The 57,671-nt window shown below is 45.5% G+C and carries 41 protein-coding genes (2 of these 41 cut by a window edge); 16 read left to right on the top strand and 25 right to left on the bottom strand.

Translation table 11 applies throughout. The features are described from left to right. Positions 1–1,703, top strand: the 3' portion of a protein-coding gene (gene aceF, locus AB4329_RS01610; RefSeq protein WP_372137594.1) for a pyruvate dehydrogenase complex dihydrolipoyllysine-residue acetyltransferase. The gene continues 211 nt to the left of window position 1, outside the view; 1,703 of the gene's 1,914 nt are visible here — the last part of the coding sequence; the start codon falls outside the window, past its left edge; the stop codon is at positions 1,701–1,703. Between the two features lie 242 nt (positions 1,704–1,945). Continuing rightward, entirely contained in the window at positions 1,946–3,376 is a 1,431-nt protein-coding gene (gene lpdA / locus AB4329_RS01605) for a dihydrolipoyl dehydrogenase (RefSeq protein ID WP_017059440.1), read from the top strand. A gap of 439 nt (positions 3,377–3,815) precedes the next feature. On the opposite strand, the gene AB4329_RS01600 is transcribed toward lpdA, so the two are convergent. Further along, entirely contained in the window at positions 3,816–4,421 is a 606-nt protein-coding gene (locus tag AB4329_RS01600) for a LuxR/HapR/OpaR family quorum-sensing transcriptional regulator (protein WP_019824386.1), read from the bottom strand. Positions 4,422–4,758: 337 nt separating this feature from the next. Between AB4329_RS01600 and hpt the strand changes: the two genes are divergently transcribed. Next, positions 4,759–5,289: a hypoxanthine phosphoribosyltransferase gene (hpt, locus tag AB4329_RS01595; RefSeq protein WP_017059438.1), complete on the top strand. Its 531-nt coding sequence runs from the start codon at positions 4,759–4,761 to the stop codon at positions 5,287–5,289. 74 nt (positions 5,290–5,363) lie between these two features. On the opposite strand, the gene can is transcribed toward hpt, so the two are convergent. Next, on the bottom strand, positions 5,364–6,032 hold the full coding sequence (gene can / locus AB4329_RS01590) for a carbonate dehydratase (protein WP_017063246.1): 669 nt from the start codon (positions 6,030–6,032) through the stop codon (positions 5,364–5,366). A 286-nt stretch (positions 6,033–6,318) separates the two neighbouring features. On the opposite strand from can, the gene AB4329_RS01585 reads away from it, so the two are divergent. The 3 genes from AB4329_RS01585 (at position 6,319) to AB4329_RS01575 (ending at position 9,976) form a co-directional block, all read left to right on the top strand. Then, positions 6,319–7,950 carry a SulP family inorganic anion transporter gene (locus AB4329_RS01585; RefSeq protein ID WP_017063247.1) on the top strand — a complete coding sequence of 544 codons (1,632 nt, stop codon included), beginning with the start codon at positions 6,319–6,321 and terminating at the stop codon, positions 7,948–7,950. A gap of 336 nt (positions 7,951–8,286) precedes the next feature. Then, on the top strand, positions 8,287–9,204 hold the full coding sequence (locus AB4329_RS01580) for an ABC transporter ATP-binding protein (RefSeq protein WP_017059435.1): 918 nt from the start codon (positions 8,287–8,289) through the stop codon (positions 9,202–9,204). Between the two features lies 1 nt (position 9,205). Further along, positions 9,206–9,976 carry an ABC transporter permease gene (locus tag AB4329_RS01575; protein ID WP_010435987.1) on the top strand — a complete coding sequence of 257 codons (771 nt, stop codon included), beginning with the start codon at positions 9,206–9,208 and terminating at the stop codon, positions 9,974–9,976. Positions 9,977–10,061: 85 nt separating this feature from the next. Here AB4329_RS01575 and panC read toward each other — a convergent pair whose 3' ends face one another. From panC to sfsA, 7 genes are all read right to left on the bottom strand, one after another. Further along, positions 10,062–10,952 carry a pantoate--beta-alanine ligase gene (panC, locus tag AB4329_RS01570; protein ID WP_017059434.1) on the bottom strand — a complete coding sequence of 297 codons (891 nt, stop codon included), beginning with the start codon at positions 10,950–10,952 and terminating at the stop codon, positions 10,062–10,064. A gap of 8 nt (positions 10,953–10,960) precedes the next feature. Further along, positions 10,961–11,755, bottom strand: a complete 795-nt coding sequence (gene panB, locus AB4329_RS01565; RefSeq protein ID WP_017059433.1) for a 3-methyl-2-oxobutanoate hydroxymethyltransferase — start codon at positions 11,753–11,755, stop codon at positions 10,961–10,963. Positions 11,756–11,777: 22 nt separating this feature from the next. Next, positions 11,778–12,263, bottom strand: coding sequence for a 2-amino-4-hydroxy-6-hydroxymethyldihydropteridine diphosphokinase (gene folK, locus AB4329_RS01560; protein WP_004735459.1), 486 nt, complete (start codon positions 12,261–12,263; stop codon positions 11,778–11,780). Next, positions 12,260–13,615, bottom strand: coding sequence for a polynucleotide adenylyltransferase PcnB (gene pcnB / locus AB4329_RS01555; RefSeq protein WP_017059432.1), 1,356 nt, complete (start codon positions 13,613–13,615; stop codon positions 12,260–12,262). The genes folK and pcnB overlap by 4 nt, the downstream gene beginning before the upstream one ends. Before the next feature lie 183 nt (positions 13,616–13,798). Continuing rightward, positions 13,799–14,674 (bottom strand): tRNA glutamyl-Q(34) synthetase GluQRS, encoded by an 876-nt coding sequence (gluQRS, locus tag AB4329_RS01550; protein WP_017068882.1) that lies wholly within the window; start codon positions 14,672–14,674, stop codon positions 13,799–13,801. A gap of 218 nt (positions 14,675–14,892) precedes the next feature. After that, positions 14,893–15,339 (bottom strand): RNA polymerase-binding protein DksA, encoded by a 447-nt coding sequence (dksA, locus tag AB4329_RS01545; RefSeq protein ID WP_004738189.1) that lies wholly within the window; start codon positions 15,337–15,339, stop codon positions 14,893–14,895. A gap of 135 nt (positions 15,340–15,474) precedes the next feature. Next, positions 15,475–16,200, bottom strand: coding sequence for a DNA/RNA nuclease SfsA (gene sfsA, locus AB4329_RS01540; protein WP_048612328.1), 726 nt, complete (start codon positions 16,198–16,200; stop codon positions 15,475–15,477). Positions 16,201–16,234: 34 nt separating this feature from the next. Here sfsA and hrpB point away from each other — a divergent pair, with 34 nt between their 5' ends. The 4 genes from hrpB to acnB all read left to right on the top strand — a co-directional run bounded on the left by hrpB (position 16,235) and on the right by acnB (position 26,362). Next, the gene (gene hrpB / locus AB4329_RS01535) at positions 16,235–18,733 is read left to right on the top strand and encodes an ATP-dependent helicase HrpB (protein WP_372137593.1); all 2,499 of its coding nucleotides are present in this window, start codon (positions 16,235–16,237) and stop codon (positions 18,731–18,733) included. Beyond that, positions 18,730–21,129, top strand: coding sequence for a penicillin-binding protein 1B (gene mrcB, locus AB4329_RS01530; protein ID WP_372137592.1), 2,400 nt, complete (start codon positions 18,730–18,732; stop codon positions 21,127–21,129). The genes hrpB and mrcB overlap by 4 nt, the downstream gene beginning before the upstream one ends. 38 nt (positions 21,130–21,167) lie before the next feature. Continuing rightward, entirely contained in the window at positions 21,168–23,501 is a 2,334-nt protein-coding gene (locus AB4329_RS01525; protein WP_372137591.1) for a patatin-like phospholipase family protein, read from the top strand. 272 nt (positions 23,502–23,773) lie between these two features. Continuing rightward, complete coding sequence (gene acnB / locus AB4329_RS01520) at positions 23,774–26,362, top strand: bifunctional aconitate hydratase 2/2-methylisocitrate dehydratase (protein WP_017059425.1); 2,589 nt, start codon at positions 23,774–23,776, stop codon at positions 26,360–26,362. Positions 26,363–26,463: 101 nt separating this feature from the next. Here acnB and AB4329_RS01515 read toward each other — a convergent pair whose 3' ends face one another. The 3 genes from AB4329_RS01515 to AB4329_RS01505 all read right to left on the bottom strand — a co-directional run bounded on the left by AB4329_RS01515 (position 26,464) and on the right by AB4329_RS01505 (position 30,161). Further along, positions 26,464–27,597 (bottom strand): glycerate kinase, encoded by a 1,134-nt coding sequence (locus AB4329_RS01515; protein ID WP_017059424.1) that lies wholly within the window; start codon positions 27,595–27,597, stop codon positions 26,464–26,466. Between the two features lie 16 nt (positions 27,598–27,613). Beyond that, positions 27,614–28,879 (bottom strand): GntP family permease, encoded by a 1,266-nt coding sequence (locus AB4329_RS01510; RefSeq protein WP_017059423.1) that lies wholly within the window; start codon positions 28,877–28,879, stop codon positions 27,614–27,616. A 127-nt stretch (positions 28,880–29,006) separates the two neighbouring features. After that, positions 29,007–30,161: a sugar diacid recognition domain-containing protein gene (locus AB4329_RS01505; protein ID WP_372137590.1), complete on the bottom strand. Its 1,155-nt coding sequence runs from the start codon at positions 30,159–30,161 to the stop codon at positions 29,007–29,009. 131 nt (positions 30,162–30,292) lie between these two features. On the opposite strand from AB4329_RS01505, the gene AB4329_RS01500 reads away from it, so the two are divergent. The 6 genes from AB4329_RS01500 to AB4329_RS01475 all read left to right on the top strand — a co-directional run bounded on the left by AB4329_RS01500 (position 30,293) and on the right by AB4329_RS01475 (position 36,702). Next, complete coding sequence (locus tag AB4329_RS01500) at positions 30,293–30,661, top strand: YacL family protein (protein ID WP_019824378.1); 369 nt, start codon at positions 30,293–30,295, stop codon at positions 30,659–30,661. 238 nt (positions 30,662–30,899) lie between these two features. Beyond that, complete coding sequence (glnK, locus tag AB4329_RS01495) at positions 30,900–31,238, top strand: P-II family nitrogen regulator (RefSeq protein ID WP_004738200.1); 339 nt, start codon at positions 30,900–30,902, stop codon at positions 31,236–31,238. Positions 31,239–31,265: 27 nt separating this feature from the next. Further along, positions 31,266–32,495, top strand: coding sequence for an ammonium transporter (locus tag AB4329_RS01490; RefSeq protein ID WP_017059420.1), 1,230 nt, complete (start codon positions 31,266–31,268; stop codon positions 32,493–32,495). A 295-nt stretch (positions 32,496–32,790) separates the two neighbouring features. Continuing rightward, positions 32,791–33,804 (top strand): Fe(3+) ABC transporter substrate-binding protein, encoded by a 1,014-nt coding sequence (locus tag AB4329_RS01485; protein ID WP_016790767.1) that lies wholly within the window; start codon positions 32,791–32,793, stop codon positions 33,802–33,804. 244 nt (positions 33,805–34,048) lie between these two features. Beyond that, positions 34,049–35,674, top strand: a complete 1,626-nt coding sequence (locus tag AB4329_RS01480) for an iron ABC transporter permease (protein ID WP_017066808.1) — start codon at positions 34,049–34,051, stop codon at positions 35,672–35,674. Continuing rightward, a complete protein-coding gene (locus AB4329_RS01475) occupies positions 35,674–36,702 on the top strand; it encodes an ABC transporter ATP-binding protein (protein ID WP_372137589.1) in 1,029 nt (342 codons plus the stop codon). Before AB4329_RS01480 ends, AB4329_RS01475 begins: the two co-directional genes overlap by 1 nt. A 152-nt stretch (positions 36,703–36,854) precedes the next feature. Here the strand turns inward: AB4329_RS01475 and AB4329_RS01470 are convergent, their stop codons facing one another. The 13 genes from AB4329_RS01470 to AB4329_RS01410 form a co-directional block, all read right to left on the bottom strand. After that, on the bottom strand, positions 36,855–38,267 hold the full coding sequence (locus AB4329_RS01470) for a phosphoglucomutase/phosphomannomutase family protein (protein WP_050620018.1): 1,413 nt from the start codon (positions 38,265–38,267) through the stop codon (positions 36,855–36,857). Positions 38,268–38,341: 74 nt separating this feature from the next. Further along, positions 38,342–40,747, bottom strand: coding sequence for a GH36-type glycosyl hydrolase domain-containing protein (locus AB4329_RS01465; protein ID WP_017066806.1), 2,406 nt, complete (start codon positions 40,745–40,747; stop codon positions 38,342–38,344). A 127-nt stretch (positions 40,748–40,874) separates the two neighbouring features. Continuing rightward, a complete protein-coding gene (locus tag AB4329_RS01460) occupies positions 40,875–42,836 on the bottom strand; it encodes a beta-N-acetylhexosaminidase (protein WP_372137588.1) in 1,962 nt (653 codons plus the stop codon). Between the two features lie 12 nt (positions 42,837–42,848). Continuing rightward, positions 42,849–43,733, bottom strand: a complete 885-nt coding sequence (locus AB4329_RS01455) for an N-acetylglucosamine kinase (protein ID WP_017066804.1) — start codon at positions 43,731–43,733, stop codon at positions 42,849–42,851. Positions 43,734–43,735: 2 nt separating this feature from the next. After that, a complete protein-coding gene (locus tag AB4329_RS01450) occupies positions 43,736–45,457 on the bottom strand; it encodes a glycoside hydrolase family 9 protein (protein WP_372137587.1) in 1,722 nt (573 codons plus the stop codon). 98 nt (positions 45,458–45,555) lie between these two features. Then, positions 45,556–46,551, bottom strand: a complete 996-nt coding sequence (locus AB4329_RS01445; protein WP_017063264.1) for an ABC transporter ATP-binding protein — start codon at positions 46,549–46,551, stop codon at positions 45,556–45,558. 74 nt (positions 46,552–46,625) lie between these two features. Next, positions 46,626–47,609 carry an ABC transporter ATP-binding protein gene (locus AB4329_RS01440; protein ID WP_372137586.1) on the bottom strand — a complete coding sequence of 328 codons (984 nt, stop codon included), beginning with the start codon at positions 47,607–47,609 and terminating at the stop codon, positions 46,626–46,628. 2 nt (positions 47,610–47,611) lie between these two features. Further along, on the bottom strand, positions 47,612–48,637 hold the full coding sequence (locus AB4329_RS01435; protein ID WP_017056648.1) for an ABC transporter permease: 1,026 nt from the start codon (positions 48,635–48,637) through the stop codon (positions 47,612–47,614). A 2-nt stretch (positions 48,638–48,639) separates the two neighbouring features. Continuing rightward, positions 48,640–49,626 (bottom strand): ABC transporter permease, encoded by a 987-nt coding sequence (locus AB4329_RS01430; protein WP_017059409.1) that lies wholly within the window; start codon positions 49,624–49,626, stop codon positions 48,640–48,642. A gap of 169 nt (positions 49,627–49,795) precedes the next feature. Beyond that, positions 49,796–51,478 (bottom strand): ABC transporter substrate-binding protein, encoded by a 1,683-nt coding sequence (locus AB4329_RS01425; RefSeq protein ID WP_372137585.1) that lies wholly within the window; start codon positions 51,476–51,478, stop codon positions 49,796–49,798. Positions 51,479–52,189: 711 nt separating this feature from the next. Further along, positions 52,190–55,579 carry a response regulator gene (locus AB4329_RS01420; protein WP_372137584.1) on the bottom strand — a complete coding sequence of 1,130 codons (3,390 nt, stop codon included), beginning with the start codon at positions 55,577–55,579 and terminating at the stop codon, positions 52,190–52,192. A 216-nt stretch (positions 55,580–55,795) separates the two neighbouring features. After that, the gene (gene rsmC / locus AB4329_RS01415; protein WP_017066801.1) at positions 55,796–56,818 is read right to left on the bottom strand and encodes a 16S rRNA (guanine(1207)-N(2))-methyltransferase RsmC; all 1,023 of its coding nucleotides are present in this window, start codon (positions 56,816–56,818) and stop codon (positions 55,796–55,798) included. A 110-nt stretch (positions 56,819–56,928) separates the two neighbouring features. Further along, on the bottom strand, positions 56,929–57,671 hold the 3' portion of the coding sequence (locus AB4329_RS01410) for an AI-2E family transporter (RefSeq protein ID WP_017059406.1). 343 nt of this gene lie beyond the right edge of the window; 743 of the gene's 1,086 nt are visible here — the last part of the coding sequence; its start codon lies off the right edge, out of view — the gene reads right to left on this strand; it ends in the stop codon at positions 56,929–56,931.

Here is a 57,671-nt window from a genome sequence, read left to right as displayed (position 1 = left end):
TCATGATCTTTGAAGAGGCAGGCTCTCCTGCGGAAGGTGCTGCTGCAGCACCGGCTGCGCCAGCAGTTGAAGCGGCGGCACCAGTTGCTGTAGCTCCTGCAGCGGCGGCCGAGCTTAAAGAAGTTCACGTACCAGACATCGGCGGTGATGAAGTTGAAGTAACTGAAATCATGGTTGCAATCGGTGATGCAGTAGAAGAAGAGCAATCTCTTCTTACTGTTGAAGGCGACAAGGCTTCTATGGAAGTTCCTGCACCATTCGCTGGTATCGTTAAAGAAATCAAGATCGCTTCTGGTGATTCAGTTTCTACTGGTTCTCTAGTAATGGTATTCGAAGTGGCTGGTTCAGCACCTGCAGCAGCTCCGGCTCCTGCGGCGGCAGCACCAGTTGCAGCGGCTCCAGCAGCATCCGGAGCGCCGGCCGCAGCTGAAAAAGAAGTAAACGTTCCTGATATCGGTGGTGACGAAGTAGAAGTTACTGAAATCATGGTAGCGGTTGGCGATACAGTAGAAGAAGAGCAATCTCTAATTACTGTTGAAGGCGACAAAGCTTCAATGGAAGTTCCTGCACCATTCGCTGGTACAGTAAAAGAGATCAAGATTGCAGCTGGCGACAAAGTGTCAACTGGCTCTCTAATCATGACTTTCGTCGTGGCCGGCACTCCGGTTGAAGGCGCAGCGCCTGCTCCTGTTGCAGCACCTGCACAAGCAGCAGCTCCAGCGGCTCCAGCAGCGGCTCCAGCAGCAGCTGGCGACTTCCAAGAGAACGGTGACTACGCGCACGCTTCTCCAGTAGTTCGTCGTCTAGCTCGTGAATTTGGCGTTAACCTTTCTAAGGTTAAAGGTACTGGTCGTAAGAGCCGTATCCTTAAAGAAGACGTTCAGTCTTACGTTAAAGATGCACTTAAGCGTCTAGAGTCTGGTGCTGCGGCATCTGGCAAAGGCGGCGACGGTTCTGCTCTTGGTCTACTACCATGGCCAAAAGTTGACTTCAGCAAGTTCGGCGAAACTGAAGTTCAGAAACTTTCTAAGATCAAGAAGATCTCTGGCGCAAACCTACACCGTAACTGGGTAATGATCCCTCACGTTACACAGTGGGATAACGCAGACATCACTGAGCTAGAAGCATTCCGTAAAGAACAGAACGCAATCGAAGCGAAGAAAGACACTGGCATGAAGATCACTCCACTTGTGTTCATCATGAAAGCTGTTGCTAAAGCGCTAGAAGCATTCCCAGCGTTTAACTCTTCTCTTTCTGAAGATGGCGAAAGCATCATCCTTAAGAAGTACGTAAACGTGGGTATCGCTGTTGATACACCAAACGGTCTAGTTGTTCCTGTATTCAAAGACGTGAACAAGAAAGGCATTTACGAGCTATCTGAAGAGCTAATGGCTGTTTCTAAGAAAGCACGTTCTGGTAAGCTAACAGCGGCAGACATGCAAGGCGGTTGTTTCACAATCTCTAGCCTTGGTGGTATTGGCGGTACTGCATTTACTCCAATCGTAAATGCACCAGAAGTAGGTATCCTAGGTGTATCTAAGTCTGAAATTAAGCCAGTTTGGAATGGTAAAGAGTTCCAACCACGTCTACAGCTTCCACTGTCTCTATCATACGACCACCGTGTGATCGATGGTGCTGAAGGTGCACGCTTCATTACTTTCCTAAACAGCGCACTATCTGACATTCGTCGTTTAGTACTGTAATTGAGAAAGTAATTATTAAGGTGGCTTTCGGGTCACCTTAATTCTTTATATAAAGACTATTTTTAGAGAACAGTTTCCCGCATTTCTCATAAAGCGGAAGGGAATTGTTGTCTAGCTCACAGGCTAACTTAAAGCTACTTTCACACTGTTAACATCTCTGTAAAATGTTTCCTGTTTGAAAGCCCAATAATTTTAAGAACATCTACTCAGCCTGTTAGGGATAATGACTACAAGAGGTCACAATGAGCAAAGAAATTAAAGCCCAAGTTGTTGTACTTGGTTCAGGTCCTGCTGGTTACTCAGCGGCATTCCGTTGTGCGGATTTAGGTCTAGAAACAGTACTAGTTGAACGTTACAGCACTCTTGGTGGTGTATGTCTAAACGTTGGTTGTATTCCATCAAAAGCACTTCTTCACGTTTCTAAAGTAATCGAAGAAGCTAAAGCGATGGCAGAGCACGGCGTTGTATTCGGCGAGCCACAAACGGACATCAACAAGATCCGTATCTGGAAAGAAAAAGTAGTTGATCAACTAACTGGCGGTCTTGGCGGTATGGCTAAGATGCGTAACGTTACTGTTGTTAACGGTTTCGGTAAGTTCACTGGTCCTAACAGCATTCTTGTTGAAGGCGAAGGCGAAGCAACAACTGTTAACTTCGACAACGCAATCATTGCTGCGGGTTCTCGCCCAATCAAACTTCCTTTCATCCCACATGAAGACCCACGTATTTGGGATTCTACGGATGCACTAGAACTAAACGAAGTACCTGAAAAACTGCTTATCATGGGCGGCGGTATCATCGGTCTTGAGATGGGTACGGTTTACCACTCTCTAGGTTCTAAAGTTGAAGTTGTAGAGATGTTCGATCAAGTTATCCCTGCTGCGGATAAAGACATCGTTAAAGTTTTCACTAAGCGCATTAAGAACAAGTTCAAGCTAATGCTTGAAACTAAAGTGACTGCTGTTGAAGCAAAAGAAGACGGTATCTACGTTTCAATGGAAGGCAAAAAAGCACCAGCTGAAGCTGAACGCTACGATGCTGTTCTTGTTGCTATCGGTCGTGTTCCAAACGGTGCACTTATCGACGCTGAAAAAGCGGGTATCGAAGTTGATGAGCGTGGTTTCATCAATGTTGATAAGCAAATGCGTACTAACGTTCCTCACATCCACGCGATCGGTGATGTTGTTGGTCAACCAATGCTTGCTCACAAAGGTGTGCATGAAGGTCACGTAGCTGCTGAAGTTATCTCTGGTAAGAAGCACTACTTCGACCCTAAAGTAATCCCATCAATTGCGTACACTGAGCCAGAAGTTGCTTGGGTAGGTAAGACTGAGAAAGAAGCGAAAGCTGAAGGCATCAACTACGAAGTTGCTACTTTCCCTTGGGCTGCTTCTGGTCGTGCAATCGCTTCTGACTGTGCAGACGGCGTGACTAAGATGATCTTCGATAAAGATACTCATCGCGTAATCGGTGGTGCTGTTGTTGGTACTAACGGTGGTGAACTTCTTGGCGAAATCGGCCTAGCAATCGAAATGGGTTGTGATGCAGAAGATATCGCACTTACTATCCACGCTCACCCAACTCTACACGAGTCTGTTGGTCTAGCTGCGGAAGTATTCGAAGGTTCAATCACTGACCTTCCAAACAAGAAAGCAGTGAAAAAGAAGAAGTAAATACTCTTCATACTTGAAGCCGCAGCGTTGTTAACTGCGTAAGTTCACCCTAATCACATAGAACTCCTATGCTCATAGGGCTGAACTTCAGTCACTTAACAAAGAAAAGGTCGCCTAGCTGCAACTCCAATTATTTTGAGTATATCTAGATTATAAAAGCCGCTGATTCGTCAGCGGTTTTTTTATATCTGAAGAACAGATAGTCGTCATGCCTGTAAGAGATCCCCAACTCGTTCGTCCCTCGTTCTTGAGGATGACGAAGTGAGGTGTTGAAGTTTATGCTGTGGTGATTTTTTAGTGTGAAGGTGAGAACTTTAACTCTATATTCCCGTCATTCCCTAGACTGACGAAGGAAGGAGTAGGGAATCTGATTAGATGAGAGGAAATAGAAAAGGGCTAGCGTAAAAGCCAACCCTTTAGTTTTGTTCGAAGCCCCAATCTATTTATAAATGCACAGCATGTTCAAATAGCTATCCGTTAAGCTTGAAAGCTCTTCTGGCGTTTCTACACGTTTCGCTTGGATGAATAGCGAGTAGCAAATGCCGTGGAATAGATTCGCTAGATGTTTAGGGTCGTGATCGTCACAGACTTCGCCGCGTTCAATCGCTTTGCTAAACATGTTTTGTACTAACATTTGGTTAGTGCGGTTAGTTGTTACGAATAGCGGCCATACTTCATCACGAGTCGAAGCGCTCCATTCGAACCACACGTTTAACCAATGGCTATCTTGAGCCACTAACGTCACCATTTCAGTCGCAATATTATGTAGGTTTTGTTTTGCGTGAATATCCAGATCGATATTGTCTGAAAGGAAGTTAGAGAATTGGCGTACAACGTGATTTAGTACTTCATCAACCAGATCTTCACGGGTTGGGAAGTAGTTAAATACCGTTGCGACAGACACCTGAGCGATGTCTGCAATATCAGCGTGTCCACCACGACCGATGCCGCGGCGAGAGAATACCTCAAGAGCGATTTCCATCAATTGAAGTTTTCTTTTTAAAGGTGAAAGCCTAGTTCTAGGTCTCTTAGATATTGAGTCCATTTTATTTTCCTTGCCAACGAAATTTTTATATTAATGATTTTATTATTATTTAAGCCAAGATGAGTGTAATGGTGCATATGCGAATGGTCAATCCTTTCAGCTTGTTTTATAGACAGTTACATCAAACTTGATACATAAAGCGTGATCAGCATTGATGTGAAAGGAGACGAGTATTGGATAAGGCACCAGCGCACATTTCGTGGAGAATCTGACAGTAAATTCGAACCATAAGGTGGTGTGGGTATTTGAGCAGTGCTAGACTTACGCACAAAATTGAGCGACACAACTGACGAAACTGTCAACATTCGTCGCAATCACCAAATAGAATGAGAGCAGTATGAAGCATACAGTTGAAGTCATGATCTCTGAGCAAGAAGTTCAGGATCGAGTGAACGAACTAGGCAAACAGATCACGGAACACTACAACGGTAGTGAAGATCTAGTTTTAGTTGGCTTATTGCGTGGATCTTTTGTCTTTATGGCGGATCTTGCTCGTGCTATCGATTTAACTCACCAAGTTGATTTCATGACCGCGTCTAGCTACGGCAACGGCATGGAAAGCTCACGTGATGTTCGTATTTTGAAAGATCTTGATGATGATATCCAAGGTAAAGACGTTCTACTTGTAGAGGATATTATCGATACAGGTAACACGCTGACTAAAGTAAAAGAGATTCTGAGCCTACGTGGTCCTAAGTCTATCGAAATTTGTACGCTATTAGACAAGCCTTCTCGCCGTGAAGTGACGGTAGATACTAAGTGGATTGGTTTCGAGATCCCAGACGAGTTTGTTGTTGGTGTTGGTATCGACTACGCACAAAAATATCGTCACCTACCGTACATCGGTAAGGTAGTACCTCAAGAGTAATCATTACGCTTGTGGTTTAGAAGTCATTAAAAAGCCCGCTTGATGCGGGCTTTTTGTATATATGACGGAATGGGTTAGCTTTGTTGACTAAGAAGAGGCGTCGTTAAGATCTTGTTTAATGCATCTAAGTGACTGTTCTCTAAAGTATCGTTACTTGAGCAACGTACGCCAAGGTCCTGTAGCTTGCCATCGCCAATACCATAAACCACACCATGGATTTCAACGTCTTGGCCACGCTCCCACGCATTTTGCATAATGGTTGAGTTACCTAGGTTATAAACCTGTTCTGCGACGTTAATTTCGCATAACTTGTCACCCCATTGCTCACGAGGAAGCCCCTCGATTTGCTTGCGGTATTTTAGGTAATTGTCACGGATGTGCAGTAACCAGTTGTTGATAAGACCAAGTTTAGGGTTATCAATCGCCGCGTTAACACCGCCACAACCGTAGTGACCACAGACAATAATGTGTTTCACTTTAAGCACATCTACTGCGTACTGAACAACAGATAGACAGTTTAGGTCTGTATGAACCACTTGGTTGGCCACGTTTCGGTGAACAAACAGTTCTCCAGAATATAAGCCAGTCAGGCGCTCGGCTGGAACTCGGCTATCTGAACAACCTATCCATAGAAAACCAGGGCTTTGACCCTCTTCAAGCGTTGTAAAATACTCAGGTCTTTCAGAGCGAATTTCTTCAGACCATTTGGAATTGTTCTCAAAAAGCTGTTTTATTTCTGGCATCTTGCTTCTTACATCCCTCAATTAAGATGCTTAACTATACACAATGTTACAAATTCAATCTCGTAAAAACTGCGTCAAAATGTACTCATCTGACGTGTTCTAGTACGGAAAATCATAAACTTAGCCCACTATCAATAATCCGGTTATAAGACATGAATAATGTGATTGAATTAACACTTTCTGAACACTTGATACATTTGCTAAAGTGATAAGGTTTGTCATTTCATCATCAGGAAGGTGTGTTTTGTTTGGAAGTCGTTTTACGGATATCAATCTCAAAGGGGATATGTTTGGCGGTGTAACTACAGCCATCATCTCGTTACCTTTAGCATTGGCATTTGGTGTTGCTTCTGGCGCGGGAGCTGAAGCTGGCTTGTGGGGCGCCATTATGGTTGGCCTATTTGCAGCATTGTTTGGCGGTTCGAGTAGTTTGATTTCTGAACCTACCGGCCCGATGACGGTGATCATGACTGCCGTAATGACGAGTATGGTTGCTAAATATCCTGAAACGGGTATGGCAATGACCTTTACTGTCGTGATGATGGCCGGTGCATTCCAGATATTACTTGGTACGTTAAAGCTAGGAAAATACGTCACTTTGATGCCATATAGCGTGATCTCCGGATTCATGTCGGGCATTGGCGTTATTCTGATTATCTTGCAGCTGTCTCCATTGTTAGGGCATGCCGCTCCATCCGGTGGTGTAATGGGCACGCTCTCTGCTTTACCTGATACGCTAGCAAACTTAAAAGTGAGTGAGCTATTTCTAGGTGCTCTGACACTCGGTATTCTTTTTGGCTTCCCCGCTAAGTATCGTAAGTATGTGCCTGCTCAACTGGTCGCGTTAGTGGCTGTAACGCTCTTGTCCGTCATTATTTTTGATACCGACTCTATTCGCCGTATTGGTGAAATCCCAGCTGGTTTACCTTCCCTCGTTATCCCTACGATCAGCGCTGAACAGTTTACTACTATGGTTATCGATGCCTTGGTGCTTGGTACATTAGGTTGTATTGATACGCTTTTGACCGCGGTTATCGGAGATTCATTGACTCGTAAAGAGCATGACTCAGACAAAGAGCTTCGTGGCCAAGGCATTGCCAATATGATCTCTGGCCTGTTTGGTGCACTACCTGGCGCGGGTGCTACTATGGGGACTGTAACCAATATTCAGGTGGGAGCGCGTTCTCCGCTTTCAGGTGTTATTCGAGCTTTAGTACTTGCGCTCGTGGTATTGGTTGCAGGTGGTTTAACAGAACCGATTCCTATGGCAGTGCTGGCTGGTATCGCGATGTATGTTGGTTTCAATATCCTAGATTGGAGCTTTATCCAGCGCGCGCACAAGGTTAGCTATGCCGGCATGGGCGTGATGTACGGCGTGATGCTATTGACTGTGTTTGTTGACTTGATTATTGCCGTTGGACTGGGTGTGTTTATCTCGAATATTCTGATTATTGAAAGATTAAGCCGAGAGCAAGCCAGACAAGTTAAGGCGATCAGTGATGGTGATGATGAAGACGATATCCCATTGACTGATAGCGAACGTCAGTTACTCGATAGTGCCAATGGTAAGGTGCTATTCTTCTACCTATCAGGGCCGATGATATTCAGCGTTTCAAAGGCGATTTCACGTCAGCACTCAAGTATCTCTGACTATGAAGCGATGATTCTAGACCTAACAGATGTACCTATGATTGATGTCACTGTTGGCCTAGCGCTAGAGAATGCGATTAAAGATGCATTGGATGCGCAGTGTGAGGTGTATCTGCTGTGTCCTAATGAGAATACTCGTCAACAACTAGAGAAGTTCCACGTGATTGACCTAGTACCTGAATCCAACACTTATCGATTCAGATATGAAGCCCTGACGGCAGCAACAAGCTATGTCGACAGAGATGAGCATCAATTTGAGTCAGTTTAATTTTTCAGTAATAAGCTGATATTAATGACCTGATATGAATAAGCTATAGACGCTCACTTCAAGACTGATCATTAATGCCGTTAAGTGAATCACTTAGCGGCATTTTTATATTTATTGAACGTTGATTTAGTCTTCACGTAGCCAAGACGCTTATTTGTTTTCGAAAGAAACTCTCACACGATATTTGTATTAATCGTCAATCAACGATAAACTTGTTTGCAAAATGGCCGAGTTAACAAGTTTGGGTTAGTTTTCTGCTAGCTCGTTTTAAGCATTACTCTCTTCCTCAAGCTCGGTCGTCTACATCTTATCTATAGCAAATGGCAGTCTATCTCTATGTATGCATTAGAAATTGAGCAATTAAGAAAAACTTATGCTGGGGGCTTCGAGGCTCTTAAGGGCGTTAGTTTACAAGTAGAAAAAGGCGACTTTTACGCACTACTTGGTCCCAATGGTGCGGGTAAATCAACCACCATTGGTGTTATCTCTTCACTGGTAAATAAAACGTCAGGCAAGGTTAAAGTGTTCGGCTACGACATTGATACCGATCTGGAATTGGCGAAGCAGAACTTAGGCCTTGTGCCTCAAGAGTTTAACTTTAACCCGTTTGAAACCGTTGAACAGATCGTGCTGCAACAAGCGGGTTATTACGGCGTGCCAAAAGCATTAGCGAAAGAGCGAGCGAAAAAGTACCTATCTCAACTCGATCTGTGGGAAAAGCGTGGCGAACGCGCGCGTAACTTGTCTGGTGGTATGAAGCGTCGTTTGATGATCGCGCGTGCATTGATGCATGAACCTCATTTGTTGATCCTTGATGAACCGACAGCAGGCGTTGATATTGAACTACGTCGTTCAATGTGGGAATTCCTAAAAGAGATCAATGAGAAGCAGGGCATTACCATTATCTTGACCACGCACTACCTAGAAGAAGCAGAAATGCTGTGTCGCAACATTGGTATCATCAATCGCGGTGAGCTGATTGAGAACACAACAATGAAAGCGCTGTTGGGCAAATTGAGTGCTGAGACCTTTATTCTGGATCTGGAAGAGGGCACGACTGAACCTAAGCTTGAAGGCGTGAATAGCCAAGTGATGGTCAATGGCTCGCTAGAAATCGAAATCGACAAGAACCTAGGTTTGAATACCATCTTTGCTCAATTGAGCGAGCAACAGGTTAAAGTCCTCTCTATGCGTAACAAAGCAAACCGTCTAGAAGAGCTATTTGTGAGTATCGTCCGTGAGGGGAGTAAATAATATGTACAGCCTATATTGGACCGCTTTCTGCAGTTTGTTGACCAAAGAGATCAATCGCTTTACTCGTATCTGGGTGCAGACTCTGGTGCCGCCAGCGATTACCATGACGCTTTACTTCATCATCTTCGGTAACCTGATTGGTGCGCGTATTGGTGAAATGAACGGCTTTAGCTACATGGAATACATTGTTCCCGGTCTGATCATGATGTCGGTGATCACCAACTCATATTCCAACGTTGCTTCATCGTTCTTTAGTGCCAAGTTCCAGAAGAACATTGAAGAGCTGCTTGTAGCGCCTGTTCCTAACTACGTGATTATCGCCGGCTTCGTAATGGGTGGTGTGGTTCGTGGCTTGTTAGTGGGTACCATAGTAACCTTCGTGTCGTTGTTCTTTGTCGACTTACAAGTTGACCATTGGGGCGTGATCATTGCGACGGTATTTTTAACGTCGGTAGTATTCGCTTTGGGTGGCTTGATTAACGCGGTATTCGCACGCACGTTTGATGATATCTCTATTATCCCAACCTTTATCTTAACGCCGCTGACGTACCTTGGTGGTGTGTTCTACTCGATCAGTCTATTGCCTGAATTCTGGCAAGGTGTATCGAAGTTGAACCCTATCGTGTACATGGTTAACGCGTTCAGATATGGCTTCTTGGGTGTGTCTGATGTGGGGATCGTGACGTCGTTTGGCGTACTAGGTGTGTTTATCGTGCTGTTGTATGGCATTGCACACTACCTAGTGACAAAGGGTATTGGCTTACGTAGCTAACCTTTGGTTCATCTAAGTAACAGGTAAAGAAAAAGGTCGATATAACATCGACCTTTTTTTGTTTTGCGTTAAGAGCAGAAGCCGACTATTCAGTCGTTTCTTCTTTCACTTCTTCTTTGGTTTCCGTTACCAAATCGAGAACTTGGTTATCGATAAGACGCGTCTTACCTAGGAAAGCCGACATTAGAATCACTGCTTGAGTTGATTCTGAAGTGATCGCTTGCAGAGTTTTAGCATCACAAATGAAGATTTCGTCAGGTTGAAGATCTGCAGCGCGTAGCTGGTCAGTAGCATCTTCAATCACTGATGCGTAATCATCGCGACCACCACGAATAGCGCTGCTGATCCAGCGCATAGTACGCGCTAAAACGGGCGCTCGTTGGCGCTCGTCAATCGTTAGGTTGCTATTGCGAGAGCTCATTGCCAAACCATCCATTTCACGAACGGTCGCAACGCCGACAACTTCAATGTCTAATGCTAAATCAGTGGTCATCTGGCGAATAACAGCAAGTTGCTGAAAGTCTTTCTCGCCGAAGCATGCAAAGTCTGGCTGAACGATATTAAACAGTTTAGTGACAATGGTTGATACACCACGGAAGTGACCTGGACGAGAGGCACCTTCAAGCATGTGAGATATGCCAGGGACCTCAACAAACGTCTGCTTGTCTAATCCATCTGGGTACATCACCTCTGGCGTTGGTGTAAATACTAGCTCAACCCCTTCACCTGTTAGTTTGCTTAAATCTGCTTCTAACGTTCGAGGGTAGTTGTTTAGGTCGTCTGCACGGTCAAACTGCATTGGGTTTACAAAGATGCTTACCACAACGATGTCGGCCAGTTCACGAGCTTTCTTTACCAGAGTCAGGTGGCCTTCATGCAGGTTTCCCATTGTCGGTACAAAAGCAACCGTACGTCCATCACGCTTAAACTGTTTAATCTGCTCACGAAGAGCCGCTATTTCAGCAAAAGTTTGCATACTTACTCCTAAGCGATTGTATGAGCTTCATCAGGGAAGCGCGCGCTCTCTACTTCTTCTTTGTATAGAGCTACTGCCTTACGCATATCACCTGTTTCTGCTAGGAAGTTCTTAGAGAACTTCGGCATGTAGTTCGCAGAAATACCGAACATGTCATGCATAACCAAGATCTGACCATCGGTAACATTACCTGCGCCGATACCGATAACCGGTACGTCACAAGCTTCTGTAATTCGTTTTGCCAATGAAGCTGGCACACATTCAAGTAGAACGATTTGAGCGCCTGCGTTTTGCAGTGCTAACGCGTCAGCAACCATTTTGTCGGCTTGCTCGTCGTCACGACCTTGAATCTTGTAACCACCAAAGATGTTCACAGATTGAGGCGTTAAGCCTAAGTGCGCACATACTGGTACTGCGCGTTCTGTTAGCATTTTCACAGTATCAACCAACCAGCTTCCGCCTTCGATTTTTACCATGTTCGCACCAGCACGCATCAAAGTCGCTGCGCTCTCACAAGCTTGTTCTGGCGTTGCGTAGCTCATGAAAGGCATGTCAGCCATAAGAAGACAGTTCGGGCTACCAGCACGCACTGAGCGAGTATGGTAAGCAATGTCTTCAACAGTTACTGGTAATGTATCGTTATGGCCTTGTAAAACCATACCCAGTGAATCACCGACAAGCAGAACTGGCATTTCTTGGCTTTCGAATAATTGAGCAAAGCTCGCATCATAAGCTGTCGAAGTCGCGAATTTACGGCCTTCACGTTTGCATTTGATCAGGTCGTTAATGGTTACTTTTTTCATTGGTTTTCCTTAATGCGCTTGGCTATTGTTGCCAAACATTGAGCCCGTTCTTATCTACTATTTTCAGTAGTTCTGTCAGCTCAGTCCCATCAGGGAGTTGTAAACTTGGTGCGATTTCAGCAAGCGGGTAGAGTACAAACTCTCGTTCTTTCATTCCATAATGAGGAACGATTAAGCGCTCTGAATCGATCACCTCATTGCCGTATAGCACAATGTCGAGATCCAAGGTTCTTGGTCCCCAACGTTCGTCTTTACGGACGCGCCCTTGCTCTAGTTCGATCTTTTGAGTGCAATCAAGCAGTTCAATTGGCGTTAATTCGGTTTGGATAGCGACTACCGCGTTGATGTAGTCTGGTTGATTTTGCGGTCCCATTGGAGTGCTACTATATAGCTGAGAGGTCGCAATAAACGTTGATCGCGGTAGGCTTTTTAGCGTTTCGATAGCCAAATTTGCTTGGCTAACTGGGTCGGCAAGGTTGCTGCCGACCGCAATGTAAGCAGTTATCATTCTGATTGCTTACTCTTTTTGTTTCGGTAAGTCTTACGGCGACGATGGCCTGACTTTGATGGTGCTGCAACGTCGTTAGCCATTGCTTGACGCATGTTACGACCTGCAGTCTGATAACGCTCCCACCATTTTGCTAACTCTTTGGTTTCGCCACCTTCAATCTCACCACGCATTTCTAGGAAATCGTAGCCTGCACGGAATTTGTTTAATTCCATTAGACGAACAGCGCGTTTACCGTTGCGACGAGGCAGTCGAAGTTGCAGTTGCCAAACTTCGCGAATGGTTGCTGTGTGACGACGAGGAATCGCAATAGACTTTACTTGCTGATCTAGAATGATGTTACTCGCTTCCATGATCGCATCGTAGTGTGCCATACCCTGTTCAGCGACAAGTTTGTCTGCCAGCTTGTTCATTGGGTACCAAAGCATCGCTGCGAACATGAATGCTGGGTTTACTCGCTTACCATCTTCGATGCGAAGGTCGGTTGAATCGAGAACCAAATCAAGCATCTGCTCTGTGTGTGAGTCGTAATCTTCAGTGAAGTGCTCCGCTACCGCTGGGAACATCTGTTGGAATAGATTGTACTCGCGCATCAAGTGGTAGGTTTCTAAACCGTGACCTGATTGCAGTAATTTCAGAGACTCTTCGTAAAGGCGCGCTGCTGGGATATCTCTTAGAAGGTGAGCTAACTCTTCAATCGGGTCAGCCGTGTCTTCTTCGATGTCGAAATCCAGTTTAGCGGCGAAGCGCATTGCACGTAGCATACGTACTGGGTCTTCGCGGTAACGCGTTTCTGGATCGCCAATCAGGCGGATCAGTTTATCTTCTAAATCTTCTACACCACCCGCGTAATCGTGGATGCTGTAGTCTGCAATGTTGTAGTACATCGCGTTGATTGTGAAATCACGACGCTCTGCATCTTCATCAACACTGCCGTACACGTTATCGCGCAGCAGCATGCCTTCTTTCGATTGTGCAGAAACGTTTTTTGATGGTTCTTGGTGGTGACCACGGAAAGTTGCCACTTCAATGATGTCACGACCAAACATGATATGTGCCAAGCGGAAACGGCGACCGATAAGGCGACAGTTTCTGAAGAGGTGTTTGATCTGCTCTGGCGTTGCGTTGGTCGCAATATCAAAATCTTTTGGCTGAGAGCCTAATAAGATATCGCGCACACCACCACCGACTAGAAATGCGTCAAAACCCGCACCATTCAGGCGATATAGCACTTTTAGTGCGTTGTCGCTGATCTGCTTGCGTGAAATATTGTGCTCTTGACGAGTATAAATATTCAGAGCTAATTCGTGGAATCCGCGTTGTTCGCTTGGGGTATTGTCGTTTGTATTCATTAGTTTAGAACAAAGTAGGTATCGCCAACTTTGTTTTTCTCTTAGTCCAAAGTGGTAGTGCAGAGTTTAATTGCGGCTAATAATAGCTTAGCGCGAGCCATTTGAGAACATCGTCTGCTTAACCACATTGGTTGGTTATGGCATTTTTATGTGTCGTTTTTGCTATTTGCCGTGAGTTTCGAGCTAATTACAGTGCTCTTTTTGTAAACTATCAGGTAACTGACTGACGTTCCATTGCTGGCAGCCCCACAATAAAATCTCATCCATTGAAGCCTCACAAAGAGCCGTCGGGATATCAAAACCTAAGAATCGCATCGCGTTGAGTAACGTTGGTTTTGGGTTGTCGAGATCTATCGCGGTGGCATGGTTCTGTTTTGACAGTTTATTCCCCAAGCCATCGGTTGCCAATGGTAAGTGCAAGTAGCTCACTGTTTTTTGCTTGAGCGTCTTATACAAACTGATTTGTCGACCGGTGGGTTCTATCAGATCTGCGCCTCTTACGACTTCTGTTACTCCTTGTTCGATGTCATCAAGGACAACGGCCAAGTTATAGGCAAACAATCCATCTCTGCGTTTAATAATAAAATCTTCTACAGCTAGTGCTTTAGGGATTTGAATGGTGCCGTGGCGAACATCATCAAAGGATTCTACTGGAAAGTCCATGCACAAGCGCACCGCCTGTTCACCTGAATCGATTAGGCCTACATCTCGACAGTGACCATTGTAAAAGCCGCCCAAAGCCTTTATCTGCTTGCGGGTGCATTGGCAGTAGTAGGCTTGATTGTCAGCAACCCATTGATCGATTTGAGCTTGATACAAGTCATGACGTTGGCTTTGATAGACGACTTCACCATCCCAAAATAGATGGTAAGCCTCAAGCGTCTTAAGAATGAGGTCTGCAGCGCCGGCCATTTCTCTTGGCGGGTCGAGGTCTTCCATACGAACTAACCATTTTCCTTGGTTAGATTTCGCTTGAAAGTAGCTACCAAGAGCAGCAACAAGTGAGCCAAAATGAAGAGGACCTGACGGTGATGGTGCAAAGCGCCCGATATAATTCATGAGTGAACAACCTAATCTAAATGGTACCGCAGTAGCCGATTCTTAAGACGTTTGACAAGAGCTTTAATGCCTAGAACTAAGCTTCAATCTATAGAACAAGGTTTGATGTATAGAACTAAGGCTTAAAGCTGCTATTTACTATCAAGCGTGTGAAATACTTCGCTTGGATAACAAACAAAAAAGGGAGCCAAGGCTCCCTTTCTTTACATCTGCAAGAATTAACCTTGCATCTGTTTTTCTTTGATCTCTGCAAGTGTTTTACAGTCAATACAAAGATCAGCAGTTGGACGAGCTTCAAGGCGACGAATGCCAATCTCGATACCGCAAGAATCACAGAAGCCGAAATCGTCTTCTTCGATCTTGTCTAATGTCTTCTCAATTTTTTTGATAAGACGACGCTCGCGGTCACGGTTACGTAACTCTAAGCTGAATTCTTCTTCTTGAGAAGCACGGTCAACTGGGTCTGGGAAATTCGCTGCTTCGTCCTGCATGTGGTGCACAGTACGATCAACTTCTTCCCTGAGCTGGTTGCGCCAAGCTGCTAAAATTTTTGTAAAATGTTCCGTTTGCTCAGGTGACATGTACTCTTCACCTGGCTTCTCTTGGTACGGTTCAACACCTGCGATGGCTAGGATGCCTAGCGCTTTTTTCTTAGATTCTGGCATACAGCATCTCCTATTTACACCTAGTCAACTGCAAAGCAGCTAATTTTAAGGCGGGTATCTATAGCAGAAAGAACGAATGGTGGCAAATACTCTTATTCAAACTTGCAATCAATGTGATTAGTTCAGCATCTTTGCCTAGCTATTGATAAATTCAACAGCTTGTTTTAGTTGTATTTGAGTACTGCTGAGCTCTGCTTTATAGCAAAGCACTTCAACTCCAGCGTCTTGTGCTTGTTTTAGTAATAACGAATATTTGGCGTCTATATGGTGTGCCGCAGACACTTTTTCAATACCTGAATGTAAAACAGTGAATAAAAGTACGGCTCTATTTCCAGATTCGACCATTTCTGTGAGTTCACGCAGATGTTTTTGGCCTCTGGTTGTGACCGCATCAGGGAAAAAACCTTGCCCTTTAGTTGACGTTTCTAGCTCGTCGAGCAAAGTGACGCTTTTCACTTCGATATAGCAAGGCGGCTTTTCGTTATCTTCAAGCAGAATATCAATGCGACTATTCTCACTGCCATATTTCACTTCGGTTCGTAACGCGTTATAACCTAAGAGTTCAACTATAGTCCCATTTTCAATTGCTTCCACTGCTAGCTGGTTTGCCCGCGCAGTATTTACACAAATACGATGACCTTTGTCTGTTTCTGAGATCTCCCAGCTGTTTGGGTACTTTCTCTTTGCATTATCGGAGGTTGAGTACCACACCGTATTGCCAGGAGTCGCACATCCTGTCATCGCTCCAGTGTTAGCGCAGTGAATAGTACGCTCGCTACCGTCAGGAAGTTGGATGTCAGTGAGGAAACGTTTATAGCGTTTAATAAGAGTCGCAGGCTCTAATGGCGGATTGAAGTGCATATTACTTATTTAGACAGGTAGGTTTTTATGTACAATGTTGCCAACATTACACCACAAGGTTCTCCCATTGCCACAACTGCCCATAGAAGCTGTGATGCCAGATCTGCTCGCTGGCGTAGAAACACACACTCAACTTATTCTAAAGGCCGCTCCCGGTGCGGGTAAGTCAACATTCTTCCCTTTACAGTTAGTTAAGACCAACGCCGTTCAAGGCAAAATCATCATGCTTGAACCGAGGCGTTTAGCGGCAAGGAATATTGCCACTTACTTAGCGAGCCAATTGGGAGAAAAGGTGGGAGAGAGCATTGGCTTTAGAGTTCGTGGTGAATCTAAAAGCAGCAGTACGACTCGCTTAGAGATTGTTACTGAAGGGATCATGACAAGAATGATCCAAACCGACCCTGAATTGACAGGGGTTGATATGGTGATCTTTGATGAATTTCATGAGCGCAGCATTCACGCAGATACCGCATTGGCTTTTAGCTTAGAGATCCAAGACGCGCTGCGTGACGATCTAAAAGTGGTTGTGATGTCGGCAACCTTAGATCAACAAGCGCTACAAACTTTGCTACCGGATGCCAAATACGTTGAATCACAAGGTCGCACCTTTCCGGTCGATTTCCGTTATCAGCCTCTTAGTGCAAATGAATATCTAGCCCCTAAAATGGCTAACGTGATTCGTTCGCTGATGGAGAAAGAGTTAGGCTCACTTCTGGCCTTTTTACCGGGCGTTTCTGCGATTAAACAGGTGGAATCTCAACTAGAACAATTCGCCAATGATATCGATGTGTGTCCTCTGTATGGGCAACTCAGCTTTTCTCAACAGCAGAAAGCGATCGCGCCATCAGAGAAAGGGCGTCGAAAGGTGGTGTTAGCGACCAATATTGCTGAGACTTCTTTGACGATTGAAGGCATTCGATTGGTGGTTGATTCCGGGCTTGAACGTGTGGCGAAGTTCGATCTGAAAACCGGTATTACTAAGCTTGAGCAAGTTAAGATCTCGCAATCTTCTGCTGAACAACGAGCAGGTCGTGCGGGACGAATTGAAGAGGGCTTGTGCGTTCGTTTGTACAGCGAAACGCAGCTGATGCAGCAACCAGCTATACCAGAACCTGAAATTCTTCATTCTGATTTGTCTTCGCTGGTGTCTGAATTGACGCAATGGGGCGCTGCGAGTGCTGATGAACTGCAATGGTTAGACGTTCCACCAAAAGCTTCTATCGGGCAAGCCAAGCAACTCTTACAGACTCTTGAATTGTTAGACGATAATGGTCAATTTACGGCATTAGGAAAACAGGTCCAACGTTTAGGTCTAGAGCCTCGTATTGCCAGCATGTTGGTTAAAGCGCAGCAAGGTAGTCCTGCTCTGTTGAATGTCGCGATTGTTGCTGCTGCTTTGCTGGAAGAGCCGGAGCGCAATGTGACAGATATTCAACACTCTTTGCATCGACTTAAGCAAAGAAAACATTCCAAAAATAGCGTTGTGATGCAGCGAGCGAAAAGTCTCGCGAGCAAACTCAATCATCACTTAGATTTGTCACAAGCTGACGAATCATTGCTACCATTAGTGCTTTGTTTTGCCTTCCCAGACCGGATTGCACAAGTGAGAAGCGCGACCAGCAGTGCTTTCCTTTTGGCGAATGGCCACGGTGCTGAGGTTCGTGATGATGATCCACTGGCGAACAATAACTATATCGTAGTGATTGATTTGATGCGCAGCACAGGGCGAGCCAGTCAGATTTTCTTAGCCACCGCGGTTGATATCGCACAGTTAGAAGCTGAATTTCCAAAACTGTTTGTGCGTTCCGATTACGCCGATTGGGATGAGAAACGTGGCCGTTTAGTTGCTGAGCAGCGTGTATCTCTGGGCAAGTTGATTATCAGCACCAAAGCTTTACCTGATCCCGATGCGAATCAGGCGAGCCAAGCGCTGCTCAATTATGTCGCTCGATGCGGGCTGGATCGCTTAAATTGGACAGCTTCGGCTAAGCAGTTGGTTGAGCGTGTGCGCTGTGCAGCACTTTGGATGCCTGAGCATGATTGGCCAGCGATGGACGATGCGAGTTTGATTGAACACCTTGATGAGTGGCTATCTCCCTATCTGAATGGCATTAAGTCGGCAAAAGGGCTGGCTAGTGTTTCGATTGAGCAAGCATTGTCGGCTTATCTTGGCTGGCCTTTGAATCAAGAAATCGACCAATGGCTGCCAACACACTATCTGATGCCAACAGGCAGCAAGAAGGCCATTCGTTATCAATATCAATCTGAACCAGTGATCTCAGTGCGAATGCAGGAAGTCTTTGGCGAACAAGACTCGCCATTGATCGCGCAAGGGCGTAAAAAAGTAGTGCTTGAGCTACTTTCTCCAGCACAGCGACCACTGCAAATTACTCAAGATTTAGCCGGCTTTTGGGCTGGTGCGTACAAAGAAGTACAAAAAGAGATGAAAGGCCGTTACCCAAAACATCCTTGGCCGGATGACCCTGCTAACCATGTAGCAACCACTAAAACCAAACGACAGTTGAATCGATGATGACCAAAATGTTAACGCCAAAAAAGGCACCACCTAAAAAAGCGCCAGCAAAGAAGTCACCAGCGACCAAAGCCAAGCCAAGAAAACCAAGAGCGGCTGCGAAAAAGACCAAACCTAAGGCTAAGAAATCTGGCAAAAGAGGTTGGTTGAAGATCCTATGGGGCATTTCTTGGAAAGCGGGCTTAGCGCTTGCGGCATTGCTGTTGTTCGTCGGTATTTATCTTGATTCTGTGGTCAAACAGCGCTTTGAAGGTCAGCTGTTTGATTTGCCAACCGTGGTTTATGCGCGAGTGCTAGACCTGTCTCCGGGAACTCCGGTGAGTTTGGTTCAGGTTAAGAATGAGCTCGATGTACTTAATTACCGTAAGGTGAACGCGCCTCGTCACCCAGGCGAATACTCTTCTTCTTCGACCAAGATTGAAATGATTCGTCGTCCGTTCGAGTTTGTTGATGGACCGGAAGCGGATCGTCATGTGATGCTGCACTTCAATGGTAACGAATTAACTCGCATTCAGTCGCTGGAGAAGAAAGGCGACATGGGCTACCTGCGTGTTGAACCGAAAATGCTTGGCATGCTTGAGAAAAGTAACGATGAGCAGCGCCTGTTCTTAAAACGCAATCAGTTCCCAGAAGTGATGGTTGATGCCTTACTGGCAACCGAAGACCGAAACTTCTATCAACACGATGGTGTGTCGCCACTGGCCATCGCTCGTGCAATGGTCGTTAACGTCAAAGCTGGGCGAACGGTACAAGGTGGTAGTACGCTGACACAACAGTTGGCAAAAAACCTGTTCCTGTCCAGTGAACGTACATTGTGGCGTAAGGTTCGTGAAGCCTACATTGCACTTATCTTAGACCATCGTTACAGCAAAGACCGTATCCTAGAGGCTTACTTAAATGAGGTTTATCTTGGACAGAATGGTGGGCAAGCGATTCATGGCTTCGGTTTAGCGTCTCGTTTGTATTTTGGTCAACCTATTCAAGAGCTGCGCATCGATCAGCTAGCACTGCTGGTGGGTATGGTGAAAGGACCGTCGTATTACAATCCGGTTCGCTATCCTGAGCGTGCTAAGACTCGACGCGATCTGGTTCTTCGCTTATTGATGCAACAAGACATCTTAACTCCGCGACAATACGAAGAGGCGGCGAGTCGTGATTTGGATATTCAAGACAACCCACGCATTGCTAGCCGTCAGCCCGCTTATTTCCAACAAGTAAACATTGAGCTTAAGAAGTATGTCGGCGATCGATTTGAGGCGAAAAAAGGGATTCGAGTCTTTACCTCTCTGGATCCGGTATCTCAAGACAAGTTAGAGAAGTCGATTGCTCGTAAGGTGCCTGATTTATCGAAAACCGCAGGTAATAAGCTGGAAGCAGCAGCTATTGCCGTGGATAGAAATACCGGTGAAATCCGGGCGATGGTCGGTGGTAAGCGTACTGGCTACGATGGCTTTAACCGTGCCTTGAACGCGAGTCGCCCAATTGGTTCTTTGGTCAAGCCTGCAATTTACTTAACCGCACTAGAGCAGCCTCAGAAGTACACGTTGGCGACAACATTGAAAGACACGCCACTGAGCTTGAAAGGCAGTAAAGGTAGCGTGTGGAGCCCGAGAAACTTCGATCGTAAGTTCCGTGGCGATGTGCCTTTGTATGTGGCGCTTTCTAAGTCTTACAACGTACCTACTGTTCGTTTAGGCATGCAATTAGGCATTGATAGTGTCTCGGATACGATTGGAAAACTGGGGGTCGATAAAAATGAGATTCGCCCAGTGCCGTCGATGTTTTTGGGTTCGTTCTCACTGACTCCGTTCCAAGTTGCGCAGATGTATCAAACCATTACCAATTCTGGGCGTATAGCACCTTTGTCTGCGCTTCGCTCAGTTGTTGATAACGATGGCGAGGTTCTGTATCAGTCGATCCCTCGTGTATCACAAAGCGTTGACCAGCAAGCCGCTTGGCTTACAACCTATGCAATGAAACGTGGCGTGTCGGAAGGCACGGGCCGTTTCCTACAAGGTCAGTTTGCATGGGCAGGGTTAGCTGGTAAAACTGGCACTAGTAATGACAGCCGAGACAGTTGGTTCGTGGGCGTAGATGGCCGTGAAGTGACGACCATCTGGCTAGGACGTGATGATAATAAGCCGACTAAGCTTACTGGTTCGAGTGGTGCGTTACGTGTTTATGCCGATTATCTGAAACAGAGAACACCCGAGCAGTTATTGCTGCCTTGGCCGACAGGAATTGTCACCGCTAACTTTACTCGAACTTCTCAAGGGGCTTTAGAGTTTGATTGTGATGGCGCAGTCAAACTGCCAGTTTGGGATGAGGGTGGAAACATTAAAAAGGGCTGTGAAAGTCAACCAAAACAGTGGCTAAAGAAGCTTTTTCAGTGGTAAAGTCGTAACAAGAAAGAATGACAAGGACAGTTAACATAATGATTTCTCGTTGGTTAGTGAGTGGCTTAGGCATTGTCGGTACTGTGATCAGTTTTCAGCTGTTTGCATCCACCGCGACACAGGTTGATCAATCTCAGCAGGCTGAACAAGCTCATAAAAGACCAACCGTTGCTGTCGTTCTTGCTGGTGGCGGGGCAAAAGGTGCAGCTCACATTGGTGTGCTTAAAGCTCTAGAAGAGATGCAAATCCCGGTTGATTACATTACCGGTACCAGTATGGGCTCATACGTTGGTGGTCTTTATGCGACAGGGATGAGCGCAGACGAGATCGAGAGCTTTATTTATACGGTTGATTGGAATCGCGGTTATCGTGATCGCGTTAACCGTAGTGATCGCCGAGTGCGTGACAAAGAGTATGAAGACCGCTATCAGCTGAACACCGATCTAGGTTTGGGCTGGGGAGAAATCAAAGCAAGAAAAGGCGTGGTTCAAGGTCAGAATATGTTGCGTATTTTGCGTGAAACTACGGGTAACTTATCCCCGCTGGATTCTTTTGACCACCTTGCTATCCCTTACCGTTCAGTCGCAACTGACATTATCGAACTTGAAGAGGTGGTCATCGATCATGGCCACCTTGTTGATGCCATGATGGCGAGTATGTCAGTTCCCGGCGCGCTTCCCCCTTATGACCTCGATGGTCGAATGCTGGTTGATGGTGGTGTCACCAATAACATGCCCGTCGACGTAGCCAGAGCGATGGGTGCAGACATCGTCATTGCGGTGGATATCAGTACCAACTACAAAGGCAAAGATGATTTCACGAATTTTCTAGCCGCAGCTGACCAACTCTCTAATTATCTTGTTCAACGCAGCACCCAAGAGCAAGCTGAAACTTTAACAGACGATGATGTCTTCCTGCGCCCAGATGTTGGGGAAATGGAGACGACAGAATTTGATAAAATGCCATCGGCTTTCCTCGCGGGCTATGAAGCTGCTAAGCAGCATACTGATGAACTTTCTAAGCTATCGCTCTCAAATGCCGATTATCAGCATTATATCGAGGACAAACAAAAAGCGCGCAGACAGCTAAAACACGGCGATAAGACCGTCGTTGACCGAGTTGTTATCAATAACAATACCCACTATTCCGATAAGCTGATCGAAAACCGTTTAAACCTTGATTCAGGTGAGATTCTGAAGACCAGTGAAATTGAATCTAAAGTACAAGACCTCTATGCGCTAGATAGATTCGAGTTGGTGACTTATGAATTTGACACGGTAGATGGCGAGGAGCAACTGCTGGTCGATGTGAACGAAAAATCTTGGGGGCCAAACTACCTCAACTTTCGATTCTTTCTTGAAGATGATTTCTCTACTACAAGCCAATACTCGCTCGGTGTCTCAGCCAACTTTACTGATATTAATAAGCATGGTGCAGAGCTAAGAACCAATATCGAGATGGGAACGGACAAGCGAATTGAAGCGGAACTTTACTCGCCATTCTTTTCGAGTCAAAAGCTGTTTACTTCGGCATCGGTTGTTTACAGCAAAGAGAACAGAAACCTACCCGCAGATATTGATGATATTGAAGAACCGACACTGGACGTAACGAAAGATTATCTCCCTATGACGTATAGTGAATATGTCGGTGAATTGGCATTAGGCTATCAACCAACCTTGTGGCAGGAGCTGACATTTGGTGTTCGTTATACAGATGGGGATGTTGAGGTTTCTTCGTTACCTTCATTGGGCAGTGGTGGCTACAAGCGTATTGGTGGCTTCATGGGTTACCGACTGGATACTTTGGATAATTTCAGCTTACCGACCAAGGGTTACTTTGTCGATTTAGAGTACCTCGTTTCTCATGATGATTTTGATAATGACAGCTCTCTTGGTGAATCGGATTTAACGTCTGAGAGTGATACGGTTTATGAGTTTTCGGCCAATTTCATGGCAGCAAAGAGTATTGAGAAGCATACTTTAGTCGCAAAGCTGGATTACGGTATTGTAGAGAGCAAAAATTCGATTTTCCCTATTGATCCCAAAGAGCTTGGTGGCTTCTTAAACCTGTCAGGTATTCCAAGGAATAGTATGATTGGTCAGAACTTGGCTTACACCAGCCTTATTTATCGTTATAAGTGGTTTGAAAATGACTTCGGCCTTTTTAAATCACCATTCTACGTGGGCGCATCCATTGAGCATGGTGGTGTTTGGTCGAACAATGATTTGAGTATTGATGAAGCGCCAATGTACACCGCGGGTTCTGTTTTCGCGGGTGTTGATTCTCCAATCGGGCCGATCATTTTAGCTTATGGCCGAACCGAAGATAATTTCGATTCGGTGTATCTGATTGTAGGTACGTCCTACAAATAATCATGCGCAGAGTCGCCATTTAAGTGCGTAATTAGGCAAAAATAGTGGGACTTTCGTCTTAACTTGCTATGTTGGTCAAAATGATAAGATTTTAATTTAACGTTAAATTTGCTATTCTACCGCCCACAGTTTGGCCTCTATGACGCCGCTCATCAATACAAATTGAATGACAAAAATGGCAATGGAGAGCCAAGTTTCCAAGGATGTTCACTTCTTTATTTTACTAACAATTATGAAGGGAAGAAGTGAACCGCAATGAGAGGAAAAAAGTCGTGCTTGAAGCCTACCGTAAACACGTCGAAGAACGTGCTGCCGAAGGAGTTGTTCCAAAACCACTAGATGCTGAGCAGGTAGCTGGCCTAGTTGAACTTCTGAAGAATCCACCTCAAGGTGAAGAAGAAATCATTCTTGACCTACTAGAAAATCGCATTCCACCGGGTGTAGATGAAGCTGCTTACGTAAAAGCTGGCTTCCTTACGGCTATCACTAAAGGTGAAGTAGCTTCGCCACTAGTAAGCAAAGCAAAAGCTGCAGAACTGCTTGGTACCATGCAAGGCGGTTACAACATCGAATCTCTAGTATCTCTACTAGACGATGCTGAGCTTGCTCCAATCGCTGTTAAAGCGCTATCTCATACTCTACTGATGTTCGATGCGTTCTATGACGTAGAAGAGAAAGCGAAAGCTGGCAATGCTGCTGCACAACAAGTACTTCAATCTTGGGCTGATGCTGAATGGTTTACAGCGAAAGATAAAGTAGCAGAAAAAATCACAGTAAAAGTATTTAAAGTCACTGGTGAAACGAACACCGATGACCTATCTCCAGCGCCTGATGCATGGTCACGTCCTGACATCCCAGTACACGCGAAAGCGATGCTGAAGATGGAACGTGATGGCATTACTCCTGATGAACAGGGTAGCGTTGGTCCAATCAAACAAATTGAAGAAATGCAAAAAGATGGCATTCCACTGGCTTACGTTGGTGATGTTGTTGGTACAGGTTCTTCACGTAAATCGGCAACAAACTCAGTACTTTGGTTCATGGGTGAAGATATCCCATTCGTACCAAACAAGCGTACTGGCGGTGTTTGTCTTGGTGGTAAAATTGCACCAATCTTCTACAACACAATGGAAGATTCAGGCGCACTACCCATTGAACTGAACGTACAAGACATGAACATGGGCGATATCATTGATATCTACCCGTACGAAGGTGTTGTTCACAAGAACGGTTCTGTGATTTCAAACTTTGAGCTAAGCAAAGTACTTCTTGATGAAGTGCGTGCTGGTGGCCGTATTCCACTGATCATCGGTCGTGGTCTAACGGGTCGTGCTCGTGACGCTCTAGGTCTAGCTGAAACGGATCTGTTTGCTAAACCAATCGATCCATCTGCATCTGATAAAGGCTACACGCTAGCTCAGAAGATGGTTGGTAAAGCATGTGGCGTTGAAGGTGTTCGTGCTGGTCAGTACTGTGAACCTAAAATGACGACAGTGGGTTCTCAAGATACGACCGGTCCTATGACTCGTGATGAGCTTAAAGATCTGGCGTGTCTTGGTTTCTCTGCAGACCTTGTAATGCAGTCTTTCTGTCACACATCGGCATACCCGAAACCTGTTGATGTAAACACTCACCATACGCTACCTGATTTCATCATGAATCGTGCGGGTGTTTCACTTCGTCCGGGTGATGGCGTTATCCACTCATGGCTAAACCGTATGCTTCTTCCTGATACTGTAGGTACAGGTGGTGACTCGCATACTCGTTTCCCTCTAGGTATTTCATTCCCTGCGGGTTCTGGCTTGGTAGCATTTGCTGCAGCAACAGGCGTTATGCCTCTTGATATGCCTGAATCTATCTTGGTTCGCTTTAAAGGTGAAATGCAACCGGGTATCACGCTACGTGACCTAGTACATGCCATTCCTCTTTACGGCATCAAGCAAGGCCTACTAACGGTAGAGAAAGCAGGTAAGATCAACGAATTCTCTGGTCGTGTACTAGAAATTGAAGGTGTTGAGCACTTATCTGTTGAGCAAGCATTTGAGCTTTCTGATGCATCTGCTGAGCGTTCTGCTGCAGGTTGTACCGTTAAGCTTTCTGAAGAGTCTATCTCTGAGTACTTGAACTCGAACATCGTGATGCTGAAGTGGATGATCGCTGAAGGTTACGGTGATGTTCGTACGATTGAGCGTCGTATTACAGCAATGGAAGAGTGGCTAGCTAACCCTGAGTTGCTGTCTGCTGATTCAGATGCGGAATACGCGCACGTTATCGAGATTGACCTTGCTGATATCGATCAACCAATCCTATGTGCACCAAACGATCCAGATGATGCTCGTCTTCTATCTGACGTTCAAGGCACAGAGATTCAAGAAGTGTTCATCGGTTCTTGTATGACCAACATCGGCCACTTCCGTGCCGCTGGTAAGATGCTAGAAGAGTTTAACGGCTCGCTAAATACTCGCCTATGGGTGGCTCCGCCAACGAAGATGGATAAAGACCAACTGACAGAAGAAGGCTACTACGGCATCTTCGGTCGTGCTGGGGTACGTATCGAAACTCCTGGCTGTTCACTATGTATGGGTAACCAAGCTCGTGTTGCTGATGCTTCGACGGTTATGTCGACGTCAACGCGTAACTTCCCGAACCGCTTAGGTAATGGCGCGAACGTTTATCTGGCTTCTGCTGAGCTTTCTGCTGTTGGCGCGATTCTAGGTCGCATCCCAACGAAAGAAGAGTACTTAGAGTACGCTGAGAAGATTAATGCAACGGCTGCTGATACATACCGTTACCTGAACTTCCATAAAATGGGTCAGTACACGGAAAAAGCAGACACGGTTATCTTCCAAGAGCCTGCGTAACGTCTGATTTTGTTGTAAATATAATTAAGGCCGCTGTGAATAGCGGCCTTAATTGCTTTTAGCATACAGCGAAAATTGCTTTTAGCTTACAGAGAGCTCGATTAGTGCTTAATCGTATACATTGCTGCAACATTGCGAGCAGTAAGTTCAATATTTTCAGCCGCTTCAGCCAAAGCTGTCGGCAAGTCTACTGAACGGTTCACTACCGCAAATACCGCGTCGATACCATGCTCATGAACCACACCACAATCACTGGCTAGACAGCCGGCAATACCGATGACAGGCAGTTTATGTTTTTTGGCTGTGCGAGCGACACCAATCGGTGTTTTGCCATGAATGGTTTGGCTATCAATGCGCCCCTCTCCTGTAATCACAAGATCAGCATCTGAGACTATTTCATCTAAATTGACGGCGTCCATTACGATGTTAATACCAGGGCGAAGCTCCGCATTTAACAGGCCAACAAGTGCCGCGCCTAGACCGCCTGCCGCGCCAGCACCAGGGAGATCAATGACATCGACGCCTAACTGGTTTTTCATGATACTGGCATAATGAGCAAGGTTAGCATCTAACAGCTCAACCATTTCTGGTGTTGCGCCTTTTTGCGGACCGAATACCTGTGATGCCCCTTTTGGTCCGCATAATGGATTATCGACATCACAAGCGACCTCTAAGCGTACGTTTTGTAGGCGTGGGTCGAGGTTGGTGAGATCAATGGTTGTCAGTTTTGACAGTTCACCACCACCAAACACCAGCTCGTGACCCTCTGCATCTAGCATACGAATGCCTAGCGCTTGAGCCATTCCTAAGCCACCATCATTGGTCGCACTACCACCAATGCCAATAATAATATGCTCAACACCTTTATCTAATACGGCTTTGATCAACTCACCCGTACCATAGGTAGTGGTTTTTAGTGGATTACGTTGTTCTGGAGAGACTAAATCTAGGCCGGAAGCGGCCGCCATTTCAATAATGGCAGTTTTACCGTCACCGAACATACCGTAGAAGCCTTCGACAATTTCACCTAATGGACCAATCACTGGATGTTGGATGATAGAGCCATTGGTCGCATCCACCAGAGATTGTACTGTGCCTTCACCACCATCAGCCATTGGTAATTTTACGTATTCGGCGTTTGGTATTAGCTGTTTAAAGCCATCTTCAATCGCTTGAGCAACGCCCATTGCTGATAGGCTTTCTTTATATGAGTCAGGAGCAATTACAATTTTCATTTTGATACCTTTAAACTTAAACAAACAGACCAAATACACCGAAGATCATTACTGAGACGAAGGCGATAACAAGACCGACCGCTGACTCATAAGGGATGAGTTTTAGACGTTCATGAATACTCATATGTACCGCACCACCCGTGGCATGGAAGAAGCTACCATGTGGCATATGGTCAAGTACTGTCGCACCAGAGTGGATCATTGCTGCGCCTGCGAGAGCTGGAACACCTAGCTCAAGAATGGTGCTGGCAAATACATTCGATGCCACTACTGTTCCGGCAGTTGTCGATGCGGTTGATAGTGCCATCAGTGCGCCAGAAAACGGAGCAAGTAAGTAAGAAGGCAGCCCAGACATCGTCAGCACTTCAATCAGATCAGCTTTTAGTCCTGAGTTAGCAATGATGCCTGCAATGGTTCCTGTGCCCAGTAGCATTACAGCAACCGGTGCCATACGTGACAAGCCTGAAACCGCAAAGCTATTGGCTTGTTTGAAGCGACCCATAGCCAGTGCACCCAGCAATCCACCCAAGGGTAATGCAATTAGAGGATCAACATTGATATCAGCGAGTGGTCGCAGCGCGAGTAGGGCAATAGCCACTAACGGTGCAACGATTGAAGAAGAAAAGCTTGGCAGTGAACTTTGATCCGCTTTGACCACTTCACTTTCCGCTACTTTTGAACCTTTATTGACGAGGCGCTTTGCCAAGAAGTAGGCGAAAAGCAGCCCAAATAGACCCGGAATCACGCCTGCAGCCATCACAGAGGTTAACGGAACATTGAACGCATCAGCCGCCGCAATGGCATTTGGGTTAGGCGACATGACATTACCTGCTTTACCGCCGCCCACCATCGCTAAAAGGATCGCGGTTTTAGAAAGGTCTGCGCGGCGAGCAATAGCCAGTGCAATAGGAGAAACCGTGATAACGGCCACATCAACGAAAACGCCAACAGCGGTTAAAATCATGGTCGCAATGGCAAGAGCAAGTAAGGCGCGAGTTTCGCCTACTTTTTTGATGATGGATTCTGCAATCGAGGTAGCCGCCCCTGATTCAATTAGTACGCCGGCCAACACACCAGCGGCGAGAATTCGCATCACTGAAGTGACGATCCCTTGGGCACCACCTATCATTAACTCAACGGTTTCGGTGAGAGAAACGCCGCCAACCACGCCGCCAACCAAAGCACCGATGATCATGCCGTAGGTGGGTGGCACTTTTTTAAGAATGAGCGCGATAGCAACAATCAATGCTGAAAGTGCGCCAAGAGTTGAAACTTCAATCATGTTCTATTTCCCAGATAACGATGTGGCATTTTCGGCAAATATAAAGATATAGGGTTGGTAAGTCTTTGTCATTCTCTACAAATAAGTGCTCAAATCGGTCCTTTTAAATTGTGCAGTTGCACATTTTTTAGCTCGACCAGTGGAATAGATTTATTGCAATGTAGAGTTGAAATAGATCGTCTATATTGTTGATATTTAATGATGTTATTTGGTTTATCTTGTCTGTTCGATAGCGTAGCGTATTGCGATGGATATGTAGTTCGTTACAGGTGAGAGCTGAATCACAGTTCTGCTTTAAATATGTCTTCAAAGTTTTGATCAGTATCCCTTTACTGTCCTGTTGTTGAAGATGTAGGTAAGACTGCTCCAGTTGCTCACGAATCCATGGATCTTGTAACAGGCTACTCATAATGGCCGGCAGTCGATAGTCTTGATAGAAAAACATGTCTCCGGGGCGGTTACCGACACTGCGCATAGTGAGCTCAGCGGTATCATATGAGCGTGCTAAACCAGAAAGTCCGGTAAAGTAATCCCCAAGCGCAATCTTGATTTGAAACTTAGCTTCTTTCTTTATTCTTTTGAGTAGCAATTTCACGCGCTTGGCTTCTGCATCCTTGGACCAGCTGTTCCCTATCAGGGTTATAGGCTTGAGTACCACCACTTCGTTTTGTGAAACAGACAAGATACCGACTAAATTATCGCGCTCGGGATATTCAAGTAAATGTACTAATTGCTGTAAGTTTTCCAATGAAGGCGGAGTGTCTCCTATCGGTAACACCTTGACGATGGCGGCAATCCGCGGTTGTGCAAGGTCGAGATCCAGACGCTGTGCGATGGATTGCAGTTGCATGTCATTAAGCGTGCTACCTCGGATTAATTGCAATACCAATTCTTCACGATGCCTCTTATTCCATTCTACTTGAGACATAAGTACAGCTTGTTCAACAATAAGCTCAGCGGTCATCTTCACCAGCTCACCAAAATGATGAACTTGCTGCAGTGTCCCAGAAACCCCAATCGCCCCAATGACATTATCCTGAAATAGAATCGGTAAATTAACTCCAGGCTTAACCCCTTTTAGGTGTTCGGCAGTGGCTTCGTCAATATTAACGACTCGTGATTCGGTGATGGCAAGTACCGCTCCTTCATGTTTTTGGTATAAGCGAGTAGGATCACTGGATCCAATAATGCGACCTTTATTATCCATCACATTAATCGAGTGTGGGATGATCTTCATGGTTCGTTCGACAATTTGTTTGGCAATCATTTCGTTCAACTGCATAGAGCCCTCCTCTTCATTGACTGTGTAGGTTGGATCGTAACGATAAATTCGTCAATACGCTCGTTTCTGACAAGACAATGGTATACTCAGAAATAGTATCGCTTGAGTATTAATGCAGTATAGGTTGAGTTATGGAGTTTGAATTTACTAGAAACACTCTAATGGGTGAATACTATGTGAAATGCAGCATGGGCCATGAGATTGTTGGCCGTTGGCTTCAAGAAGAGATCGGTAAAGATAAGCAAAAATTAGATCATGTGATGGCGTTGATTGAGCAATCTCGACAGGACTTGAGCAATGAAGTGACGTTGCTTGGCAAAGAGATTAGCCTTGCGATTAATGAAGACGAAGTAACGATTCAAGAAAACGTGTTAGCGCATGAGCAAGAGATGGAAGAGGGCAGTGAGTTCGACTTCTATAACTGTGAAAGCCAAGCAAGCTGTGGAATCGACGATTTCGAACTGCTCATCGAACGCTGGATGGATTTTTTAGGTTACTAGTCCTAAGACCTATTTGTTAGTCATTCAGAGCTTTGAAGGCTCCGTTGCCCAAAACTGGAGCAATAAGAGCATCGCGCATTAAGATAGTGAAAAGGCTGCACCATGTTGGTGCGGCCTTTTTCGTTATTACGACCTTATTATCTTCATCTTATTTAAAATCAAGCACTTAACTTTTTGGCACGCTACTTGGATTGTAATAAGAGAATTAACGGATTAAGTAAGAATTTAAGGAACGAATATGAAATTAATAAATGCCATTGTTAAGCCATTCAAATTAGACGATGTACGCGAAGCGCTCTCTGATGTGGGTATTGAAGGTATGACTGTTTCTGAAGTGAAAGGCTTTGGTCGTCAGAAGGGACACACTGAATTGTATCGTGGTGCAGAGTACCAAGTGGATTTCCTACCAAAGGTGAAGCTAGAGATTGCTACCCAAGCTGAGAATGTTGACCGAGTTGTTGAAGCGATTAGCCAAGCGGCACACACCGGAAAAATCGGCGACGGCAAAATTTTTGTGTATGACCTAAGCCAAGCCGTACGAATTCGTACTGGTGAAATGGATGCTGAAGCACTTTAAAGAATTACAAGGACTGGAGACTTTAATATGGAACTTACAACAACAGTAACGGAACTACGTTACGCACTAGACACTTTTTTCTTCCTCATTTCAGGTGCGTTGGTAATGTGGATGGCAGCAGGCTTCGCGATGTTAGAAGCTGGCCTAGTTCGTTCAAAGAACACCACAGAAATTTTAACTAAGAACATCTGTTTGTACGCAATTGCTTGTACAGCTTTCTTAGTGGTTGGTTACAACATCATGTATGTCGACAACGGTGAAGGCGGTTGGTTGCCATCATTTGGTACTCTAATTGGTACACAAGGTGAAGGCGCAGATCACTCTCTAGAATCAGACTTCTTCTTCCAGGTAGTATTCGTTGCAACAGCAATGTCTGTAGTATCTGGTGCGGTTGCTGAGCGTATGAAGCTTTGGTCATTCCTAATCTTCTCTGTAGTACTAACAGCGTTCATTTACCCTGTTGAAGGTTATTGGACTTGGGGCGGTGGTTTCCTATCAGAAGCGGGTTTCAGTGACTTCGCAGGTTCAGGTATCGTACACATGGCTGGTGCAGCAGCAGCGTTAGCTGGTGTTCTACTACTCGGTGCTCGTAAAGGTAAATACGGTAAGAACGGTGAAATCTACCCGATTCCTGGTTCAAACATGCCACTTGCAACGCTAGGTACATTTATCCTTTGGTTCGGTTGGTTCGGTTTCAACGGCGGTTCTCAACTGATGGTTTCGGATTTTGAGAACGCAACAGCAGTAGGTCAAATCTTCCTTAACACCAACGCAGCAGCAGCAGCAGGCGCAATTGCAGCACTACTAGTATGTAAAACAACTTGGGGTAAAGCAGACCTAACAATGATTCTTAACGGCGCGTTAGCTGGCCTAGTAGCAATCACTGCAGACCCTCTATCACCATCACCTCTATTTGCTGTAGCGATTGGTTCGGTATCTGGTGCATTGGTTGTATTCAGCATCATCGCTCTAGACAAAGCTAAGATTGATGATCCAGTAGGTGCTATCTCTGTACACGGTGTATGTGGTTTCTTCGGTCTAATGGCTGTGCCACTAAGCAACGCTGATGCAACGTTTGGTGCTCAGCTAATGGGTGCAGCAGTCATCTTTGCATGGGTATTCGGTGCTAGCCTAGCAGTATGGGCGGTGCTTAAAGCAACAATCGGTATCCGAGTAACGGAAGATGAAGAACTTGAAGGTATGGACATGCACGATTGTGGTGTCGGCGCTTACCCTGAGTTTGTATCAGTAAAATAATCAACAGTCGTCGCCTAATCTGAATGGGTTAGGTTGGACAAAGAAAGCCCCGCAACTCTTGTTGCGGGGCTTTGTTGTATTTACGGTTGCACAATATATAAACACGAACGTTGAAGTTAGGCTCATTGTTTAAGGGGAACGACAAGACACAAAGTTGAAATGGTTTGTTACAAAAGTGAGAGTTTGAATGGTCTGAGTAGACGGATTTTTTGTTGGTCGTCATTGTAATTATGTTAATGATGAATATAATAACGCAACTGATAGACATTATCATTTCGATATAAAGGATTTTACAATGAAGAAACTGCTAACACTTTCAGCTCTAGCGTGTGGTGTAATTGCCCCGACAGCAATGGCTGCGGAAGAAGTAAACGTATACTCTTACCGTCAACCTTTCCTTGTTGAGCCAATGTTCAAAGAGTTCACAAAAGAGACTGGTATTAAAGTAAACGTTAAGTTTGCTAAAAAAGGTTTAGCAGAGAAGTTAGCTCAAGAGGGTGAATACAGCCCAGCTGACGTTGTCTTAACTGTAGATATCAGCCGTCTATCTGAGCTAACTAAACAAGGTCTGGTTCAATCTGTAGAAAGCGATGTACTTGAAAAGAACATCCCAGCTCAATACCAAGATACAGATAACGAGTGGTTCGCTCTAACAACTCGTACACGTAGCGTTTATTCTTCACGTGACCGTGTTGGTCGTCTAGGTGAAGAGTTCACTTACGAAGATCTAACTAAGCCTGAATTTAAAGGCAAAATCTGTACTCGTAGTGGTAAGCACCCATACAATGTTTCTCTAGTATCTTCGATGATTGCTCACAAAGGTGAAGCTGAAACGAAAGAATGGCTAGAAGGCGTAAAAGCAAACCTAGCACGTAAGCCTCAAGGTAACGACCGCGCGCAAGTTAAAGCGATTAAAGAAGGTCTATGTGATGTTGCTCTTGGTAACAGCTACTACCTAGGTAAGATGGTTAATGATAAAGAGCAAAAAGCTTGGGCTGACTCTGTTTACATTAACTTCCCTAACCAAGAGACTACAGGTACTCACGTAAACATCTCTGGTATGGCAATGGCTAAATACTCTCCAAATGAAGAGAATGCCGTTAAGCTGATGGAATTCCTGTCTGGTAACACAGCACAAAGCATGTACGCAGAAGTGAACTACGAATACCCAGTGAAAGCAGACGTTAAACCTTCTGAGCTTGTTGCTTCATGGGGCGAGTTCAAAGCGGATACTATTTCTCTAGATGAAATTGCAAACCACCACGCGGCTGCAATCAAGCTATTAGACGAAGTTAAGTTCGATCTATAATTTATTACGGTAGGCTCCGGCCTAAGTAAAATGACAACCTCAAGTCGCCATTTTGGTTACTTGGGGTTGTTTGTTATTGGAAAATCACTTTTTGATACAAAGCACCCCGTTGATCCCTTGAGTTATTAGCATCTCACCTTGAAGTCATTAGAGTATATGGGTATAAATAACCCCACCATTAAAAGGATATGAGATGTATTTGCAAATGCATTTGTGTTTCATTAAGCCTCGTTGTAGTTAGGCGATGAAAGAAAAGAATTATTTATGGAACACCAGTAGCGGCATTATTGCTGTATTACTGGTTTTACCGATCTTAGCGATTTTTACGACGGCTGTTGGAGAAACAGATGAGCTATTTTCTCATCTGATGTCCACAGTGATGCCTACCTATGCCTACAATACGGTGGTTTTAGTCATAGGAACCATGTTCCTGTCTTTAGTTTTTGGTATTCCGTCGGCTTGGGTTATGGCAATGTGCCGTGTTCCGGGAGAGCGTGTTTTGCAGTGGGCACTCGTCCTGCCATTAGCAATGCCAGGCTATATTGTTGGCTATATCTTTACCGATTGGTTCGACTTTGCCGGCCCTGTTCAGGTTCTACTGCGAGATCTTACTGGGTGGGGACCCGGTGAGTATTGGTTCCCAGATATTAGAACCTTATCCGGCGCTATTATTGTTCTGTCTCTCGTTCTCTATCCTTATGTTTATTTGCTGTGCCGCGCGGCATTTATGGAGCAAAACGTCTCCTTATTACAATCTGCTCGTTTGCTAAAATGCTCGCCTTGGGAAAGCTTCCGTCGTATCTCCTTACCACTTGTTCGTCCATCAATGGCGGTCGGTTTATCGCTTGTTGCTATGGAGACCATCGGTGACTTTGGTACCGTGAGTTACTTTGCGGTAAATACTTTAACGACTGCGGTTTATGATACTTGGCTAGGCTACTCAAGCTTAACGGCAGCTGCGAAAATATCGGCAATCATGCTGGTTATCGTGATCCTATTATTGAGCTCAGAGCGATACAGTCGCCGTAAGCAGAAGCTATTCCAGAACCAGTTCAGCAGCCGCGAAGATTTTCGTTACAACCTCTCTGGTTGGAAAAAATGGCTGGCACTATTCTGGTGCTGGGGACTAGTTTGCGTTGCGTTCTTATTCCCTCTTGGCCAGCTCATTATTTACGCCTACAAATATTTTGCTCAAAGCTGGACCCCTGAATTCAGAGAATATGCCATCAACAGCCTTTACGTTTCGGTAGCTGCTGCGATTATTGGCGTGATTATCGCGATGATTGTTAACTTTAATCAACGCGTTAGTCCGAGTAAGAAAAATCAGGCTTATATGCGTCTCGCTTCGATGGGCTATGCCGTTCCAGGCACCGTGTTAGCGATTGGGGTGATGGTACCTGTTTTGTTCATGGATCACTTGGTCAATGACATTGCGAAAGTGATGGAGTGGGGGCGACCTGGTTTGATCTTCTCTGGCTCCATGTTCGCGCTAATTTTTGCCATGGTCGTACGTTTCTCTGCAGTGGCAATTGGCAGTATTGAAAGCAGCTTGAGTAAAGTATCCCCTTCATTGGATATGGCCTCAAAAACCATGGGTTGCAATACCAATCAGATGTTACGCCGTGTTCATTTACCTTTGATTAAACGTGGCGCATTGATCGCTGGCTTACTGGTGTTTATCGAATCAATGAAAGAGTTGAATGCGGCCTTGCTGCTGCGTCCTTTCAACTTCGAAACATTGGCGACTTATGTTTATAACTATGCCTCAGATGAGCACCTAGAATTGGCGGCGATGCCTGCTGTATTATTGGTGTTGGTGGGTTTAATTCCTCTAATCATCGTAAACCGTTCCTTGGAGCAGAAAAACTAATGAGTTGTGCATTATCAATTAAAGATCTGACTTGTAAGTATGAGTCGCAAACCATTTTGGAAGCGCTCTCGTTAGAAGTTGAGCATGGTGAAATTGTTTGTCTTCTTGGTGCGAGTGGCTGCGGTAAAACGACCTTACTGAAGGCGATTGCGGGCTTACTTCCATTGAGTAGCGGTGTGATGAGTTTGAACTGTCAAACCATTGATGATGGCGAGAATTGGTTGCCACCAGAGCAGCGTAACATTGGTATGATTTTCCAAGATTACGCCCTGTTTCCGCACCTGACGGTAAACCAGAATGTCGGCTTTGGCTTGAAAGACCTTTCTGAGCAGCAAAAGAAAGACAAAGTTCAAGAGATGCTGGAGTTGGTTCATTTAGATGAATTCGGTGACCGATACCCACATCAACTTTCTGGTGGTCAACAGCAGCGCGTAGCGATTGCTCGTTCTTTAGCATACAAGCCAGATTTATTGTTATTGGATGAACCTTTCTCAAACATCGATACTCAGGTTCGCCATGAGTTGATCTCTCAGATTCGTAAGATCTTTAAAAAGCAGGGTGTGACAGCTATTTTTGTGACTCACAGTCGTGAAGAGGCGTTCGCGTTTGCAGATAAGATGGCAGTAATGAACCATGGTGTGATTGAACAGTATGGTTCGGCGTCGGAGCTTTACTTCCACCCTTCGAGTAAGTTTGTTGCAGACTTTTTGGGCGGCGGCAGTTACCTCAATGCACAGCGTATTTCAGAGCTGGAGTTTGAAACCAGCTTGGGTGTGGTTGAAGCTAAACCACAAACGGAGATTGAATTTGGCAGTGCGTGTGAGCTTCTTTTAAGACCACAGCATATCCAAGCTAGTTACGAACAAGACAGTGCTATTTCAGTACTAGAGCAGCAATTTATGGGCGATCACTGTCGTTATGTTATTGAAGCTCACGGTCAAAAGCTATTGGCAACCTCGTCAGAAGCGCTTGAAGTTGGTATGCCGGTCAACGTAAAAGTGGATACCAAAGGCGTATTGGCTTTCTAATTAGGTACAATTCATAGTACCGCTAATTCTCGATGAACCATAAAAAAGCCCAGCACTTTAATGTAAAGTACTGGGCAAAAGCTCTTCATCTATAGGGGTTAACAAGGCAGTGATTTGTTAAGTCCCATACAAGACTGCTGCGCTCTATAAGCCTATAGAGAGAGGAAGTCTTTCACTTTTTGAAGAACACGTTCTGCAGTGTCTTTATCTTCCATTTCTGCGAAGATTCGTAGTAACGGCTCTGTTCCTGAGAAGCGAGCAATCACCCAGCCGCCATTCTTGAAGTACACCTTGGCACCATCTTCATAGCTTACTTTTTCAATTTCGTATTCAAATTCAGGCAGTTGCTTCTCGACGTAGATCTTAGTGTAAAGCGCTTCTTTCTCTGAAGGTTTAAACTTACAATCGCCTTCTGCGGTGTAGGCATAGCCATATTTAGAGTAAATCTCATCAAGTAATTCAGACAACTTCTTGCCTGTCACACTGATCATCTCAACCAGTAAGCTTGAAGCAAATACGCCATCCTTACCTTTGATGTGACCACGAATGGTTAAACCACCTGAACTTTCGCCACCAATCAGAGAGTCATCGGCCTCCATTTGTGAGCTGATATGCTTAAAGCCTACAGGAACCTCAAAGCTCTTCTCACCATGATCTGCCGCCACTTTATCCAGTAGGTGTGTGGTTGCGATGTTACGAACGACAGAGCCCTTCCAGCCTTTGTATTCCAGCAAGTAGTAGTAAAGTAGGAGTAGCACTTCGTTAGGGTGAATGAAGTGACCTTTCTCATCGATGATTCCCAAACGGTCAGCATCGCCATCAGTACCAATACCAATGTCATAGCCTTCTGCTGCAACTAAGTGCTTCAAGCGATACAGCGTTGCAGCATTTGGCGACGGCATTAAGCCACCAAAATCTGGGTTTTTGCCATCGTTGATGACGTCGACATCACAGCGACCGTTAATCAGCACGGTTTGCAGAGCATTTTTTGCAACGCCAAACATTGGGTCAATCAGTACACGTAGGTTAGCTTTCTTGATCGAATCGATATCGATGAAGTTGATGATTGAATCAACAAAGTCGTTCATCGGGTTGATGATCTCGATTTCTTTGTCGTTTAATGCTTGTTCGAAATCGACTCGGATAACATCTTCGTTGGTCAGTGTTGCGATTTGCTGTTCGATCTTCTCTGTGATGATCTCATCGGCATCGCGGCCGCCTTCAATGAACACCTTAATACCATTGTAATCAGCGGGGTTGTGAGAAGCGGTAATACATGCCGAGTAGGTGCATCCCATCTCTTTCGCTTGGAACATCACGATAGGAGTTGGAACGAACTTATCGATGAAGCTTACTTTGATGTTGTTCGCCGCAAGTACTTCTGCAAACCAACATGCGGCTTTATCGGAAAGGAAACGACGGTCATAGCCGATCACAAACCCATTCTTGGCTGCATCTTCGTTGTTGATGATGTTAGCGAGTGCTTGCGCTACCAAACGGACGTTTTCTCTAGTGAACTCCTCACCAATGAAAGCGCGCCAGCCACCTGTACCAAATTTAATCATTAGAAAATCCTTTTAGTCTCATTGTCTCAAGCCTGTAAAGACTTGAGACAAGAGCTGTTCGTTAAATTGCGTGACTAGCCTAGAACAACGACAACATCGTTCACGCTGCCTTCTGCTTGTACTGGGATTGCGCCTTCAACTGATTCACCATTGATAGTGATAGAGGCAACGCCTTTGCTTACTGCATTCGGGTTTTGCACTGTGATGTTGTAAGTCGCGCCACGCCATTGACGAGTAACCTCGAACTCTGGCCAATCCGTTGGGATACAAGGATCAACCGTTAATCCTTCGAAGCCAGTACGAACACCTAGAATGAAGTTGGTTACCGCAAAGTAAGCCCAACCAGAGGTGCCTGTTAACCATGGGTGGTTTGCACGGCCGTGGTCTTGGTGGTCTTTACCCATGATGAACTGCACGTACGAGTATGGTTCTGCGTAACGTGTTTCAATCATGTCGTTTTGGTTGTACGGGTTCAGTGCGTCGTAGAATTTCATAGCACGGTCACCACGACCTAGTTTCGCTTCTGCTACCCAAGCCCATGGGTTAGGGTGAGAGAAGATTGCACCGTTCTCTTTTACACCTTGGTAAACGCGAGTTACGAAGCCGATATCATCGTTTGGTGTTGCGAATGAAGGAGAGTTTAGGTGTAGGCCGTATTCAGAGAAAAGGTTCTCATCAACAGCGTCCATCGCTTTCTCGCCACGTTCTTGAGAAACAGCACCAGATAAAACCGCGAGCGTGTTTGACTCAAGGTGCACACGACCTTCAGCTTGTTGAGCGGTACCGATCTTGTCGCCATTTTTAGTCAGACCACGGATGTACCAGCCGCCTTCGTCATCCCAAAGGTGCGTTTCACACGCCTCGCGAACGTTAGCAGCCATTTCAGTGTATTTCGCAACGTCAGCATCGTTATTGCGGAACTTAGCAAGATCTAGGAATTCTTGTAGCGCCCAGAAGTGTAGGAATGAAACCATTGAAGATTCACCACCACCTAGGTTCAAACAGTCATTCCAGTCAGCACGAAGGCCTTTACAGATACCCGTTTGACCCACGTATTCAGCAGAGAAGTTCAGTGCCGCTTTCATGTGTTCATAAACTGTCGCCTCGCCACCGTCTGCGTATGGAATCACTTCATCGAAGAAGTCGTGCTCACCGGTTTCCATCACGTACTTGATGATGGTTGGAACGATCCATAGGTGATCATCAGAACATGTGTCTTCAATGCCGTGGATCTTGTCGTCATCTGACGGTGTTGGAACAACTGTTGGTGATTTTGATGGCTCAACGTCGGCTTTCTCTGGATCGAACCAGTCAGGATCGAACAAGTGTAGACCGTAGCCCGCTTTCACTTGGCCGCGAAGCAGGTCGATAATACGTTTCTTGGTCATTTGTGGGTTGGCATGGGGTACTGAAATAGCATCTTGAGCCGTATCACGGTAACCAAGACCAGTACGACCGCCAACTTCGATGAATGATGCAAAGCGTGACCAAACCACACAGGTTTCCGCTTGGTATAGCGTCCACGTGTTGATCATTGTGTCTAAGCCTTCGTTTGGCGACTTAACTTGGAATTTGTTGCAACGCTCGTCCCAGTGATCTTTGATGCCTTGGAAAGCGGCGTCTACGTTTGCTGTGTCTTGGTACTTCTCACGTAGGCGTTCACCGTTGCCTTTACCGATACCGAGTACATACGCAAAGCGAACTTCTTCACCGGGTTGAATCGTAAATTGCTTGTGCAGAGAACCACAATGGTTGTAACAAGTTTGAGCGCTGTTAGAACACTTACCGTTTTCAACCGCAATTGGATTTGCTTCATCACGGTACATACCAAGGAAGTTGTCACGTTGGCCATCGTAGCTGTCTGGTGAGAAAGTTGAAGCTAGGTAGTAGAAGCCTTCAAAGTCGTTAGTGTTGTAGTACAGGTCGTATTCCAGAACACCTTCTTGGTAAGACGTGCCCGCAGAGTACAAAGACATCTGATGGTTTTGATTGTCTGATTGAATATGGCTGAAAGAGAACTCAACAAACGAGAAAGTGCTGATAGTACGTGGCTTGTCAGTGTTGTTCTTTAATACAACGTCCCAAACTTCTGCATCTTCACCCTTAGGTACGAATAGCGTCTTGGTTGCGGTAATGCCGCTGTATTCACATTTGAATTTTGAGTATGACAGGCCGTGACGAACTTCGTAGTTCGCTTCATCTAGGCTCTTTGCCACTGGTTGCCAAGAGATAGACCAGTAATCACCTGTCTCATCATCACGCAGGTACACATAGTGTCCAGGACGGTCAAAGGTGCCGTTTGGACGGAACTTAGTAACACGGTTGTATTCCGGAGAATTGTAGAACGAGTAACCGCCCGCATTGTGCGAAATCACGGTACAAAACTTTTCAGTACCTAGGTAGTTTGTCCAAGGTGCTGGTACATCAGGGCGAGTGATGACGTATTCGCGATTGTCGTTATCGAAATAGCCGTATTTCATTGTCATTTCCTTTTTAACAAACTGCATCTATGCAGCTAATTTTTAAATAGTGATGCTGAGTCGTATCTAACTGAGCACCTTAATTTGAGTCAGCAACCACTCGATATGAGTGTCGCTTTGGTTTGTTTTATTGAGCTTTCCAAGGGTTGCGATAATCAACATTGAGTTTGTCGAGTAATGGCAGATGCCCCTTTAGGCGAGATAGGTAATCTAGCCAGTTTCGGTTGTTTTTATGTGTCCAACATCCTTCAGCTAAAGCGCTAATTCTTGGGAATACCATGTAATCCATACGCTTTTGGTTGGTGACGATCTCACACCATAGAGCACACTGAATTCCGCGGATCCGCTTACGAATTGGGTCGGTGTCGGATACCTCAGCAAGTGCTTCGTAGGTATAAGCTTGTTCTAATGGGATAACGGCAGCCCAATCTACGCCCGGTTCTTCCGGTGCATAATCTTGGGTCATGTCGAGATAGGTAAACTGTGCAGGTTGCAACACCACATCAAAGCCTTGGCGAGCGCAATTGACAGCCGCTTCTTCACTGAGCCATGAGTAGATGATGGTCTCTTTACTCACTTTGTCGCCGTGCTGTGCTTCTTCCCAGCCGACCATGCGTTTGCCGAGTTGCTTAAGCTTGTTTTCGGCATAGCGGAATAGGTGGCCTTGTAGGTCTTTGCTGTCTTGGTACTGGTGTTCTTTCATCAATGCTTGAGCAGCAGGGCTGTTGGTCCACACACCGGGTGGCACTTCGTCTGCACCCATGTGAATCAATTCGCTCGGGAATAGCTCTGCGACTTCTTCAATAACTGCATCTAGAAATTGGTAAGTACCGGGCAAACCTGGGTTTAGTACATTGTCGTTGTAGTGCTGAATGCTCTTGTATTGAGTGGTATCCGCTTGCTCTACCAGCATGTCAGGCAGTGATTTGATTGCGGCACGGCAGTGTCCCGGAATATCGATCTCTGGGATCACCGTGATGCTGCGTTGCTCTGCGTATTCAATGACTTCACGAATTTGTTGTTGCGTGTAGAAGCCGCCGTAGTTTTCCGCAATGTGGGTATATTGCGGCTCTAGTGCATGATCAGGGCCACGCCAAGCGCCAATTTCTGTTAGCTGTGGCAGGCTCTTTATCTCAATTCTCCAACCTTCATCGTCAGTTAGGTGCCAATGAAATACGTTGAACTTGTAGTGCGCCAGTTGATTGATTAAACGCTTCACTTGCTCTACTGAGTGGAAGTGACGAGCGCAGTCCAACATCATGCCGCGGTACTTAAAGCGCGGTTGGTCGGCTATCTTGCAACATGGTAGAGAGAAGTTCTCTGCGTCCAGTTGTTGAACTAGTTGAATCAAGCTTGCCACAGCGTGTGTAAAGCCCGACTGGCTGCCTGATTCAGCAATAATCTGTTGTGCAGTGATGGTCAGTTTGTATTCGGCTTCATCTAACGTCGGGTTGCTGCGAAATAGAATGTTGCCGCTTTCGTCTTTTGAAAGTTCAGCTGAAAGCGCGGTCGAAAGAGACAGCTCAAAGGTCGAGAGCAACTCTTGCTGGAACCAAGAGACTGCCTTATCAGCAAGATGAGATTGAACCTCAATTCTGCAGTCGTTATTTAGCGCGAAGTTACTTAGCGCGAAACTACCTTGCTGAAATTCGATCTGATTAGGCTGAGGAATCAATGCAATCTCAGCAGCGTTAACTTCAGGTATTTGATTGCGTTCACGGTATGGCGAAGCCAGTACTATGGGTGATATCGCGACAGGCAGTACCGATGTTTCTCCATCATTATGTGACTGGATAAAGGCATCGTTAAGGCCATCAGAATAGAAGCGGAATGGTGCGCTTTGAATACTGAATTCAAGGTAGTAATGGTTGTTGGCCTTTAACACTGACGAACTTGGTGTGAATGAGCAAAAGCTGCCAACTTGAGTCAGCTCTCCTTGCGATAAACTCTCTGGAAGGATGAAACGATCAAATGCAAAGTGCAGAGACCAATCTTTTACGTCGAGGTCACTTAAGTTATGTACCGTAAGGCCAAATCGGCAGTTATTTTTTTGTTCAGAAAGAACAGCTAAGTCGATGCGATAATTCATATAACTTCCCTGCTAAGCCTGTTGATACAAGTTGTGTTGTGGTTTTCCGGCAAACATCAATGCGCCTTCAATAGCGTCGAATTGAGGTTTAACGATCCATTGTTGTACTGGTGGTGATAGCCAGTTGAGAATACGCTCAGCGATACTTCCCATTAAGCACACCTTGTCAGCGCCTTTTCGATGCAGTGCTAAGACAAACATTTCGATATCAGCCGCGGTTTGCTTGAGCATATCGATAGCCAGTTCGTCACCTTCGTTAGCGAGTTGAAAAATAACTGGTGAGAATTGACCGTAATCCTTTGGAATAGCACCTTTTGACCATTCGACAATGGCATCCACATCATTATTAAAGTGATTCATCACATGTAGAGTCAGCGGGGTTTTGTTGCGAATACCGTCTTCTGCAAGCAAGACTTGTTGAATCAAACGTAAGCCCATGACTGCGCCGCCGCCTTGATCTGAAATCGGAAATTCACGACCGCCAACCACATATTGCTCACCGTCTTTTAGGAAGATACCGCAAGAACCCGTACCACCGATCATGATTGCGCCGTCTTGGCCATTGTGAGCACCAATGCAAGCGCCATAAGCGTCGGTATTTAGTGTCATGCTTGCGAAAGGGTGTGGTTGAGCCATGAAGTCGAACCATGCTGATTTTTGCTCAGCGCCAGCCAGCGCTAGGCCAACATGCATATTTGAAAAATGGTCTGAGTTGAGTTGCCCTTGTTGTGCCGCTTTTGTGATGGCATCAATAATTGAGCTCATCGCAACATCAACACCCAAAAGGATGTTGCCACTGCCACTTTTCGCTTCACCAATCAGTTTGCCTTGAGCGTCACGAATACGAGCACGACAAGAAGTACCACCACCATCAATACCGACGTAGTAAAGAGTCATTATTATTGCTCCTTACGCTGAGCTAAGAAGTTGAACTGTGCAGCGGTTGCTAATAAGAACCACGCACCATGAGGGATCCATTGCTCACCCCAGCGCCAGTTTTGAAGCATGTCATCTTTTTGTGCTGGTGGATTGAACGCAATGTCTTGTTCATCTTCAAAACCAGCTGTGATGCCATTACAGATACCGCCTTTCGCATTGAAGAACCCAAGCTGAGGTAGGTAGTCTGGGTTGTTATGGCCATGACCATCGAGCATGCATATGTGGTATGGGTTGAGGCCCAAGATCCAATCAAGGCTATTTTGTGAAAGCTGGATTAAGCGCTCTTGAAGTTCGCTATCTTTAATGTGCGGTTGAACTAGGTAAGCCATGGTTGCGAGTGAGCCAAGGCGTGCGTTCTCGCCTTGCCACCAGTAACCAGTTTCGTTCTGTTGAGCGACGAAGAAGGCATCACGTTTATCACCATCGACAGATTTAACGTATTGTCTTGGATAGCCAAATGGGTTGGTGACTTTGTCGGTGATGTTGATTTCGAACTGACAAGCTTGTTCAACAACTGTGCGCGCCTGTTCTTTTAATTCAGCATCGGTTTCATTGTCGATGTATTCACATAGTGCAATCACAGGAAGACCGGCTTCAGCTGCGTGAAAGTATGGACGAGAGCCATCAGAGTTTGCCGACCAGAAGTGCTCAAATGAATCATCGGATTGCTGACGAGAGATTAAACGAGTCGCCCAAGTTCTTGCTTCTGATAGGTATTGCTGGTCTTGTGTTACGCGATACAGCTCATTGGCTGCGAGTAGGGCGCAATACTCATCGATGATGTTCTCTTCACCATCGTTTAGATACTGGAGGTTGTACTCTTTTAGATGCCAGTAACCCTTAACCGCCATTTCAAGGTATGTGTGGCTCGAGTAGCTGCCAGAGATTTCAAGCTCAGAAGCTGCGGCTAATGCTGCGATAGCAACACCTGCACCTTGTCGGTAGCCCGCTTGTAAGTCCGTTGATTTATGACCTTCTTGAGTCGCATAAGCGCAGATATCGCGTTGGTTGATATCTTTGCTCCATTTGTCGAATACCGTCATATAGAAGTATCCGTCAGCGTCTTGCATACGCACTAAGAAGTCGGCACCGAACAGAGCCTCTTCCGTTAGACGAGTCATGGAGAATTTCGGGAAGTCTGGGTTATGGCTAGTCAAGCGTACGCTTTTTAGCATGTTCCAAACGACCATCGGAATTTGTTGTGGGTTTAGGTAGTTACCATAAGACAGGTGGCTAAAATATTTACTGACATCACCTGATGCGTCGTACCAACCGCCATGGACATCGACGTATCTGTCAGTGCCTAGAATTTGTGCCTGTTGATCTTTTTTGTCGAAAATACCGCCACAGCGTTGTGACTTAAAGTAATGAAGCACATCAGAAAACGTGTGGTTCATTAATAGGTTGCTACCAATCTCAAATACTTCTGAACGCAGGTTGTCAAAACGTAGGTAGTAGCGACCAGATTCAGTGACTGAACTGAAATCAATAGTGAAGAATTGCCCTTGATGCCAATTTGCTACGCGGCCTTGTTTAACCACATCAAAATTTCCGACAGTCATATGGTTGTCAGCACAGACGAGTAGAGCCGTAGTGCTTGATAGGCGAGCTTTCTTAGTTTGTAGGATAGCTTGCTTCGGGCCTGTGGACTCATAGCCAATATGGTTGGTCAATAACAGCATCAATATTCTCCGACAGTCCTAGTTTCTATTGGCTAGGTACTTGAATGTTTTGGATATAAATAGTTAGGGTCCGAAGACCCTAACTTGGGTTTTATTGCTTAGCTTTCGTGTAGGTAACAGCGCACAAAGTGGTTATCAGCGAGCTGCGTAACCCCTGGTAGCTGCTCTTTGCACTTATCCATTGCGTGAGTACATCGGCCTGCAAATGGGCAGCCTGCTGATACTGGTGTCCACAGAGGAATCTCACCTTTGTTGCCTGCAAGTTGCTCGTGGATCGACTTCTTAGGATCTGGAACGGCCGAAACAAGCAATTGGGTGTATGGGTGCTGAGGGTTAGCAATCACGTCATCGGTATCGCCCCATTCCACCATGTGTCCCACGTACATCACCGAAAGGTCTTCAGCGATGTAACGAGCGGTTGCGATATCGTGAGTGATGTAAAGCAGAGACATTTGCTTCTCGAACTTCATCTCTTCCATCAGGTTCAAAACACCGGCACGAATCGATACATCAAGCATTGAAGTTGGCTCATCGGCTAGTACAACTTCGGCACCTACCGCGATGTTGCGGGCTAGGTTGACACGTTGACGTTGGCCGCCAGACAGTTGGTGAGGGTACTTCTTCGCCGTCTCTTTTGGTGGGATCAGGCCCACTTGCTCTAAAAGATCGTAAACACGTTCTTCTAGTTCTCTCTTATTGCCCGGGGTTACCTTCTTGTGGATCAACAGTGGTCGAGCAATGTGGTGGAAGATATTGTGTGTTGGGTTCAATGAACCAAACGGGTCTTGCCATACCATCTGCACGCCTTCACGGTAGTGCATAAGATCTTTTCTGCTTGAGATCTCTTGGATATCACGACCTTTGTATTCGATCGTGCCGCCTGAAGGTGCGTACATTTTTGCGATCATTTTTGCGGTTGTTGATTTGCCTGAACCAGACTCACCAACCACTGCTAGGCCACGGCTTTTGTACATCTTGAATGACACGTCGTTAATCGCACGCATCATTGGGGTTTGAATGGTGGTACTGCTTATTGGGAAGTCTTTTACGACATTCTTGCCTTCTACCAATAATTGACCGAAATCTTTGCTCATAATTGTCTCCAGAATCCTTATTCGCTTTGCTTGTTTTTAGGCGGTCGAGCCGCCTTGTTCGTTATTCACGCAAGCTATAGCTTCCTTTGTACTATTGGGTCACCGTACAGGTGGCAGTTAGACAAATGTCCCGGGTCGATAGAACGCAGCTTGGTTGGCACCTTGGTACACTTTTCATGTACACGGTCACAACGAGCTTGGAAACGACACCCTTCAGGGATCTCTAACAGGTTCAGAGGGTTACCCGGAATACCTGCTAACTTTGTCTTTGGCCCTGTCAGTGGAGGGAAAGAACTTCCCAGCCCTTTGGTGTAAGGGTGGTAAGGGTTTTCTAGAATATCTTGAGAGTTAGCCACTTCGATTAGCTCACCTGAGTACATGATGCCGATGCGGTCAGAGAACTCGACCATCAATGACAAGTCATGGGTGATGAACAGAATTGAGAAGCCAAATTCTTCTTTTAGTGCATAGATCTTTTGTAGGATTTCGCGTTGCACAACCACATCAAGTGCGGTTGTCGGCTCATCCATAATGATCAGCTTTGGATTCAGTGCTAACGCGATAGCAATAACCAAGCGCTGACGCATGCCGCCAGAGAATTGGTGAGGATAGTCACTCAATCGGCTCGGGTGAATATCGACGATTTCAAGTAGACCTTCAGCACGCTGCTTAGCTTGCTCGCGAGTCATGTTGGTGTGACGCATGATTACGTCACAGAACTGCTCTTCCATCGGTAGTACTGGGTTGAGTGCGTTCATCGCGCTCTGGAATACCATCGACATCTCACTCCAACGGAACGACTGCATACGGCCATCACTGTATTCAAGGATGTTCTCACCGTTGAAGATAACCTCACCACCACTGATGTAAGCGGGCGGCTTATGAAGACGCATAAGAGAGAAAGCGACCGTTGATTTACCACAGCCAGATTCACCAGCTAGGCCGAAGACTTCACCTGGAGCGATGTCGAAACTTACGTTGTTACACGCACGAACATCGCCAGACTCTGTGATGTAATCCACGCATAAGTTGCGGATAGAAATTAGTGGTTCAGACATGATTATTTATCTCCGCTCCAAAGTGCATTTTGTGGTGGTAGTTCTGGTTCACGTTCTTCTTTGTCTTGAGCTGCTAGTTTCTTCCAACGCTTCATGCCTTTGTGAGAACGCAGTTGCGGGTTAGCAATTTCATCGACCGCGAAGTTAAGTAGAGCAAGGCCAGTTACAAGTAGTGTCAGTGCGATACAAGGAGCCAGCAGTTCCCACCAAGCGCCAATCAGCATTGATGAAGAGGTTTGAACGTTGTAAAGCATGATGCCCCAGCTGATTGTGTTCGGGTCACCAAGACCTAGGAACGAGATGGTTGCTTCCATCATGATTGCGTACATCACCGAACCGATGAAGCTTGCGCCAACGATAGAGATAAGGTTTGGCAGAATCTCTACGAAGATGATGCGGAATGAAGATTCACCCAAAACTTCAGCGGCTTTTACAAACTCTTTTTCACGCAGTGCTAAGGTTTGGGAGCGAACAACACGGGCACCCCAAGCCCAAGACATAAAGCCGATAACCAAGGTTATGGTGAGTGGCCCTGCCTCACCGATAAAGGCTGCTACTACGAACAGTAATGGGTATTGAGGGATTACCAGCATGATGTTCATTGCGGCTGTTAGAACGTCATCGACACGGCCACCGAAGTAACCTGCAGAAACACCAATAACAGTTGCGAGTAAACATACGGTTAGACCCGCACCAAAACCTACAGCAAGAGATACGCGTGCGCCGTATACCACTTGAGACCAAACGTCACGACCCATACGAGTTGTACCTAGTACGTGGTCTGCCTTTTTAGACATGATCAATGTACGACGGTCGTCTGCTAGATTTTGAGCAACCCAGCCATCAGGGTTAGTTTGTGCAGACTTCACCACGAAACCAGGATATTCGTGTGGGTTACCTGTACGCTTGTCTGGTACATGTTTGGTGATTAATGGAGCTGCAATCGCGCCAAGAATAAAAATACTTAGGATGATGACGCCTGTTAGGGCCATCGGGTTACGCCAAATGAGTTTTAAAAAGTCTTTCATGATTATTTACCACCCTTACGAAGACGAGGGTCAAGAACAACGTAAAGCATGTCTGCAACTAGGTTAAAGAACAGCATGAATAGCGTCATGATAAGCAGCTGACCTTGCAGTACTTGGTAGTCACGAGCGTTAATTGCGTTGAAAAGTACGCTGCCAAGACCTGGGTAGTTAAAGATGATTTCGATAATTAATTGACCGCCGATTGCCATACCTAGCGACATTGACAGGGCTGTCACACTAGGTAGCATCGCGTTACGAGCTGCGTAGTTGAATACCACTCGGTTTTCGCTCAGGCCTTTGCCTTTCGCCATGGTGATGTAGTCTTCGGCTAATAGGTTGATCATGTTGTTACGCATGTTTACTAGGAAGCCACCAATTTGAACAACAGAAGCACAGAACAGTGGTAAGAAGGCGTGGTAAGCGACATCTTTAATGAATGCCCAGCTTGTCCAATCAGGTATAGTACCAGCGGTGTAGGCATACCCTGTTGGGAACCACTTCAAGCCAATTGCAAAGGTAAATAGTGCAATCATCGCGATAACAACTTGAGGAACGGCTTGTAGAATCAGCATCCCTGGCGTTACGAAGGCATCGTACTTACTGCCGCGTTTCCACGCTGCGAAAATACCTAGGATTGAACCAATCGAGAAAGAAAGAATAACTGCGGTGCCGGCTAAGAAAAGCGACCAACCGAATGCTCCACCCAACAGTGTGTTTACAGAAAGTGGGTAGAATTGAATTGATGTACCAAGTTCCCAGCTAAGAATGTTCTTCATGTACGCCACGTATTGAACTAAGTAGCCACCATCAACGAAGCCTAATAGTTCTTTCATTGCAGCAATACGCTCTGGAGTAACTTGTACAGAAGCGTTCGCAAACATCATGGTAACTGGGTCACCAGGCATTGCTCTTGGAATAATAAAGTTTAACGTCGCAGCAACTAATAGCGCGACAAAATAAAATGACAAACGTCTTAAAAAATAACCCATAACTCACACCTTACTCACCCAGATTGTTTCCCTGTTTCTGGATTCAGGTCGCTCCTAGCGAAATTTGGAACGAAAAATCCCCTGACGACTAGCGCCATACTTTCAATTGAGAGTGTGGGGATTTTTATAAGCGGCGTAAGAGGTTACGCCGCAAGGATTGAACGATTACTTATTTAACTGGTTTTAGGTCCAGTACATGAAGTAGACGCTCTGGAATACCAGCCCAAATGTTTGGACGGCCTTTTGGATTTTCTTCGTTCCACCAACCAGTGAAGCGAGTTGTGTTGTATTGGTACATGTAAGCACCAGACATCACAGGGATTGTCACTTGGTCTGCAGCGATGATTTGCTGGATACCGTGTGCAATATCTAGCTGTTCGTTCTTATCAGCTGTTTTGTAGAAGCTGTTTAGAAGACCATCTAGCTTGTCGTTTTTGTAGAAGTGCATTGCGAAACGAGGCATACCATCACCAGATTGTAGTGATGAGTTGTAAGCACTGTTCCAGTACGTGTATGGATCCGCACCGTGGAAGTAGTTTGTGTATGCTACGTCGTATGTACCTTCAAGCATTGCTTGGTTGTAAACAGAGAAATCAGGTGTACGAGCTTTCGCTTTAATACCGATTTCGTTCAGTTGTTCTACCGCTAGTTGAACTGTGTTGTTGAAGTCAGTCCAGCCGTTTGGCGATTGAATCATTAGTTCGAAAGATTTGCCTGATGGAGTGTCAACAAAACCATCTTTGTTCACATCTTTGAAGCCAGCGTCAGCAAGAAGCTTCTTCGCGCCTTCAGCGTTGTAAGTGTTGAAGCCTTTGTACTTGTCGTGAGTTTTTTCATCAGACCAAGCTTCAAACGCGTAGCCAAGACCCGATGCGAAATCGTTCACAGTACCGCCACCGTAGAATGCGATGTCGATGATAGTTTGACGGTCAAGAGCCATAGAGAAAGCACGACGGAAGTCAACGTTGCTCAATGCTTCATGCTTCGCAGCATCAGGGTGCTTGAAGTTAACGATGAATGCCTGTGTACCTGCTGGCGGGTACCAGTAGTGGTGTTTAGGGCTAGCTGCTGCGTATGTACGATCGATATCTGGAACGAAAGAAGACGTCCAGTCCATTTCACTGTTTACAACTTTACCTAGGAATTGGTCGTTGTTCGCAATTTGTGGAACACGTAGACAGTCAACATCTAGGTTGTCTGCATCCCAGTAGTTCGGGTTTACACACTGGATGTATAGTTGCGCTGTAAACGTATCGATTTCTGTAAATGGACCAGAACCAACTGGGTTTTCATTGGTAAACGTTGATGGATCTTTAACGTCTTTCCAGATGTGCTTAGGTACTACAGGTACTTTGGCAATCTCATAAGGTACGTTCGAGTTTGCTTCTGTTAGGCTGAACTTAACTTGGTTGTCGTTCAGTTTTTCTACAGAAGTTACCCAAGAGTTGATACCAGATTGGTCAAGCTCTGGCTTCTCTTTTACAAGGTTGAAAGAAAAAACAACATCATCAGCAGAGAAAGCTTCTCCGTCAGACCATTTAACACCCTTACGAATGTCGAAAACTACGCTCATCAGATCATCTGACATCTTGAAGTTTTCAGCTAGACGGAACACTGGAGTGTTACCGTGCATTTCGTTAAATACTACTAGCGGCTCGTACATGAAGTCAGTTGTAGTATGTAGGTTAGTAGCACCAAGGTACGGGTTAAAGTTACGTACGAATGTAGTGTACTCTTTCGGGTGAACGGTCAGTTCACTGCGTTCTGCAGCGGTTGCTACTGATGCAAAACCTGTTGTAGCAGTTGCAATAATTGCTGTTGCTATTGCTGTTTTTTTTATATTGGCAAGCATAGCTGTTCCTTACTATTTGCTTTCATTTCACTAATGGATTGAATGTTATCTGTCGCTAAATTGTTTAGTAGATACACACTCTGGTTAAAGGCCTACCTCTTCTTCGTTGCTCCAGATTCATCGTTGATTCTGAGAAGTGGTAAGAGTGGCCTGTAGGCCTTTGGCAGGAGTAAGAAAACACCTTATCGATGAATTAATCAAACTCGTTTCCCGTCAAAAACGTTAAAAACACACAACTCCACGTCATTAACGTCAAAATAGGTTGCTTTGGTGGTTTTTTGTACGTAATTGTTAAAGTGATGTGACTCGCATTTGGTTTTGAGGTTCTTGCAGGTTGTAAGTGGTCACTAACTTTAAAGGCTTTTTATTATAATGCTTTACCCTAAGTTGGTATAATTGTAGATCTCGGTCACTTGCCAGTTTTACGTTAAATTTCCCTAGAAAATTAAATCTGCCGTTCTGTTGTGACTCGCTTCTCAAACTGCAACAAAGAGTCAGATAACGGTCAGATATGATTGAGAATAGAACGAAAAGTACTGACGGTTACGAGCTCACACTGTACGTGATTGGCGTGAATTCTTCCTTGTTTAAGGGCGTAAAAAAAGTGCGTTGCAAGCGATGGGATTCTACTTTTTGTGATTATAAGGCGTACAAAAAAGCCCACGCTAGGTGGGCTCCATTATTCAAAGTATCGTGATGTTGGTTCAGGGTTTAACTGGTCAGTAGTTTCTGAAGTTTATCCCTCAGCATCTCAATATGGGTTCTTTCTGGCGTCTGTTCTTTGCAGTGTTCCAGAATGAATTCGATTGAGCTCAGTACCGTTCGCCAGCGAGGCGTTTTCGGTAGGGTTTCTACGCGTAGGTATTTGTCTAGCGTTCGAGTTTGCAGCGTACTGCGGTCTAAGTAGACGCGCCACAAGCCACTCTTCTCGGCGAAAGCAAACTTGGTTTCACCAGTCACCGATTCCCAGTAGATGATGGCATTCGTCATCGCATCGACCAGTACCTCACGCATTAACTCTTGCTTGTTTTTACCTTCACCGGTTGCCTTGTCAGCAAGACGAGTAAATTCTCCGCCAAGCTCTTTCAGCTGCTGTAACTTATCTTTGTCGCCTTCAAAGGCATAACTAGAGAGAGCCTCAACCGCCGTTTCAAGGTTATTGATTCGGTTTGAGTTAACACCACCACCTACATTAAAGATATACATGGTGTCGAGCCCTGAGCCTTCAGGCAGCTTAAGGATGTCACTTGGTATGCGCTGACGTGTATCGTCTATATAGATATCAATATCACCGCAGTAGTGGGCTTGTTCTACCTTAAGGTATTTAGGTGCAATGATCTCGTCAGCCATTGAGCGTTTGAGTTGCTCCTGTCCGCGTCTGAATAGCTTCGCCGCGGCTTCGTTAGCAAAACGAATGCGTTGGTCATCGCGAATACAGATGATGGCTTCAGGTGCCGATTCTAGCTGCTCTAATAAGCGGCCTTGAGTTTCTAACAAGTTAGCTTCAACCATCGCTCTATGTTTGAGTTCGAGTTGCAGTTGATCGTTTTCAAGGCGTCTCTGTTCAGCTTTGCTTGCTGATAGATGTGCTGTAATTCGAGCCGCCAGTTCTTGTTTGTTGAACGGTTTAGACAAGTAGTCATTGGCACCCGCTTCGAAACCTCGAACACGGTCTTCTGCTTGGTTGAGTGCCGTTAGCATGATGATTGGCAACTGAGCATGATCGTATTGCTTTCTCAGTGCTTCACAAACCTGATAGCCGCTCATTCCTGGCATCATGATGTCGAGTAGAAGCAGCTCTGGCTTCTCTTTTTCAATCAGTTCAATGGTTTCAGGGCCATCACATGCAGTACGTACTCGATAACCTTCTAACTTCAAGAAGCTGTCTAATACTCGCAGGTTAACCGGCTCATCATCGGCGATAACCAATAACGGGCCATCTGGGTTTTCACTGACAACACTGTTTTCTTGTTGGCTGTTATCAATTAAATCAGGCGCTTGGAAGTGCGAGTAATGACCGGATTCGTTGTAACTGTCCAGCTCACCTTGAGTCGCTAGGGGCAGGGTAAAGCTAAACGTAGTGCCAAGCATTGGTTGGCTACTTACGTACAGTGAACCGCCCATTAGCTCGATCAACTGACGGCTGATCGATAGTCCAAGCCCTGCACCTTGGCGGTAGTTACTCGCATCTTGGCCTGCTTGAATCAATGGCTCAAAGATGTGCTCAAGGTACTCGGCCGGTATACCTTGGCCAGTATCGACAACTTGCACACGAATGTTGTCATCGATAACGCTGGCAGAGATAACAATTTTACCTTCTGAGGTGTACTTGATGGCATTGCCGACCAAGTTATACATCACTTGCTCAAGTCGTTGAGGATCCGATGAAACCAGACCTAAATCACTTGGGACTTGGTTAATAATACGGATTGGCTTATTGCCCAATAGGTGATGAGACAACTCTAGGACCAAGCTGGTGGCTGCCGACAAATCAACGGCTGATTTCTTAATATCTAAGCTGCCATAGCGCATCTTGTGATAATCAAGCAGATCATCAACCAAGGTCGCCAATCTCTGACCGCTATTGATGATGATATCCAACTGATATTTCTGATTAGCAGGAATAGGGCCGTTAGCTCCAGATATCAACGCTTCAGCGATACCCACCATGCCATGCAGTGGTGTTCTCAATTCATGTGAAGTAGTCGCTAAGAACTCATCTTTGAGTTTATTTGCCAGTTGTAACTCTTCGTTTTGCTTTTGAATGGTCTTAAGGTTGTCCTCAAGCTCATCGTTTTGGCTTTTGATGAGCTGCATTTTTTCACGAATAGATCGCTGCATTCTTTCGAAGCTCACCGCGAGTCGGCCTATCTCATCTTTGCGCTCGGTATTGATCATGGTTTCATCGAGATCACCCGCCGATACTTTTTCGGCAGCCCACGTCAGTTTAAGCAGTGGGGATGTGATGAAGTTAGACAGATAGTGCGATGCAACGACTACCAGAATGATCGCCGTTAGCATCACGATCACGAAGATCTTTTCTAACTGATGAATACGGGCAAACGCCTCTTTCTCTGGCAGCTCTACGACAAGAGCCCATGTTGCGTATTTCAGCTCAATTGGCGTATATGCCGCGATGATCGCTTGATCTAGGGTGTTGTCGAAGGTGCCAACCGCTGTTTCGCCAGCCAATGCTTTATCGACAACATCTAGGCTCAAGTTGATAGATTCTTGTGAATGAGCAAGGCTACGCGGCAGGTGATCATCACCTACAAGCAGCGTTTGAATATTCGAACTCTTGTTGAGATCCGCAATCAACTTAGTAATGCCGTTGATTGGTAGCCTAAACATCGCGTAACTGTGTAGGTAGCCTTGTTGAACGATAGGTGCGCCTAGCCATGCGGTCTGTTTGCCATTCTCGTCTTTAAAGTCAGAAACGATAACCGGCGTGTAATCTTCGTTAGATTTGCGTCGGTCGGTTACGTCTTTGGCTAGTCGTTGAAAGGTAATACCTAGGTTGGAGTCCTTGTATTTTCCTGTCAGCAGATTGGTGCCGTAATCGTCATTTTTAAAGACGGAATAAGCGACGTTACCGTTGATATCAACTAAGAGAATATCGTCAAAATCAGAGCGTTTAAGCAGTTCTAGGTAAGCATTATGGTAGCGCTTGTGGAGCAGGCGATAACGCTCGCTGCCAATAAAGCTGCTGGATTCAGGGAGGATCGACGTTTTGATTTGATCGCCAGAGCCTTGAATATAGCGCTGCTGTGCATTACTGCGTGCCTCGTCAATATCTAACCCCAATCGTTGAAATGCATTGATCAAACCATAAAATCGCCCGCCACTGGCATTGGCCAATTCTGAGCGAACAAAGCCCATCACTTGGGATTCTTGAGCTTGTAGGTAATCGACAATTTGCTGCTGCTTAGTATCACGAACCGAAACAAGGTGTGAGGTGCTTTGTTCCTGGAGATCCTGACTGTGCGATTGGAGGAAAAATATCGCGATAAGTGTCACAGGGGTAATACTGAGGACAAGAAATGCCAGCATTAGGGTATTTTGAAGGCGCTTAAACTTCTGCTTACGATAGAATCTAAACATAAATTGGGTACTACTTTCCTTTGATGTACTGCTAAAAGGGGCGAAAACAAGTACAGAGAATAGAATTAACGGGTTCCAATTTAACGAAATTAACGAGTTTTTTTACTTTGACAAGTAAGTGGTATTTAAAGCGTGTGCAAAAGCTCATTTTTATAGAGTTTTGACAAAAATATGAACAGACAGCGCAGATAATGACCCTGCGCTGTGCTAGAGAGGTTATTTGTTTGCGTGATAGATCGCGAATTTAGTGGTCTTATTTAGAGTCGCGCATTTTCCAAACGCTTGTTCAATAATTGGAATGTATTTTAAGAAACTATTCGCAACAATAATCATCTCACCAGAACGCTTCAAATGCTTAGGAGCCTGAGAAAGTAAGGTCTCAGTCGCGCTGTAGCTAGTGTCTAAACCTGAATGGAATGGTGGGTTACTGATGATGAACTGATAGTCTTCTGCAGTATCAGAATAGACATCGGATGCGAAGACTTTACCCGTTAAACCATTCGCTTCTAGCGTTGCTTGGCTTGATGCCACGGCAAATGCACTGATGTCGCACATTTCTAGCTCGATATCTGGGTTACGAGATGCCATCACCGCGCCCAATACGCCTGCACCACAGCCAAAATCCAGTACCTTGCCTTTTAGTTTTGGCAGAGTATCCAACAGAAGTTGGCTACCGACATCGAATTGACCGTGACTGAAGACGCCAGGAAGGCTTTTTACCGTAAGTGATTGCTCACCAATGTTAACCGTGTAGGTCTTAAACCAGTCTTGCAGGTTGAACGCTTGTGGTTGCTCGAAGCATTGACCCCAGTAGAAAGAGCAACGACGCGCTGAATCGTATTTAACAACTTTGCCGTAAGGAGCAAACATCTTCTCGATGCTTTTCACGCCTGAACGGTTTTCACCAACCACGACGATCTCGGTATCTTTGCCTAGCTTGGCAAATAGCATCGCCAACAAAAATTCCGCTTCCGCTTTGGCTTTTGGCCAGTACAACATCACTAAGTCGGCTTTGGTCTCTTCGGTAAACTCCGCACCATAAAAACGTTGGATGGTGTTGTAGCCTTCTAATTGACGGTAGTAGCTGTAATTAGAAGTAAACACAGAGACAGATTCACAATGCTTCGCTAACTCAACAGGGAACAAGTCTTCTGCCTCACCGGCAACTAAAACATGTTTGCCTTCAAAGTAGGCGAGTTGGCGTTGAGCAATCTGGCTTGGTGCAATATAAGCTGACATAGGACACTCTGTTGAATCGTTAGCAAAAAATGAGGGCGGATTTTCGCATAATCCGCCCAAAGCTTGAAGTGTTTAATACGGGTTCGCCAATCAAGTTGACGTCAAGTTCGTTAACTCTTGTCTTGCTGGTTTAAAAAGTCCTTAAACTCTTCATCGTAGATGTTGAATAGGACAATGGTAATCGCAAAAATCAATGGTCCGTAGATAAGACCAATTAGGCCAAACAGTTGAATACCACCCAATAGTGAGAAGAAGATCATCAGGGTATTCATGCCTGCACTGCCTTGCATTAGCAGCGGACGCAGAAGGTTATCAATTGAACCAACAATCGCTACACAGTAAACCGTTAGGAAAATCGCCCACGTGGTATCACCAGTTAGGAACAAGTAGGTTGCTGCTGGAATCCAGATTAATGCGGTACCCACAACTGGGATGAAAGAGGCAAAGCCCATCATAGTACCCCAGAATAGACCTGGGAAACCGGCAATCCACATACCTAAACCGCCGGCAAAACCTTGCGCGATTGCGGTTAAGAATGAGCCCATTACTGCTGATTTAGATACTTGTTCTATCTCTGTTAGAAGTTTGTCTTCTTGGCTACGAGACAGCGGCAGAATATGACGAACCACACTGATGATTTTGTCGTGATCTCTTAATAAGAAGAACAAAACGAACAGCATCAAGAAGAAATCCATCAAGAAATTGGTCGCGTCACCTAAGATTTTGGCACTGATACCAACTAGCTTAGAACCAAAGCTTGTCGCAAACTCACCGACTTTTTGTGCGATGGCTTGGGGCTCAATATTGTCGAAAGGCAGGTAGTTATTCACAAATGACAGCGCTTTGACCACTA

The organism is Vibrio sp. 10N.261.54.A5 (genome assembly GCF_041471145.1).
GTDB classification, from domain to species: domain Bacteria; phylum Pseudomonadota; class Gammaproteobacteria; order Enterobacterales; family Vibrionaceae; genus Vibrio; species Vibrio crassostreae_C.
This window is presented reverse-complemented; position numbering and strand designations above follow the sequence as displayed.

Excerpts from the sequence above, each read along its gene's own strand:
- lpdA (WP_017059440.1), top strand. The coding sequence starts at position 1,946 with ATGAGCAAAGAAATTAAAGCCCAAGTTGTTGTACTTGGTTCAGGTCCT.
- AB4329_RS01600 (WP_019824386.1), bottom strand. The coding sequence starts at position 4,421 with ATGGACTCAATATCTAAGAGACCTAGAACTAGGCTTTCACCTTTAAAA.
- hpt (WP_017059438.1), top strand. The coding sequence starts at position 4,759 with ATGAAGCATACAGTTGAAGTCATGATCTCTGAGCAAGAAGTTCAGGAT.
- can (WP_017063246.1), bottom strand. The coding sequence starts at position 6,032 with ATGCCAGAAATAAAACAGCTTTTTGAGAACAATTCCAAATGGTCTGAA.
- AB4329_RS01585 (WP_017063247.1), top strand. The coding sequence starts at position 6,319 with ATGTTTGGCGGTGTAACTACAGCCATCATCTCGTTACCTTTAGCATTG.
- AB4329_RS01580 (WP_017059435.1), top strand. The coding sequence starts at position 8,287 with ATGTATGCATTAGAAATTGAGCAATTAAGAAAAACTTATGCTGGGGGC.
- AB4329_RS01575 (WP_010435987.1), top strand. The coding sequence starts at position 9,206 with ATGTACAGCCTATATTGGACCGCTTTCTGCAGTTTGTTGACCAAAGAG.
- panC (WP_017059434.1), bottom strand. The coding sequence starts at position 10,952 with ATGCAAACTTTTGCTGAAATAGCGGCTCTTCGTGAGCAGATTAAACAG.
- panB (WP_017059433.1), bottom strand. The coding sequence starts at position 11,755 with ATGAAAAAAGTAACCATTAACGACCTGATCAAATGCAAACGTGAAGGC.
- folK (WP_004735459.1), bottom strand. The coding sequence starts at position 12,263 with ATGATAACTGCTTACATTGCGGTCGGCAGCAACCTTGCCGACCCAGTT.
- pcnB (WP_017059432.1), bottom strand. The coding sequence starts at position 13,615 with ATGAATACAAACGACAATACCCCAAGCGAACAACGCGGATTCCACGAA.
- gluQRS (WP_017068882.1), bottom strand. The coding sequence starts at position 14,674 with ATGAATTATATCGGGCGCTTTGCACCATCACCGTCAGGTCCTCTTCAT.
- dksA (WP_004738189.1), bottom strand. The coding sequence starts at position 15,339 with ATGCCAGAATCTAAGAAAAAAGCGCTAGGCATCCTAGCCATCGCAGGT.
- sfsA (WP_048612328.1), bottom strand. The coding sequence starts at position 16,200 with ATGCACTTCAATCCGCCATTAGAGCCTGCGACTCTTATTAAACGCTAT.
- hrpB (WP_372137593.1), top strand. The coding sequence starts at position 16,235 with ATGTTGCCAACATTACACCACAAGGTTCTCCCATTGCCACAACTGCCC.
- mrcB (WP_372137592.1), top strand. The coding sequence starts at position 18,730 with ATGATGACCAAAATGTTAACGCCAAAAAAGGCACCACCTAAAAAAGCG.
- AB4329_RS01525 (WP_372137591.1), top strand. The coding sequence starts at position 21,168 with ATGATTTCTCGTTGGTTAGTGAGTGGCTTAGGCATTGTCGGTACTGTG.
- AB4329_RS01515 (WP_017059424.1), bottom strand. The coding sequence starts at position 27,597 with ATGAAAATTGTAATTGCTCCTGACTCATATAAAGAAAGCCTATCAGCA.
- AB4329_RS01510 (WP_017059423.1), bottom strand. The coding sequence starts at position 28,879 with ATGATTGAAGTTTCAACTCTTGGCGCACTTTCAGCATTGATTGTTGCT.
- AB4329_RS01505 (WP_372137590.1), bottom strand. The coding sequence starts at position 30,161 with ATGCAGTTGAACGAAATGATTGCCAAACAAATTGTCGAACGAACCATG.
- AB4329_RS01500 (WP_019824378.1), top strand. The coding sequence starts at position 30,293 with ATGGAGTTTGAATTTACTAGAAACACTCTAATGGGTGAATACTATGTG.
- glnK (WP_004738200.1), top strand. The coding sequence starts at position 30,900 with ATGAAATTAATAAATGCCATTGTTAAGCCATTCAAATTAGACGATGTA.
- AB4329_RS01490 (WP_017059420.1), top strand. The coding sequence starts at position 31,266 with ATGGAACTTACAACAACAGTAACGGAACTACGTTACGCACTAGACACT.
- AB4329_RS01485 (WP_016790767.1), top strand. The coding sequence starts at position 32,791 with ATGAAGAAACTGCTAACACTTTCAGCTCTAGCGTGTGGTGTAATTGCC.
- AB4329_RS01480 (WP_017066808.1), top strand. The coding sequence starts at position 34,049 with ATGAAAGAAAAGAATTATTTATGGAACACCAGTAGCGGCATTATTGCT.
- AB4329_RS01475 (WP_372137589.1), top strand. The coding sequence starts at position 35,674 with ATGAGTTGTGCATTATCAATTAAAGATCTGACTTGTAAGTATGAGTCG.
- AB4329_RS01470 (WP_050620018.1), bottom strand. The coding sequence starts at position 38,267 with ATGATTAAATTTGGTACAGGTGGCTGGCGCGCTTTCATTGGTGAGGAG.
- AB4329_RS01465 (WP_017066806.1), bottom strand. The coding sequence starts at position 40,747 with ATGAAATACGGCTATTTCGATAACGACAATCGCGAATACGTCATCACT.
- AB4329_RS01460 (WP_372137588.1), bottom strand. The coding sequence starts at position 42,836 with ATGAATTATCGCATCGACTTAGCTGTTCTTTCTGAACAAAAAAATAAC.
- AB4329_RS01455 (WP_017066804.1), bottom strand. The coding sequence starts at position 43,733 with ATGACTCTTTACTACGTCGGTATTGATGGTGGTGGTACTTCTTGTCGT.
- AB4329_RS01450 (WP_372137587.1), bottom strand. The coding sequence starts at position 45,457 with ATGCTGTTATTGACCAACCATATTGGCTATGAGTCCACAGGCCCGAAG.
- AB4329_RS01445 (WP_017063264.1), bottom strand. The coding sequence starts at position 46,551 with ATGAGCAAAGATTTCGGTCAATTATTGGTAGAAGGCAAGAATGTCGTA.
- AB4329_RS01440 (WP_372137586.1), bottom strand. The coding sequence starts at position 47,609 with ATGTCTGAACCACTAATTTCTATCCGCAACTTATGCGTGGATTACATC.
- AB4329_RS01435 (WP_017056648.1), bottom strand. The coding sequence starts at position 48,637 with ATGAAAGACTTTTTAAAACTCATTTGGCGTAACCCGATGGCCCTAACA.
- AB4329_RS01430 (WP_017059409.1), bottom strand. The coding sequence starts at position 49,626 with ATGGGTTATTTTTTAAGACGTTTGTCATTTTATTTTGTCGCGCTATTA.
- AB4329_RS01425 (WP_372137585.1), bottom strand. The coding sequence starts at position 51,478 with ATGCTTGCCAATATAAAAAAAACAGCAATAGCAACAGCAATTATTGCA.
- AB4329_RS01420 (WP_372137584.1), bottom strand. The coding sequence starts at position 55,579 with ATGTTTAGATTCTATCGTAAGCAGAAGTTTAAGCGCCTTCAAAATACC.
- rsmC (WP_017066801.1), bottom strand. The coding sequence starts at position 56,818 with ATGTCAGCTTATATTGCACCAAGCCAGATTGCTCAACGCCAACTCGCC.